42 protein-coding genes are annotated in these 57,671 nt (G+C 60.3%); 9 read left to right on the forward strand and 33 right to left on the reverse strand.

The window, feature by feature from the left end:
• Positions 1 to 613 precede the first annotated feature (613 nt).
• Genes J1D76_RS23980 through J1D76_RS23995 form a run of 4 tightly spaced genes read left to right on the forward strand, consistent with a single transcriptional unit; the run spans position 614 to position 4,767 of the window.
• Positions 614 to 1,573: an ABC transporter permease gene (locus J1D76_RS23980; protein ID WP_421140811.1), complete on the forward strand. Its 960-nt coding sequence runs from the start codon at positions 614 to 616 to the stop codon at positions 1,571 to 1,573.
• A 3-nt stretch (positions 1,574 to 1,576) separates the two neighbouring features.
• The gene (locus J1D76_RS23985) at positions 1,577 to 2,404 is read left to right on the forward strand and encodes an ABC transporter permease (protein ID WP_421140813.1); all 828 of its coding nucleotides are present in this window, start codon (positions 1,577 to 1,579) and stop codon (positions 2,402 to 2,404) included.
• A gap of 2 nt (positions 2,405 to 2,406) precedes the next feature.
• Positions 2,407 to 4,053: an ABC transporter ATP-binding protein gene (locus tag J1D76_RS23990; RefSeq protein WP_421140815.1), complete on the forward strand. Its 1,647-nt coding sequence runs from the start codon at positions 2,407 to 2,409 to the stop codon at positions 4,051 to 4,053.
• A gap of 9 nt (positions 4,054 to 4,062) precedes the next feature.
• Positions 4,063 to 4,767 carry an NAD(P)H-dependent oxidoreductase gene (locus J1D76_RS23995; protein WP_421140816.1) on the forward strand — a complete coding sequence of 235 codons (705 nt, stop codon included), beginning with the start codon at positions 4,063 to 4,065 and terminating at the stop codon, positions 4,765 to 4,767.
• A gap of 80 nt (positions 4,768 to 4,847) precedes the next feature.
• Here J1D76_RS23995 and J1D76_RS24000 read toward each other — a convergent pair whose 3' ends face one another.
• From J1D76_RS24000 to J1D76_RS24010, 3 genes are all read right to left on the reverse strand, one after another.
• A complete protein-coding gene (locus J1D76_RS24000) occupies positions 4,848 to 5,957 on the reverse strand; it encodes an RHS repeat-associated core domain-containing protein (RefSeq protein WP_421140817.1) in 1,110 nt (369 codons plus the stop codon).
• Between the two features lie 304 nt (positions 5,958 to 6,261).
• Positions 6,262 to 6,693, reverse strand: a complete 432-nt coding sequence (locus J1D76_RS24005) for a hypothetical protein (protein WP_421140818.1) — start codon at positions 6,691 to 6,693, stop codon at positions 6,262 to 6,264.
• Between the two features lie 122 nt (positions 6,694 to 6,815).
• A complete protein-coding gene (locus tag J1D76_RS24010) occupies positions 6,816 to 7,364 on the reverse strand; it encodes an RHS repeat-associated core domain-containing protein (protein ID WP_421140819.1) in 549 nt (182 codons plus the stop codon).
• Between the two features lie 568 nt (positions 7,365 to 7,932).
• On the opposite strand from J1D76_RS24010, the gene J1D76_RS24015 reads away from it, so the two are divergent.
• The 5 genes from J1D76_RS24015 to aspT all read left to right on the forward strand — a co-directional run bounded on the left by J1D76_RS24015 (position 7,933) and on the right by aspT (position 13,434).
• Positions 7,933 to 8,295 (forward strand): DUF6124 family protein, encoded by a 363-nt coding sequence (locus J1D76_RS24015; protein ID WP_421140820.1) that lies wholly within the window; start codon positions 7,933 to 7,935, stop codon positions 8,293 to 8,295.
• A 485-nt stretch (positions 8,296 to 8,780) separates the two neighbouring features.
• Entirely contained in the window at positions 8,781 to 9,143 is a 363-nt protein-coding gene (locus J1D76_RS24020) for a DUF6124 family protein (RefSeq protein WP_421140821.1), read from the forward strand.
• 251 nt (positions 9,144 to 9,394) lie between these two features.
• Positions 9,395 to 9,850: a hypothetical protein gene (locus tag J1D76_RS24025; protein WP_421140822.1), complete on the forward strand. Its 456-nt coding sequence runs from the start codon at positions 9,395 to 9,397 to the stop codon at positions 9,848 to 9,850.
• A gap of 257 nt (positions 9,851 to 10,107) precedes the next feature.
• The gene (locus tag J1D76_RS24030; RefSeq protein ID WP_421140823.1) at positions 10,108 to 11,718 is read left to right on the forward strand and encodes a mechanosensitive ion channel family protein; all 1,611 of its coding nucleotides are present in this window, start codon (positions 10,108 to 10,110) and stop codon (positions 11,716 to 11,718) included.
• A 24-nt stretch (positions 11,719 to 11,742) separates the two neighbouring features.
• Positions 11,743 to 13,434, forward strand: coding sequence for an aspartate-alanine antiporter (aspT, locus tag J1D76_RS24035; protein ID WP_421140824.1), 1,692 nt, complete (start codon positions 11,743 to 11,745; stop codon positions 13,432 to 13,434).
• A gap of 69 nt (positions 13,435 to 13,503) precedes the next feature.
• Here aspT and J1D76_RS24040 read toward each other — a convergent pair whose 3' ends face one another.
• The 30 genes from J1D76_RS24040 to J1D76_RS24185 form a co-directional block, all read right to left on the reverse strand.
• Positions 13,504 to 15,600: an HlyD family efflux transporter periplasmic adaptor subunit gene (locus J1D76_RS24040; protein ID WP_421140825.1), complete on the reverse strand. Its 2,097-nt coding sequence runs from the start codon at positions 15,598 to 15,600 to the stop codon at positions 13,504 to 13,506.
• Complete coding sequence (locus J1D76_RS24045; protein WP_421140826.1) at positions 15,600 to 16,946, reverse strand: efflux RND transporter periplasmic adaptor subunit; 1,347 nt, start codon at positions 16,944 to 16,946, stop codon at positions 15,600 to 15,602. The genes J1D76_RS24040 and J1D76_RS24045 overlap by 1 nt, the downstream gene beginning before the upstream one ends.
• Positions 16,943 to 17,764: an efflux RND transporter periplasmic adaptor subunit gene (locus tag J1D76_RS24050; protein ID WP_421140827.1), complete on the reverse strand. Its 822-nt coding sequence runs from the start codon at positions 17,762 to 17,764 to the stop codon at positions 16,943 to 16,945. The genes J1D76_RS24045 and J1D76_RS24050 overlap by 4 nt, the downstream gene beginning before the upstream one ends.
• A complete protein-coding gene (locus J1D76_RS24055) occupies positions 17,745 to 19,280 on the reverse strand; it encodes a TolC family protein (RefSeq protein ID WP_421140828.1) in 1,536 nt (511 codons plus the stop codon). The genes J1D76_RS24050 and J1D76_RS24055 overlap by 20 nt, the downstream gene beginning before the upstream one ends.
• Before the next feature lie 43 nt (positions 19,281 to 19,323).
• A complete protein-coding gene (locus J1D76_RS24060) occupies positions 19,324 to 30,666 on the reverse strand; it encodes a VCBS domain-containing protein (protein ID WP_421140829.1) in 11,343 nt (3,780 codons plus the stop codon).
• 214 nt (positions 30,667 to 30,880) lie between these two features.
• Positions 30,881 to 32,356 carry a family 16 glycosylhydrolase gene (locus J1D76_RS24065; protein ID WP_421140831.1) on the reverse strand — a complete coding sequence of 492 codons (1,476 nt, stop codon included), beginning with the start codon at positions 32,354 to 32,356 and terminating at the stop codon, positions 30,881 to 30,883.
• A 39-nt stretch (positions 32,357 to 32,395) separates the two neighbouring features.
• Positions 32,396 to 33,448, reverse strand: a complete 1,053-nt coding sequence (galE, locus tag J1D76_RS24070; protein ID WP_421140832.1) for a UDP-glucose 4-epimerase GalE — start codon at positions 33,446 to 33,448, stop codon at positions 32,396 to 32,398.
• A 24-nt stretch (positions 33,449 to 33,472) separates the two neighbouring features.
• On the reverse strand, positions 33,473 to 34,891 hold the full coding sequence (locus tag J1D76_RS24075; RefSeq protein ID WP_421140833.1) for an oligosaccharide flippase family protein: 1,419 nt from the start codon (positions 34,889 to 34,891) through the stop codon (positions 33,473 to 33,475).
• Between the two features lie 13 nt (positions 34,892 to 34,904).
• Positions 34,905 to 35,858, reverse strand: a complete 954-nt coding sequence (locus J1D76_RS24080) for a glycosyltransferase family 2 protein (protein ID WP_421140834.1) — start codon at positions 35,856 to 35,858, stop codon at positions 34,905 to 34,907.
• Positions 35,852 to 37,171 (reverse strand): O-antigen ligase family protein, encoded by a 1,320-nt coding sequence (locus tag J1D76_RS24085; RefSeq protein WP_421140835.1) that lies wholly within the window; start codon positions 37,169 to 37,171, stop codon positions 35,852 to 35,854. Before J1D76_RS24085 ends, J1D76_RS24080 begins: the two co-directional genes overlap by 7 nt.
• Positions 37,168 to 38,280, reverse strand: coding sequence for a glycosyltransferase (locus J1D76_RS24090; protein ID WP_421140836.1), 1,113 nt, complete (start codon positions 38,278 to 38,280; stop codon positions 37,168 to 37,170). The genes J1D76_RS24085 and J1D76_RS24090 overlap by 4 nt, the downstream gene beginning before the upstream one ends.
• The gene (locus J1D76_RS24095; RefSeq protein WP_421140837.1) at positions 38,277 to 39,347 is read right to left on the reverse strand and encodes a glycosyltransferase; all 1,071 of its coding nucleotides are present in this window, start codon (positions 39,345 to 39,347) and stop codon (positions 38,277 to 38,279) included. The genes J1D76_RS24090 and J1D76_RS24095 overlap by 4 nt, the downstream gene beginning before the upstream one ends.
• A 16-nt stretch (positions 39,348 to 39,363) precedes the next feature.
• On the reverse strand, positions 39,364 to 40,071 hold the full coding sequence (locus tag J1D76_RS24100) for a WecB/TagA/CpsF family glycosyltransferase (protein ID WP_421140838.1): 708 nt from the start codon (positions 40,069 to 40,071) through the stop codon (positions 39,364 to 39,366).
• A complete protein-coding gene (locus J1D76_RS24105) occupies positions 40,068 to 41,426 on the reverse strand; it encodes a UDP-glucose dehydrogenase family protein (RefSeq protein ID WP_421140840.1) in 1,359 nt (452 codons plus the stop codon). The genes J1D76_RS24100 and J1D76_RS24105 overlap by 4 nt, the downstream gene beginning before the upstream one ends.
• Before the next feature lie 139 nt (positions 41,427 to 41,565).
• Positions 41,566 to 42,957, reverse strand: coding sequence for an undecaprenyl-phosphate glucose phosphotransferase (locus J1D76_RS24110; RefSeq protein WP_421140841.1), 1,392 nt, complete (start codon positions 42,955 to 42,957; stop codon positions 41,566 to 41,568).
• A 106-nt stretch (positions 42,958 to 43,063) separates the two neighbouring features.
• Positions 43,064 to 45,382 carry a GumC family protein gene (locus J1D76_RS24115; protein ID WP_421140843.1) on the reverse strand — a complete coding sequence of 773 codons (2,319 nt, stop codon included), beginning with the start codon at positions 45,380 to 45,382 and terminating at the stop codon, positions 43,064 to 43,066.
• Between the two features lie 2 nt (positions 45,383 to 45,384).
• Complete coding sequence (locus tag J1D76_RS24120; RefSeq protein WP_421140844.1) at positions 45,385 to 45,918, reverse strand: polysaccharide biosynthesis/export family protein; 534 nt, start codon at positions 45,916 to 45,918, stop codon at positions 45,385 to 45,387.
• A gap of 12 nt (positions 45,919 to 45,930) precedes the next feature.
• On the reverse strand, positions 45,931 to 47,103 hold the full coding sequence (locus J1D76_RS24125) for an outer membrane beta-barrel protein (protein ID WP_421140845.1): 1,173 nt from the start codon (positions 47,101 to 47,103) through the stop codon (positions 45,931 to 45,933).
• Between the two features lie 49 nt (positions 47,104 to 47,152).
• On the reverse strand, positions 47,153 to 47,674 hold the full coding sequence (gene rfaH / locus J1D76_RS24130) for a transcription/translation regulatory transformer protein RfaH (protein ID WP_421140846.1): 522 nt from the start codon (positions 47,672 to 47,674) through the stop codon (positions 47,153 to 47,155).
• A gap of 885 nt (positions 47,675 to 48,559) precedes the next feature.
• Complete coding sequence (locus tag J1D76_RS24135; protein WP_421140847.1) at positions 48,560 to 49,060, reverse strand: outer membrane beta-barrel protein; 501 nt, start codon at positions 49,058 to 49,060, stop codon at positions 48,560 to 48,562.
• 70 nt (positions 49,061 to 49,130) lie between these two features.
• A complete protein-coding gene (locus J1D76_RS24140; RefSeq protein WP_421140848.1) occupies positions 49,131 to 50,738 on the reverse strand; it encodes an EAL domain-containing protein in 1,608 nt (535 codons plus the stop codon).
• Between the two features lie 276 nt (positions 50,739 to 51,014).
• A complete protein-coding gene (locus tag J1D76_RS24145) occupies positions 51,015 to 51,995 on the reverse strand; it encodes a helix-turn-helix domain-containing protein (RefSeq protein WP_421140849.1) in 981 nt (326 codons plus the stop codon).
• Between the two features lie 119 nt (positions 51,996 to 52,114).
• Positions 52,115 to 52,447, reverse strand: coding sequence for a hypothetical protein (locus J1D76_RS24150; protein ID WP_421140851.1), 333 nt, complete (start codon positions 52,445 to 52,447; stop codon positions 52,115 to 52,117).
• Positions 52,448 to 52,625: 178 nt separating this feature from the next.
• Positions 52,626 to 52,889: a hypothetical protein gene (locus J1D76_RS24155; protein ID WP_421140852.1), complete on the reverse strand. Its 264-nt coding sequence runs from the start codon at positions 52,887 to 52,889 to the stop codon at positions 52,626 to 52,628.
• A gap of 163 nt (positions 52,890 to 53,052) precedes the next feature.
• Positions 53,053 to 53,535 (reverse strand): hypothetical protein, encoded by a 483-nt coding sequence (locus J1D76_RS24160; RefSeq protein WP_421140853.1) that lies wholly within the window; start codon positions 53,533 to 53,535, stop codon positions 53,053 to 53,055.
• The gene (locus J1D76_RS24165) at positions 53,532 to 54,368 is read right to left on the reverse strand and encodes a winged helix-turn-helix domain-containing protein (protein WP_421140854.1); all 837 of its coding nucleotides are present in this window, start codon (positions 54,366 to 54,368) and stop codon (positions 53,532 to 53,534) included. Before J1D76_RS24165 ends, J1D76_RS24160 begins: the two co-directional genes overlap by 4 nt.
• A 658-nt stretch (positions 54,369 to 55,026) precedes the next feature.
• Positions 55,027 to 55,368, reverse strand: coding sequence for a hypothetical protein (locus J1D76_RS24170; protein WP_421140855.1), 342 nt, complete (start codon positions 55,366 to 55,368; stop codon positions 55,027 to 55,029).
• 83 nt (positions 55,369 to 55,451) lie between these two features.
• Entirely contained in the window at positions 55,452 to 55,949 is a 498-nt protein-coding gene (locus tag J1D76_RS24175) for a hypothetical protein (RefSeq protein ID WP_421140856.1), read from the reverse strand.
• Between the two features lie 102 nt (positions 55,950 to 56,051).
• Entirely contained in the window at positions 56,052 to 56,732 is a 681-nt protein-coding gene (locus tag J1D76_RS24180) for a DUF3313 domain-containing protein (protein ID WP_421140857.1), read from the reverse strand.
• A 339-nt stretch (positions 56,733 to 57,071) separates the two neighbouring features.
• On the reverse strand, positions 57,072 to 57,500 hold the full coding sequence (locus tag J1D76_RS24185) for an OprD family outer membrane porin (RefSeq protein WP_421140858.1): 429 nt from the start codon (positions 57,498 to 57,500) through the stop codon (positions 57,072 to 57,074).
• Positions 57,501 to 57,671 lie beyond the last annotated feature (171 nt).

Genomic DNA, 57,671 nt, shown 5'->3' on the forward strand with positions numbered 1-57,671 from the left:
GACGAAGATTCAACTGACGCAAACCATTGTAGGAGCTGGCTTGCCAGCGAAGAGGCCTTCAAGCCCTGCACCGCCCACGCGGACGCCTTCGCCGGCAAGCCGGCTCCTACAAAGACGAAGATTTAACTGACGCAAACCATTGTAGGAGCTGGCTTGCCAGCGAAGAGGCCCTCAAGCCCTGCACCGCCCACGCGGACGCCTTCGCCGGCAAGCCGGCTCCTACAAAGACGAAGATTTAACTGACGCAAACCATTGTTGGAGCTGGCTTGCCAGCGAAGAGGCCTTCAAGCCCCGCACCGCCCACGCGGACGCCTTCGCCGGCAAGCCGGCTCCTACAAAGACGAAGATTCAACTGACGCAAACCATTGTAGGAGCTGGCTTGCCAGCGAAGAGGCCCTCAAGCCCTGCACCGCCCACGCGGACGCCTTCGCCGGCAAGCCAGCTCCTACAAAGACGCAGATTTAACTGACGCAAACCATTGTAGGAGCTGGCTTGCCAGCGAAGAGGCCTTCAAGCCCTGCACCGCCCACGCGGACGCCTTCGCCGGCAAGCCGGCTCCTACCGTGGAGATATTGCTGTCTTCAAAGGCGTGCCCAATCCAAGGAGTTGCACGATGAAGAGTATTTTCAAGCTGTTGGGGCAGCGTCTCGCCCTAGGCCTGCTGTCCCTGTTCGCCGTTTCGGTGATCATTTTCCTGGCCGTCGGCATGCTCCCGGGCGACATCGCCCAGGCCATGCTCGGCCAGTCGGCCACCCCGGAAACCGTGGCGGCCTACCGCGCACAACTGGGCCTGGACCTGCCGCCGCTGACCCGTTTCGGCCACTGGATCTGGCACCTGCTGCAAGGTGACCTCGGCGTCTCGCTGGCCAACCAGCGGCCCATCGCCGAACTGGTCGCCAGCCGTTTGGGCAACACCTTCAGTCTCGCGCTGCTGGCGGCATTGGTTTCGGTGCCCACGGCCTTGCTGCTGGGCATGCTCGCCGCGTTGTACCGCAATAGCTGGTTCGATCGCTTGCTCAACACCTCGGCCCTGAGCGCGGTGTCGTTCCCCGAGTTCTTCGTCGCCTACATCCTGATCCTGGTGTTCGCGGTGAAGCTCAACCGGTTCCCGAGCATCTCCAACCTCGCACCGGACGCTTCGCTGGGCACGATTCTCGAGCGTTCGGTACTGCCGGTGGCCACCCTGAGCCTGGTGGTGATCGCACAGATGATGCGCATGACCCGCGCCTCCCTGATCAACCTGCTGGCCAGCCCCTACATCGAAATGGCCCGGCTCAAGGGCATCAGCCAGTCGCGGATCATCTTCCGCCACGCCTTGCCCAACGCCCTGGCGCCCATCGTTAACGTGGTGGCGCTGAACCTGGCGTACCTGGTGGTGGGTGTGGTGGTGGTCGAAGTGGTGTTCGTCTATCCGGGGCTCGGTCAGTTGCTGGTGGACTCGGTGGCCAAGCGTGACATCCCGGTGGTGCAGGCCTGCAGCCTGATCTTCGCCGCGACCTACATCCTGCTCAACACCAGCGCCGACGTGTTGTCGATTGCCAGCAACCCGCGTCTGATGCATCCAAAGGGGTAGACCATGAGCCTGTTGAAACAAGTGTGGCGGGCGCCCCTGAGCGCCAAGTTCGGTTTGTTGATGATCCTGCTGTACGTGCTGGTCGCGGTATTCGCACCGGTGTTGGCGCCGTTCGGCGAAACCCAGGTCGTGGGCGATGGCTTTGCGCCGTGGGGTGGTCAGTTCCTGCTGGGCACCGATAACCTGGGGCGCGACATGTTCAGCCGCCTGGTGTATGGCGCGCGCAACACCCTGGGCATTGCCTTCCTGACCACGGTGCTGGCGTTCCTGCTCGGCGGCTTGAGCGGCCTGATCGCGGCGATCAAGGGCGGTTGGGTCGATCAGGGCTTGTCCCGGGTGGTGGACATCCTGATGGCGATTCCGCAACTGATCTTCGCCTTGCTGATCCTCAGCGTGGTCGGCACCACCGCGACCTCGCTGGTACTGGTGATTGCGCTGCTGGACGCCACCCGGGTGTTTCGCCTGTCCCGCGCCGTGGCGATGAACGTGGTGGTGCAGGATTTCGTCGAAGCCGCACGCCTGCGCGGTGAAGGCCTGTGGTGGCTGGTGACCCGCGAGGTATTGCCCAACGCCGCCGCGCCGTTGATTGCCGAGTTCGGCCTGCGCTTCTGCTTCGTGTTCCTGTTCATCAGTGCGCTGTCGTTCCTTGGCCTGGGCATCCAGCCGCCGACTGCCGACTGGGGCAGTATGGTGCGCGACAACGCGGTGTTGATCACCTTTGGCGACATCAGTCCGCTGTTGCCTGCGCTGGCCGTGGCCTTGATCACGGTCAGCGTCAACTTCGTCGTCGACTGGATGCTGCACAAATCCAGCGGCCTCAAGGAATGCTGAACATGACGACTCCAAAACCTTTGCTGGAAATCCGCAACCTGCACATCGAAGGCCACTACGAAGACGCCTGGCATCCGCTGATCAGGGGCATCGACCTGACCCTGCAACGCGGTGAAGTCCTGGGGCTGATCGGCGAGTCCGGCGCGGGCAAGTCGACGCTTGGCCTGTCGGCGATGGGCTACACCCGCGACGGCTGCCGGATCACTGGCGGCTCGGTGCAGTTCGACGGTATCGACCTGCTCAAGGCCAAGCCCGAAGCCCTGCGCAAACTGCGCGGTTTGCGCATTGCCTATGTGGCACAGAGCGCGGCTGCCTCGTTCAACCCGGCCCATCGACTGATCGACCAGCACGTCGAAACTGCCGTGAAAAACGGCGGCATGAGTCGTGATCAGGCAATGCGCGAGGCGGTGGAGTTGTACCGGGTGCTGCGTCTGCCTAATCCCGAGACCATCGGCCAGCGTTATCCGCATCAAGTCTCCGGCGGCCAGTTGCAGCGAGTCATGACCGCCATGGCCATGGCTTGCCATCCGGACCTGATCATCTTCGACGAACCGACCACTGCGCTCGACGTCACCACCCAGATCGAAGTGCTCGCCGCCATTCGTGACGCGGTGGCGACCTACGGCAGCGCAGCGATCTACATCAGCCACGACTTGGCGGTGGTCGCGCAAATGGCCGACCGCATCATGGTGCTGCGCCACGGCAAACTGGTGGAAGAGGCCGAGACCCGGCAAATGCTCGGCAACCCGCAGGAGGACTACACCAAGTCGCTGTGGGCAGTGCGCAGCTTCCGCACCGAACCCAAGGCCTGCCCGCAGCAGGAACAACCGCTGCTGGAGTTGCGCAACAGCTGCGCCAGTTATGGCCAGCAACCGGTGCTGCACGACGTGTCGTTGAAGTTGTATCGCGGCCAGACCCTGGCGGTAATCGGCGAGTCCGGCAGCGGCAAAAGCTCGACGGCGCGGCTGATCACCGGATTGCTGCCGCCGACTTACGGTGAGGTGTTGTACGACGGCCAGCCTTTGCCGGCGGACTTTCGCCAGCGCAGTAAGGAACAACTGCGGCGCATCCAGATGATCTACCAGATCCCCGACACGGCGTTGAACCCGCGTCAGCGCATCGTCGACATCATCGGCCGGCCGCTGACGTTCTATCTGGGCCTCAAGGGCAAGGCCATGCGCGCCCGGGTCGCCGAATTGCTGGAGATGATCGAACTCGACCCGGCGACCTTCATGGAGCGCCAGCCCCGGGAGCTGTCCGGCGGGCAGAAACAACGCATCTGCATCGCCCGGGCCTTGGCGGCCGATCCGCAACTGATCATCTGCGACGAAGTGACCTCGGCGCTGGATCAACTGGTGGCCGAAGGCGTGCTGAAATTGCTCAACCGCATCCAGCAACAGTTGGGTGTGGCATACCTGTTCATCACCCACGATGTTGCTACTGTGCGGGCGATTGCCGATGAGGTATTGGTGATGCAACGGGGCAGGGTGGTGGACCACGGCTCGCGCAGCCAGATCTTCACCCCGCCGCATCACGACTACACCGGGCTGCTATTTTCTTCCGAACCGCAAATGGACCCTGACTGGCTCGACCGCTTGTTGGCCACGCGCGCTTGCACCCCTTCAACCGATTCGCTGGAACAAGTCTAAGGAACCCCCATGAAAGTACTGATCGTCCACGCTCACCCGGAGCCGCAATCCTTCACCGCCGCCCTGCGTGACCAGGCCGTTGCCACCCTCGAAGCCCAAGGCCACGAAGTGCAGGTCAGTGACCTGTACAAAATGAACTGGAACCCGGTGGCCAGCGACGCGGATTTCTCGAACCGGGAAAACCCCGAGTACCTGGTCTACGCCCTGGAACAACGCCTGGGCGTGAAGAGCCAGTCCCTGGCGTCGGACATCCAGGCGGAACTGGACAAGCTGCTGTGGGCCGACCTGCTGATCCTCAACTTCCCGATCTTCTGGTTCTCCACCCCGGCCATGCTCAAGGGCTGGATCGACCGGGTGCTGGTGTCGGGCATCTGCTATGGCGGCAAGCGCTTCTACGATCAGGGCGGTCTGGCCGGCAAGAAGGCGCTGGTGACCGTGACCCTGGGCGGGCGTGAACACATGTTTGGGGAGGGCGCGATTCATGGACCGCTGGAGGACATGCTGCGGCCGATTTTGCGTGGCACGCTGGCCTATGTTGGTTTCGATGTGCTGGAGCCGTTTGTGGCGTGGCATGTGCCGTATATCAGTGAAGAGGCGCGCCAGCAGTTTCTGGTTGACTATGGGCAGCGGTTGCAGCATTTGAGTGACGACCAGTCGTTGGTGTTTCCAAAGTTGGCGGAGTTTGATGAGCAGCTTTATCCGTTGCGTCAGTAATTATGTTGTGATTGCCTGGGTGACACAGTTTCTTGCTGATTATTTCCATGTTTGGAAATAATCAGCAAGCGCTTGTAATGCTATTTTTGCACTATGAAGTTGAATATCCGGTCATTTTCGCGTACGAGGTTGTCGATGGAGGTTCGTATGTCGGCTATTCGTTTTTGATATTCACCTGCAAGTTTGTGGGTGGATGAATTGTACGTATTTGACACTAAGCTCACTTCGCCGTCTGCAAGTCTGTCTATTTCAAAGGTTATTTGGTTGGCGTAATCTTTGGTTTTGATTGAGTTGTAAAAATTTTTGACTGACTCATTTTGATGTTTTTTGGTGGTAGCTACGTGCTCTATTAGAGTTTTAGGGAGTTCTGACAGGTCATGCCTGCCGTCTAAGGCGATAATCTGTGCGGCACGGTTTTTTAAGTTTAGATGTTGATTGGGTGATGGGTTGTAAAGGTGTTGTTCATGGTGTTTGAAAGTGTTCACAATATCTTCATCCATTAGCGACATCTTTGTTCTGTTAGCGTTTATTTTAGTTACTGCAAGTTTCGCCGTTTCGTTTGTTATGTTTGGGCGTATATTCCAAGTGGTGGGTCGTTTTGAATATGGTGCTACGACCAAAGTCCTGTTTGCTTTAAAAAATGCATACATCGTAGGCACATGCCCATTTGGATCATTTCTGTTGATAGGGTCGCCCAAACAATACGCGTATGGGTTCAATCCTCCCTTTCCGAAGGGGCTCCAACTGTCTGCACTATTAAAACGCATTAACACTGGATTAAACGCCCGATACCCATTACCCAAAAAATAATACCCAGTTACCGGATCCGGCCGTTCACCGTTGAATCCCAGCAAGCTGCTCAGGCCGCTTTCGGCGGGGCGATGGCCGTAGGGGGAATACGCGATGGGTTGTGGTTGTCGATCGTTCTTGAGCGTGTGCAGCACCGAGCGTTGCAGATCCGTGGCTAGCAGGGTGGAGTCGAGTACTCCGTTCTGGCGCTGTTGTTGCGCCAGCAGCAGATCGTCGTGCTGGACGATCGAGTGTCCGGCCGCACCTTGTACCTCGGTGGCCAGGCGGCTTTTGCAGTAGAAGCGATGTCGTTCCGCGAGATCGGGCAAAGTGTGGCTGGTGAGGCGATCCAGGGGATCATAGCGATAACGGCAAATCAGGACTTTTTGAGGGGAAGACATGGTGACTCCTACTCTCAGGGACGTGAATGCCTGAGTTTGGGCTCAGTTGCTGTCGGTGGGAACTAACAGAACTGATAGTGGGAGAGCCGAAAATTGCGTCGGTTGCACTGACGTCATCGCGAGCAGGCTCGCTCCTACAATGGTTGGTGGTGTTGCAGATGCCCGAGCACCTATCTACATCTCTGTGGGAGCGAGCTTGCTCGCGATGAGGGCTTCATGTTCAACATCTCTGCTGACTGATACACCGCTATCGCGAACAGGCTACCCCCACGTGTTGAGTGTCGTTTGCAATACCTACTGAAACTTAACCGGCTTCAAACCTGATTTTGTTAGCGTTTTTAATCACTGTAATAGGCATGCCTTGGCGAAATGCATCAGGCAAAGGAACACCTGCCTGCCTGTAAATCTCACTCTGCCTATAGATATCCATCTTGAATATATTGAGCCCCTTGGTGTTGACGAATGTAAGGTCTCTTGCTATTGGGAATTTTCCTTCAGATATAAGTATCGAAAATTCGTTAGCCCTATGGGGTAGAACCCCATTTAACTCACCTCGTAATCCTGCACTGATTACATCGTATGGCAAAAGATCATCGCCCCGATGTTCTATATGCTGCTGTATGTTGTGTATTCCGGTTTTTGTATCCCATATTTCTACGGTACGGACTTTTTTATTCAGTAGCTCTTCTAACTGGCTGCCTGGTACTGCTCCGAACATTTTTTCATATTTACGCATCGTCAAATCATTAAGCGAAACAGGGTCGCCAGCATCGCCTGAGTAGTTAGCGAAATTAGATTTATTTGTGGGGATAAAGGCGCTGGTTTTTTTTGGTCTCTTTGACTTAAATAGGGTGTTGACTAAATTTTCAGGTAGCTGAATGGGCTGTGTCCATTGGGGTCTGAAAAATTTATAGGATCCCCTAAACAATAGGCATACGAATTCAGACCACCCTTGCCAAACGGACTCAAACTATCCGGACTATGAAATCTCATCAAAACCGAATTAAACGCCCGATACCCATTCCCCAACACGTAATGTCCGGTTACCGGGTCCGGCCGTTCACCGTTGAATCCCAGCAAGCTGCTCAGGCCGCTTTCGGCGGGGCGATGGCCGTAGGGGGAATAGGCGATGGGTTGTGGTTGTTGGGTGCTCTTGAGCATATTCAGCACTGAGCGTTGCAGGTCCGTGGCTAGCAGGGTGGTGTCGAGAACTCCGTTCTGGCGCTGTTGTTGCGCCAGCAGCAAGTCACCCTGCTGGACGATGGAGTGCCCGATAGCACCCTGTACTTCGGTGGCCAGCCGGCTTCTGCAGTAGAAACGTTGAAGTTCGGGCGATGCTGACGGTGTGTGGCTGGTCAGGCGATCCAGCGGGTCATAGCGATATCGGCAGAGCAGAGTGGACGACATGGGGTGCGCTCCTGGCTTTCAAAGTCGGGTAGCGCTTGAGTATCGGTCGGGTCTTTTTTGTTGGGAACTAGCAGAACTGATAGGCAGTGTTCTCGTCGGTGGACCCTGTAGGAGCTGGCTTGCCAGCGAAAGCGGTCTTTCAGCCAGCCACTCGGTTGCCTGACACACCGCCATCGCTGGCAAGCCAGCTCCTACAGGGGATTGTGGTGGCTGTCAGAATCGGGCGTGTTTAACGGCTGTCAGCGTTACTTCTCGCAAGCTACAACGGCTTGCGTCATTGCCTACAGTTACGCCAGAATCCGCCGGCTTGTGCGTCTTGGGGATGGGTTTTATCGTTGGCCGGTCGCTGAATAACAGTGATTGGGTTTGGTAGCCCACCTCGCACAAACGTATCGCGCCATCAGAAGCAGTCGTGTTTTCGGCTCTATTTATGGTGGCCATGCGCAGGGCTCCTTCGGGAGCGCCGGGGTTCCTTGTGCGACCGGTCTACCAACCTTCGTATGGCCACCACCCATCGTTTGGTAGCGAGAGTGATGGCTCCTTTGTTCTTCGCATAAGGAGTTTCACCATGTTCAAAGTCACACCCAACCCGCCGGACACCGATCCCATATCCCCGTACGAAAGTACCGACTCAAAGCAATTCCACGAAGCCGCCGAGCGCGCCCTCGATCATTACCTGAACCCCGGCCCAAGCATAATGGCCACCGCGCGCAAGCCCAGCGCCATGTTCACCGTCAATCCCGAACTCAATGTCGAAACCTTGCTGGTGCATGCCTGCGAATCGCTGGCGTCGGCCAATGTCATGGCCAACGACCTGGTGGATCATCTGCAAGGCACCAGCCGCCATGCACTGCTGGGCATTGCGCAGGTGATCATGCTCGGCGAACTGGCGGTGAACCGGGCGCTGGATCAGCTCGATCCGCCGGAATAACCACAACTTCAAGATCACCGATAAACCTGTAGGAGCTGGCTTGCCAGCGAAAGCGCTCTTTCAGCCGACAAGTCAGTTGCCTGACACACCGCCTTCGCTGGCAAGCCAGCTCCTACAGGGGGATTGTATGGGCTGTCTGAATCGGGGGTGTTTAACGGCTGTCAGCGTTACTTCTCGCAAGCTACAACGGCTTGCGTCATTGCCTACAGCTACGCCAGAATCCGCCGGCTTGTGCGCCTTGGGGATGGGTTTATCGTTGACCGGTCGCTGCAAAACAGCAGCGATCGGGTTTGGTAGCCCGGTTATCCAGTCGCAGAACGCCACGCTTGGCAGAGCTTTTTGTCTCTTCTAAATGGTGGCCATGCGCAGGGCATCTTCGGATGCGCCGGGTCCTGGATGCCGGTCTACCAACCCGCGTATGGCCGCCACCCATCGTTTGGTAGCGAAGGTTGATGGCTCCTTACTTACATTCAGGAGTTTCATCCATGTTCAAAGTCACACCCAACCCGCCGGACACCGATCCAGCCTCCCCGTACGAAAGCCTCGATTCAAAAAAACTCCACGAAGCCGCCGAGCGCGCCCTCGATCATTACCTCAACCCCGGTCCCGGCATCATGGCGGCACCGCGCAAGCCCAGCGCCATGTTCACGGTCAATCCTGAACTCAATGTCGAAACCCTGCTGGTGCATGCCTGTGAATCGCTGGCGTCGGCCAATGTGATGGCCACCGATCTGGTGGATCAGTTGCAAGGCACCAGCCGCCATGCGCTGCTGGGCATTGCGCAGGTGATCATGCTCGGCGAACTGGCGGTGAACCGGGCGCTGGATCAGCTCGATCCGCCGGAATAACCACAACTTCAAGATCACCGATAAACCTGTAGGAGCTGGCTTGCCAGCGAAAGCGGTCCTTCAGCCAGAAAGTCAGTTGCCTGACACACCGCCTTCGCTGGCAAGCCAGCTCCTACAGGTCCGCGCGGGTGGAGGTCGACGACCCCGACGGGCGATGCAGATCAAGCCTGCCGCCGGTCAGTCACCGGGTGGCTGGCGGGGGCTGATCTAAACTCCTGTTGGGGGTGAACCACGTTCATCCGGAGGTCGTCATGAAAAAACTCTCACCCATCAGCCTTTGCATCGCCTTTTCGGTCTTGAGTGCCACGGGATGGGCACAATCGGTGGTGCCGATGAAAGGGCAAAGTTCGCAACAAACCCAGGCCGACATCAACGAATGCAACAGCATTGCCGCCAGCCAGAGCGCTTCGACGTCTTCTACGCCGTCCGGCGGGCGGGTCAAGGGTGCCGCGGTAGGGGCCGCCGCTGGCGCGACCGCCGCCCAGGTGCGCGGCAATCAGCATGAGGAGGCCTACGACCGCGTCGACAGTGATAAGCAACAGGACTATAGGCAGAACCGCGCCAAGGAAACGGCGGCGGCTGGCGTCGTGGTCGGTGGTTCGCGCCAGCGTCAGGAGCGCCGGGCGGACGAGAAAACCAGCCAGGCCAATACCGCGTCGGCTTACAGCAGCTGTTTGCAGGGCAAGGGGTATCAGGTCAATCCTTGAGTCCTGGAAAATGCAGGAGCGGGCGCGCCCGCGAAGAGACTATCAAATCCAACCGCATCGTCGCCTGACAAAACGCTGTCGCTGGCAGCGTTTACGGTTGGATTTGTGTCGCATGCCAATCCCTCACTTGCCCGCAGTTTCAGGGGATCCGTTGCGCACAGGAACACCTTGTAGCGCAAATCTGACAACCGTTCATCGGTGAACTACGCTGCGGTACATACCCTCGATTTGAATTTTGTGAAGTAAGGATCTGACACATGCGGAGCAGGCTGCTCGCTGTACTGTTTACTGTTTTCGGGATGTTCTGGGCAGCACAACTCTGGGCCGAAGACGCGCCGAAAGCAGTGGATGCTCCCGCTGAATTGAAAGTGGCCAACCGAAACATCATGGTGTTTCGCGCGTCCATCCTCGGCGAAGCCCCGGCCTCGCGGGCCAAACGGGCAAAAGCGGTGATTGGCGAGGCGCTGGATGACGCCGACGACCTCAATGTCACCCTCGACCCGATCATGAAAAGCTACATGGTGCTGCTGGGGAGCCGGCGCGCCTTTATCGTGTCGCCCAAGGACTTCGACGCCACCGAATTCGACACCGTGCAGCAGGCGGCCGAAGCCGCGGCCGACAAGCTGCGCCAGGTCGTGGCCGAGACCCAGGAAGCCCGAAGCCTGCGCTTGATCCTGCGTTCCGTCGCCGCCGCGTTGATCGCCACCGGCATCTACATCGGCCTGTTGCTGGGCATGGCGTATCTGCGGCGCCGGGCGCTGGTCAAGTTGCCGGAATTGATGCACCGGCACACCCAGGCGTTGAAGGTTGGACGGGTGCCACTGGTCGACGCCAAGTACCTGTATCCGATGGTCAGCCGCCTGCTGGAGTTGTTGCGTTGGGTCATCGTGCTGCTGCTGACCTACGAATGGCTGGGCTTTGTCTTGTCGCGTTTTCCCTATACCCGGCCTTGGGGCGAAAGCCTCAACAATTACCTGCTGGAAGTGGGCGACTATCTGCTGCAAGGCATTCTCGGCGCCATACCCGGGTTGGGCGTGGCACTGGCGATTTTCTTTATTGCCCGCGGCGCCACTGTCTTCATGCGCCGGATCCTGCGGCGCATGGCGGCGCCGGGGACGCTCAGCTGGCTGAACCATGAAACCCTGCAACCGACCCAGCGCCTGACGTCCCTGGCAATCTGGCTGTTTGCCTTGGCCATGGCCTATCCGTACCTGCCAGGCGCCGGCACCGATGCGTTCAAGGGGTTGTCGGTGCTGATCGGCCTGATGATTTCCCTCGGCGCCACCAGTGTGGTCGGTCAGGCGGCGGCGGGGTTGATCCTGACGTACACCCGAACCCTGCGTCCGGGCGAATTCGTGCGCATTGGCGATTACGAAGGCACGGTCACCGAACTGGGCATGTTTACCACCAGCATCCGCACCGGGCTTGGCGAAGTGCTGACGTTGCCCAACTCGATGATTACCGGCACCGTGACCAAGAACTACTCGCGGGTGGTGCAAGGCCCCGGTTACGTGGTCGATACGGTCGTGACCATCGGCTACGACACGCCGTGGCGGCAGGTGGAGGCGATGTTGCTGGAGGCCGCGAGACGCACACCAGGGGTGCTCGAAGTGCCGCCGGCCCAGGTGTTCCAGACAGCGCTGTCGGACTTCTATCCGGAATACCGGCTGGTGGCCCAGGCCATTCCGAGCCAGCCTCGCCCGCGCGCGGTGCTGCTGAGCATGCTGCACGCCAACATCCAGGATGTGTTCAACGAGTACGGCGTGCAGATCATGTCGCCGCACTACCTGGGCGATCCGCAACAGGAAAAATGGGTACCCAGGGACAAGTGGTACCCGGCACCCGCAGAAGAACCGAAAGAATCCTGATCCGCCTGAAACGGAGTTCGTACCATGATCGAGTTTGTGCTCCATGCCTTGCGCTCCGACCCGGAAATCGCGGTGTTCCTGGCCATCGCCCTGGGCGTCTTCGTTGGCCGTATCCACATCGGCAGTTTCCATCTGGGTTCGGTGGCGGGCGCGCTGTTGATGGGGTTGCTGATTGGCCAGATCGGGCTGGAAGTGCCGACCGGTCTGAAGTCGGTATTTTTCGTGATGTTCATCTACGCGGTCGGCTTCAAGAGCGGGCCGGAGTTTTTCGGCAGCCTCAATCGCGGCACGCTGAAGCTGGTGGTACTCAGCGTGGTGCTGTGCGGGACAGCGCTGGCGGCGATCCTGGCGATGAACGCGGTGTTCCATTTCGACGCCGGGTTCACCGCCGGACTGGGCGCCGGTGCATTGACCGACACGGCGATCATGGGTACCGCCACCAGCGCCATCAACCAATTGTCGATCGACACTGCGGCCAGGGCGCAACTCAACAGTCACATGGCGATTGCCTACGCGATCACCTACCTGTTCGGCACTATCGGCCTGATCGTCTTCGTCGGCAGCATCGCGCCGAAACTGCTGGGCGTGGACCTCAAGGCTTCGGCCCGTGAGCTGGAATTGGAATTGGGGATTGCCAAGGAAGAAGACGCGATCACCGTGCCGTACACGCGCATTGTCGTACGCGCACACCAGGTGGCCGCCAACGGTTCGGCCAACGGTCAGCGCATTGTCGATGTGGAGAAACAGCACGACTCGCTCACGGTCGAGCGCGTGGTGCGGGCCGGTAAAATAATCGAGCGTGACGAGGGTTTCACCCTCATGGCCGGCGATATCGTCGGGGTCTACGCGCTGCGTGAATCGGTGGGCACGCTGACCCAGTGGATCGGACCAGAAATCGACCATGCCGAATCCTTGTCATTCCCCACCCGCAAAGTGGACATCGTCGTGACTTCGCCGGAGTTCGCCGGCAAAACCATTCATCAGGCCAAAGAGCGCCTGGAAAGCGCCAGGCGCCTGGGCTGTTTTATCAATACCATCACCCGCCAGGGCTACGAATTGCCCTTGTTGCCCAACACGGTATTGCGTCGCGGTGACGTGGTAACGGTGACCGGGCGCACGGTTAGTGTCGAAGCGGTGGCCAAGCGGATGGGGCGGATTCGTGAGAACAACTACAAGAGCGACATCGCCGTGCACACCCTTGGCATGGTGCTGGGCTCATTGCTGGGGCTGTTGTCGACCCATGTCGGGATGATTCCCGTGGAGTTGGGCATTGGTGGCGGGGTGCTGGTCGCGGCGCTGGTGATTGGCTGGTACAACTCCCGTCACCCGGAAGTTGGCGCCTTGCCCCCGGCCGCGCAATGGGCATTTTCCGAGTTCGGCCTGACCGCGTTCGGCGCGGTGGTCGGCCTGCTCGCGGGCCCGGCAGCCTTTGCCGCGATGAAGGAACAAGGCCTGGCGTTGCTGTTGTCCGGTGCCGTGGTCACCATCGTGCCGCCGTTGGTGGCGCTGTACTTCGGCCGATATGTATTGCGCCTGCACCCGATGATCCTGTTCGGCGCCCTGGCCGGTGCGCAGACCGAAGCGGCGTCGATGAACAAGATCATTGAACAATCGGGCAGCAACACCCCGGTGATCGGCTTTACCGTGTGCTATGCGATTTCCAACGTGTTGCTGGCGGTGTGTGGGCCGATCATTGTGTTTGTGGTGGCGGGCTAGCCATTTTCAAAGCGCTGAAGACCATTGTGGCGAGGGAGCTTGCTCCCTCGCCACAAGTGCATCTGAGGTTCAGAAACCACTTTCGCGCATCAACACCGCCATCAAGTGCGTCGCCCCATCCGCCAATAAACTACGGCGTTCCCCCTCGATCTTCAGATGCCCCCGAGTTTCGCGCAGGCTAGGCAACGGCTCATCGAGTTGGATCGACACCTGGAACAATGCTGCGCTGGGGATCAACGCATGCTCGGCGGAGGTGGTGGGTACCGGGCCGCCGAAGCGTGAGGACAGCATGCGGTGCGACAGTTGGCTGGCGCGGGTGCTGCCGATCACCACGATGCTTCCCGTGAGCGGGGTGGGCTGGCCGTCGGGGTAGAAGCGCACTCGGTCGCCGGTGGCCATGCGGTGTACCTGGTCCTGGGCGACATAGGCGTCCACTTGCCAGCTGCGCGGGTCGATCAACATGCCCAGCGATTCCTGGCGCCCGACCCACTGGCCGGCTTTCCAGTCCGAATTGACGTCTAGCCAGATCCCGGCAAACGGCGTTTGCAGGTTGAGCCGGGCGATTTCCGAACGCGCAGCCCGGGCCTCTTCGAATTGCACGTTCAGGCGCTGGCGAGTCACGGCGTCTTCGGCCAGCCCACCGGGGTCGGCCAACAAGCCGGACAACCGCGCCTCATAGCTGCGCGCGTTGTCTTCGCTGCTTTGCAGGCGCGAGGCGATGTCGGGTTCGTCGAGCACGATCAGGGTTTCTCCGGCCTTGACCGGTCCGTCGGCGTGGATCGATTGCAGCCGCGCCGGGTAGGGCGCATAGACGCGTAACTGGTGTTCGGCCCGGGCCACGCCGACCGCATCGATCTGGCTGTGCCACGGGATAGCCAGCCCCGCGACGATCAGCGCCAGCACGGCATAAAACAGTACCTTGCGCCGGCTCGGGACGCCGGCACGGTGTTGCCACCAATGATTCAATTCACGCACCACCGGCATGGCGATAAACCAGGACAATTCGACCATGAACAGGATGATCCCCAGCAACTTGAAGAAGAACAGGTAGACCGCCAGCGCGATCCCCAAAAACAGTACCAGCCGATACACCCAGGTGATCATCGCAAACGTCACCAGCAGCCGGCGCTGCCCGGTGGGGAACGTTTCCGGCCAGTCTTCCTGCAAGCCCAGCAGATTGCGCCGCAGGGTGACCCGCGCCAGGGCCGAGGCGCGCTCGTGCAGGTTGGGGAAGTCCAGCAGGTCGGAGAGGATGAAGTAGCCGTCGAAGCGCATGAACGGGCTGGCGTTGAGGGCCAGCGACAGCAGCCAACTGGTGGTGGCCAGGTACAGCAGGGCATTGCGCAAGGGGCCCGGATCGCATAGCGCCCAGCCCAGCGTCGACAGCCCGGCCAGGGACAGTTCGGTGACGATGCCCGCCGAGGCAATCGCCAGGCGTTGCCGCGAGCGACTGAGTTTCCAGCTCTCGCCGGTGTCGGTGTAAAGCATCGGCCACAGCACCACGAACGCAATGCCCATGTGCCCGACGCGCAAACCCAGGCGTGTCGCGACCAGGGCATGCCCCATTTCGTGCAGGGTCTTGGCGACGATCAGCGCCAGGGCAAAACTGAACAGGCCTTCGGTGGAAAACGACTCGACCACGGCGTGAGTGAAGACGTCCCACTGTTGCAGCACCAGAATCACACCCCACAGGCTCAGGGCCAGCACCAGCAGCCCGGTGAGCGGGTGAAACAGCCAACCCAGTGCACGGGCCAGGTGTTGCAGCGGTTGTTGCGGTCGCAAAAGAGGAATGCGGAAGAACAGATAGTGGTGCAACCACCAGCGCCAGCTCAGCCAGCTGCCTTCCTCAGCCTTGGCCTTGAGCCGTTCGAGTGCCGCGGGGCCAGCGCGCAGCAGTTGGTGGTGTTCGAGGAACTGGCGAAAGTCGAGGATCTGTTCGACATCCGGTTTGAGCGCGGTGCCTTCGGCAATTTGTTCGCTGATCTGCCTGGGCGACTGGCCCCAGCGCAGCAAGCATTCGAACTCCAGCCAGCCAATGCGGTAGAAACGATTGATCACCGTGTCCTGGATCACCCAGGCCGGTTCACCGTTACTGCCGTTGGCGGCTTCGCTCAGGCGCAGGTCTTCGCGCAGGGGCGGCAGGGGCAGGTCGGCAGGATCGAGCATTACCAGCCACTCCACGCCCGCAGCGTCGCCAGCGGACGGCGCAGCAAGTAATAACCGAGCATCACCCGGCCGCCGTACAGCTTGGCGGTGCCGTGCAGGCCCAGGCGTGCATGTTCCGGCGCGCCGTCGATGCTGGCCAACAGGCGATAGGCGACCACGCCTTCATCGCTGGGGCGGGCCTGGTAACTGGTTTCGAGGATCTTGCCCTTGAGCGGGGTCAGCGGGTAGGCCGTGAGAAACAGCGTGACTTCCGCCCCGGGCTCCAGAGCGATGGCGTCGGCCACCGCCAACTGGATCTGCATGGCCGGTTGGCTCGGGTCGGCCACTTGCATGATGCGCTCGCCAGTCACTACCGGTTTGCCCAGCCAGTCGTTGGGGTCGCTGAACACCGCAACGCCGCCACGTGGGGACAGCACCTGGGTGCGCTTGAGTTGTGCTTGCACCGCCGCCAGTTCGGCCCGGCGCTGTTGGGCCCGGCCCTGCAGCAGGGTCAGCTCGCTTTTGCTTTGCGGGTTATCGAATGCCCGCTGACTGGCCGCCAGCAATTCGGCATCGGCCACCGCGACTTCCTTGCCCAGCACTTCGGCACGGCTGCGCAGGGTGGTTTCATCCAGCGAGAATAGCGGCGTACCGCTGTCTACCGGTTGGTTGGGGCGTACCCGGATTTTCTCGATCACGCCGTCAATGGGCGAACTGATGATCTGTGCCTGGCGCGAGACGATTTCCGTCGGCGCCAATGCGGTTTGCCGCACCGGTAGCAACAGCAAGGCACCGAGCACGATCAGGCCCAGCAGCAATTGCTTGCGATTGGGGCGCCAGCGGCTCAAGCGACGATGCCGGCTCAGCGCTGCCCAGCAGTAACCCCACGTGTTGACCAGGCCTTTGAGGTGCTGCCACAACACCTCGGGCGGTTCCTGCTCCAGCAGCAATACCAGCAGGCCCAGGCGCTGTCCCTCCCGGTTCTGCACCGGAATGCACCACAGGCCCGACGGCCACCATTCGCTCCAGCCGTCGCTGATGTCCGCTGGCGGATGGCGGGTGTCCGGGGTCAACCACACCGGTTCGCCATCGGGTACCTGCGTCGCGATCCAACGACTGGCCCGACGCAGCCAGACCAGGTAGGGCGAGTCTTCGCTGGGCCGCGACAGCCCGGACACGTTGAGCAGTTCCAGTGACGACTCGCGTTGGGCAAACACCAGCGCCTGATGAAACGCCAGCAGCGGGTACAGGTCGTTGGCCATGCTGAACGCCAGGGCGTTCAGCGAATCGGCGGCCATCGCTTTGTCGCGCAGGGCATCGAGTTCCAGCAACAGGTGAGGGTGCGGCAGGGGCTCGTTCATGGTCATGGCTGAGCGCTTTTTTGCTGTGCATCGGTTTCCAGCGCTTCATCCTGGCGGGCAGTGTCGGTGTTGAATCGCGCCGTGCCGCTCATGCCTGCGATCAGGTCCGGGTATTTCTGGTCAAGCCGGGCTTCGAGTTCGACGGTCTGGGCCACGGCATCGACCCGCGAGTTGATGGCGCTGACGTGGGCGCCGTAGGTTTTGCCGGTTTCGTGAATGCTGATTTGCAATGGCAGGCCGGGCTTGAGGGTTTTCAGCAAATTGGACGGCACGTTGAGCCGGACTTTCAGGGCGCCGTCGCTGACCAGGTCGAACAGCGGTGTGCCGGCGGTGACGGTCTGGAACGGCTTGACGTAGACCTTGGCGATGCGCCCGGCAAACGGCGCCAACACCTGGCAGTAACCACTTTGCGCGACGCCCATGGCGCGGGCGCCGTCGGCTTTTTGCACTTCGGTGTTGGCCACGGACACTTCGATGTCGCCGACGGCGTTGAGTTGGCGCAGCTGCTTTTTCGCTTCCAGGTTCTGTTTGGCCATCGCCAGTTCGGCGGCGGCCACCTTGCTTCGGGCTTCGGCTTCGTTGCAGTTGAAACGGGCCAGCACCTCGGATTTGCCGACGTGCTCGCCGAAACCGGTTTTCATCTCGCCGAGGGTGCCACTCATCTGGCTCGACAGGGTGGTTTCCAGTTCGGCGGCCAGCAACACGCGAATGGCGCTGGCGCTATCGAGGGTGGAGGCCGACGGTGTGTCGTCGGCATAAACAGGCAGGATCAGACAGGCCAACAGCAGGGCCCCTAGACGGGACTCATGGGCGGTTTTGCGCATTCGGCGTTCCTTGCTGAGAGATGAGCAGGCGTTGCTGTTCTTGTTCGTTCAAGGTGCGCTGGATTTCCCGGGACAGCGTCTTGATGTCGTGTTTGGAGATTTCTTCCGGCAGCACGTCCAGGCCGATGGAGTTATACAGGCGGCCCCACGCCGCCTGGGCACTGGAGAACGCCGCTTCACGCTGGTAGCGCGAAAGCAGGTAGCGGCCTTCGGAACGGATCACTTCAAGCTCCGAACCCAGGGCGCCGGTTTTCGCCGCCTGCGCATAGTCGAGCAGGCTGCGGTCGACCCGCAGGCTGTCCTCGGTGAATTCCACTTCCTGGCGCGCCAGTTGATAACGCAGGGTACCGACCCGGACCTGGGTCAGGATCGCCATGGACAGGGCCACGCGGCGGGTATCGTCGGTTTCGCTCTGGGATTTTTGCGCGGCATTGAGTGATGGCAATTGCAACAGGCGTAACAGGTTCATCGAGACTTGCAGGCCGGTGCCGTTCCAGTCGTTGTTGTACAGGTATTTGTTGGAGTCGTAGTGGTAGCCGAAATCGGCGGTGACGTTCGGCCACAACTGCGCCTTGGCGATGTCGAGGTCTTTTTGGTTGACCCGCTTGCGGTACCACTCTTCCATGATTTCGGGGCGGTGTTCCAGGGACAGTTGTTCCAGTTGCGCCATGCTTTGGCGCACCTCCGGCAGCGGTGGGTCCGGCATGTCGGCGAGGATCATTTTCGAGCCTGGCGGCAGCGACATCAGCGCGGCGAGTTCAGCCTGGGCGAACTCCAGGTCCTGGCGGCGCACGGTCAGCAGGTAGATCGAATCGAGCAGCGCACGCTGGTAGGCAAGGATTTCCTGGCGCGGCAACAGGCCGCGTTGTTCGGCTTCCCGGGCTGAAGTCAGCGCGGTGTGGGTGCGCATCAGCAGCTTGTCGACTTCCGGCATCAGGCGTTGCGCGCCAAGGGCGCGCCAGTAGGCGTTGCGCACGTCCTGCAAGACGTTCTGCGCGACTTTGCGCCGGCGCTCCTCGGCCATGAGGATCTGGTCGGCTTTTTGTTGGGTGCGGTAATAGGCCACGCCGAAATCCAGCAGGCTCCAGCTCAGGCCCAGGCCATAGATTTCACGATAGCGCTCTTCGGACGTCGAAGGGCGCAAGCTGACCTGGCGGTCTTCGATGCCGATGGAGGTCCCGCCGGAGTCGTTGTTGCGCCCGGCATACCCGGCCGACGCCACCAGTCGCGGCAGCATCTCGTGGCTGGAGACATCGCGCAGGTCCGACGCCAACGCGCTCTCCATGAGCTTGAGGCGATAGTCGAGGTTGTATTTGAGTGCTCGCGCGGCGGCGTCATAAAACGTGATGGGCGCGGTCACCGGCTCCTGGCCGGAATACATGCGCGTCTGATCGTCGATGATGCGCTGACGATTTTCATCGTCAGTGGCGGGCTTGGGCTCCAACGACGAGCAAGCACTGAGCAACAGTGCGCTAGCGAGGGCAGTACTGATAAACCTGGTCGCATTTTTCGGCATGTTCAATCCTTTGTGCTCTTTGATTTTTCTCTGTTCGGTCACATCAGTTACCCCGATTGGACGGGTGCAGGCGCTGGGCGGCATGGCGCACCTGCGCGCTGAACCCTCGGGCCGGACGTGGCTCATGGGCTTTTTCAGCCTGGGCCGGCCCATGGGTCATGTCCGCCGGATCGACGGCAAACAACGACGGGTCAGGTAACAGACCGTCGGCACTCAGGCTAATGCGGCCATGGCGCCCGAGTATCCAGGCCATTTCCAGTTCACTGTCCAGTCGGCTGTCGCGCACGGCTTCGGCGACGAACTGGCCGGGTACCAGCCCCAGTCCATTGCCCAGCGATTCGCTGATGAACTCGCCGTTGGAGCTGAGGCGCAAGTTGCTGCCATCGGCGTTCCACGTCGAGAGCTCGTTCAACTGGGCATTGCGCTCGACGACCGGCGACACGAAGATCGCCGGGACCGGGTCGGGGATGAGCAGGCTGCTGCTCTGCCGGTCGCGTTCGTTGTCGAAGTGATTGCCCTCCGGTGCCGGGATGAACGGCGTGGCAATGTCGAGGATGATCACCAGTTCGGCCTGGTCGCTGGCCCCGGCGAGGTCATTGATGGTGTAGGTGAAGACATCGCGTAGTACCTGCCCAAGACCGGCAGCAGCCAGCACCTGTGGATTGCTCTGGTCGATGGTGTAGGTGTAGCTGCCATCGGCATTGAGCACCAGTGTGCCGTACAGGCCTTGGATCGGCTGGCCGATCGTCCCCGCCGTGCCGGTGCCGTTTTCCGCCCCGGTGCGCACCCCGACCACTTGCAGTTGATCGTTGCCATCGACGTCGCCGTCGTTGGGCAATACGTTGCCGGTGACCTGGGGGGCGGCGACCTGATCGCTGGCGGTGGCGCTGTCGTTGTGTGCCACCGGGTTGTCGTTGGCGCCCTGGATGACCACGGTCAGGCGTGCATCGGCCGTGGCCCCGGCGGTGTCGCTCATGCGATAGGTGAAGGTCTCGCTGAGGGTCTCGCCCGCCGTGCGCAAGGCTTGCACCACCGGGTTATTGTTGTCGATCACGTAGGTGTAGCTGCCATCGGCGTTGATGGTCAGTTGCCCGTAGCGACCGACCAGGACCTGGCCGGCGCTGCTCGTCTGGCCGTTTTCAGCGCTGACGCTGAGTACGTGTTTGCTTTCACCGTTGGCCACGCTGTCGACGTCGCTGTCGTTGGCCAGTACATTGCCGGTGGCATTGCTGCCGGGGGTGCCATTGGCCACGCCGCCGGCTTCGACGGCCACCGAGTTGTCGTCCTGGGCGATCGGGGTGTCGTTACGACCGTCGATGGTAATGCGCAACTCGGCCTGGCTGCTGGCGCGGAACACGTCGGACAGCGTGTAGCTGAAGACGTCCGTCAGGGTCTGGCCGCTTTGGCGCAGGGCCTGCACCGCCGCGAGGCTGTTATCGACGGTGTAGGTGTAGCTGCCGTCGGCATTGATGAGCAGATCACCATACAGACCGCGCAACACCGTGCCGACGGTACCGACGGTGCCGCTCTCGGCCAGGCCACCGGTGTGGATCGCCGAGACATTGAGGGCGTCGCCTTCGACGTCGATGTCGTTGCTGATCACGTTGCCGCTGGGGTTGATGCCCGGCTGGCTGTTGTTGCTGCCACCGGCTTCGACGGCAGTGGCGGCGTCGCCATTGGCCACCGGTGCCGAGTTGCGTCCGCGAATGATGATATGAATTTCCGCCAGATCGGTTTGGCCGCCAAGGTCGGTGACCTGGTAGGTAAAGCGTTCATTGAGAAATTGCAGCGGCCCCAGGGCGAGTACCGTGGGGTTGCTGGAGTCGACGATGTAGGTGTAGTTGCCATCGGCGCCGATGATCAATTGCCCGTAGAGGCCATTGATCAGCGTGCCGTTGGTGTTGTCGGTGCCTGCATTCACTGCATCGAGGCTGCCACCGGCGGCCTCCGTGCCGAAGCGGATCCCGGTTACGTGCAGGCTGTCGCCCTGGTCGACATCGGTGTCGTTGGGCAGCACGTTGCGGGTCGGGTTGACGGCATTGCCCGCGCCATCATCGGCCACGGCCAGCGCCACGTCGTCGGTGGCCACTGGCGCATCCCAGGCGCCGTTGATGCGGATGTTCAACTGGGCAATGTCCGTGGCACCGGCGGTGTCGCGCATCCGGTAGGTGAAGGTTTCCACCAGGGAATCGCCGACCTTGAGTGCCTGCACGGCGGCCAGGTTGTTATTGATCACGTAACTGTAGGTGCCATCGGCGTTGATGGTCAGGGTGCCATACAGGCCGTTGAGCGATTGCGTGGTGCCGACCGTGGTAAACGTCCCCGTCGCGGTTTTGTCGCCACCGCGAACATCGGTCACGGTCTTGCTGTCGTTGGCGTCGACATCGCGATCATTGTTCAACACGTTGCCGGTCGGGTTGAGCCCTGGCGTGCCGTTGGCGGTGCCGCCAGCCTCGACAGCCACGGTGCTGTCGTCCGCCGCTACCGGGTTGTCGTTGGCGCCGCGGATGATGATGGTCAGCGTGGCCGTGTTACTGGCGCCGAACAGGTCGCGGACCTGATAGGTGAAGGATTCTGTGAGCACGTCGAACGGCGTGCGCAGGGCCTGGACCCGCAGGTTGTTGTTGTCGACCACGTAACTGAAGGTCCCGTCGCCGTTCAACGTCAGGGTGCCAAATTTGCCGACCAGGCCGCTGCCGAGCACGCCGACGGAGGTGTCGTCGCTGTAGCCGGTCACGCTGAGCCGGTCGGTACTGCCGTCGACGTCGGTGTCATTGAGCAGCACGTTACCGTTGGGGTTGGTGCCCAGGGTGGCATTGTTCACGCCGCCGGCCTCGAAGGCGATGCTGATGTCGTTGGTCGGAATCGGCGTGTCATCGCGGCCACGGATGTCCATGTTCAGGGTGGCGCGGTCCTCGGCGCCGCTGGCATCGATCACCGTATAGCTGAACGCATCGACCAGGCTCTCGCCAAAACGCAGCGCCTGGACTTCGGCCATATTGTTGTCGAGGCGATAGGTGTAGCTGCCATCGGCATTCAGGGTCAGCCAGCCATAGGTGCCGCGCAGTTCAGTGCCCAGCACCCCGGCAGTACCGGTGCCGGCTGCTTCTGTGCCGGTGCGCACGGACGACACAGCGCGGGTTTCGCCGTAGTCGTGGGCGGGCAGGTCGGCGGGAATCTCGCCGCCGTCCACGTCGGTGTCGTTGTCCAGGACATTGCCGATGGGGTCCTGGCCGGGGATATTGTTGTTGGTGCCGCCGGCTTCGATGGCAATGGAGGTGTCGTCGTTGGCGACCGGGCTGTCGTTCTGGCCGCGGATCAACACGATGATTTCCGCCGTGTCGGTTTCCGGCGTTGGCCCCACGTTGTCGCTGATGGTGTAGCTGAAACGCTCCAACAGTAGATCGCTGCTGCGACGCAGAGCCTGGACATCGAGGTTGTTGTTGTCGACGACATAGGTGTAACTGCCGTCGGGGAAAATCGTCAGGGTGCCGTAGAGGCCGACCACCACGGTACCGCCCACGTCCACCGTGACCGGCGTGCCGGGATCGGTGGTCGCACCGGCCTTGATCAGCGTCACGCTCAACGGATCGCCGTCCGGATCGGTGGCAGCCGCCGTGGCATCCCCCGACGGATCGACGCCGGGCGTGCCGTTGTTCACGCCGCCCTTTTCAGTGGCAACGGCAATCACGTTCTGCGCCACCGGTGGATCATTGACGCCGTGCACGGTGATCACCAGTTGTGCGGTGTCGGTCAGGCCCTTGGTATCGTTGATCCGGTACGTGAAAAACTCAGTCAGGGTTTGCCCTGCCGAGAGGGCCTGGACCGTAGCGTTGGTGCTGTCGACATCGTAGAAGAACGAGCCGTCGGCGCCGATGCGCAAGGTGCCGTACAGGCCCGCGACCAGCGTGCCGTTGGCCGACGTGGTGCCGGTGGCGACGCCGTTCAGGACATCAACGGCCGGGTTGTAGTCTGCTTCGCTCTTGTTGATGACGCCGTTGACCAGCAACTGGCTGCTCGGCTGGTCGGCGGCATCGACGTCCTGGTCGACACCGTTGCCCCCAGGCTGAGTGATCGTACCGGGGCGGCTGGGGAACTGCACGACGTTGCCGGTGGGATTGCTTTCGCTGGCATCGCCATTGGTCGATGCGGCCTGCGCCGACGCGGCGTCGTCACTGGCCACCGGGTTGTCGTTGGCGCCCTGGACCACAATGCGCAACTGCGCGACATCATCCAGGCCACCGGTGTCGGTGAGCCGGTAGCTGAAGAATTCGATCAACTGATCACCGGCGCTCAAGCGTTGCACAGTGACGTTGTTGTTATCGAGGACGTAGGTGTAAGTGCCATCGGGGTTGATGGTCAGGGTGCCATAGAGACCGGCCACACTGGTGGCGCCGGTGACCGCTGTGAACGGTGCCGTGCCGGCTTCCGCCACCGGGCGCACACCGGTCACGGTTTTGGTTTCGCCATTGGCGACGCTGTCGACGTCCTGGTCGTTGGTCAGCACGTTGCCGGCGGCATTACTGCCGGCGGTGCCATTATTGATGCCGCCAGCCTCGATGGCCACGCCATCGTCGTCGACCCCGTGCGGCGTGTCGTTGGCACCCTGAATGGTCACCGTCAGCGTGGCGCTGGCGGTGGCGCCGGCGATGTCGCTGAGCACGTAGTCGAACGTGTCGACCAGGGTCTGGCCTGCCAGGCGCAAGGCCTGCACGGCCGCATTATTATTGTCGACCACGTATTCATAGGAACCGTTGCTGCCAATGAGCAACTGCCCGTACAGGCCGTTGATTACTGTCACGCCGTTGGCCGCTATCGGGGTGGTCGTGCCGCCGGAGCCGCCGGGACCGACCGAAACCAGGTGCAACTGGTCGGCGTTGGTCGCGATGTCGACGTCGGTGTCGTTGGTCAGCACGTCGCCACGTGGGTCGAGCCCGATGGTGCCGTTGTTGGTGCCCCCGGCTTCGACGGCGATGGCACTGTCGTTAACGCCAACCGGCGCGTCGTTGACCGGGGCGAGGATGATTTGCAGGGTGTCGGTGTCGGTCAGGGCATCGGCTGCCGTGCCCGGCGTGCCGTCGCCGTCGGCATCACCGTAGTTGCCCCGGTCATTGCTGGTCACGGTGAGCGTGTCGGTGCCGTTGAAGTTGGCATTGCCCAGGTAACGCAGGCTGGCCAACGCGGTGTTGATGTCGACGAGGTTGCCAGTCAGGGTCAGCGTCGCGGTATTGGCACCGGTAACGGTGACACCGGACACCGTGGCGCCGAGGAACAGGGTGCCGTGGAGGACCTGCAGGATGACACTGACGGCGCGGTCATTGACGTTCGGATCGCGGTCGGCATCGACATCGGCCACACTGACGCCGTTGATGTTCAGAACCACGTCTTCCTGGCCCTGTTGGGTGCCGGGGAGGGTGTTGACGGGGGCGTCGTTCTGCTCGACATAACCGGCGTTGGCGCTTTGGCTGTCGGCATCGCCGAGGGTAATGGTGACCTGGCCGAGGGTGCCGGCATCGGAGTCGACCCGCACGCGCAGATCGCCCAGCGGCTGCGGATAACTGACCAGGCCGGCGGGCACATCGATGCGGAACACGCCCAGCGGCAGCACGCCGAAGCGGTACTGGCCGTTGGCGTCGGTGAGGGTGGTGAAAATCAGGTTGTCCGCCGTGGTGGCGAGGTTACCGTCCGCGCCGGCCCAGGTCAGGGTCACGGTTTGCCCGGCCAGCCCGGCGCCGTCCGGCGTGGCGCTGGCGGTGGGCGAGGCGGTGTCGTTCCATAAGGTTCCGGAGATGACGCCGAGGCCAGCGTTGTCGCGCAGGATGTACTGGTTCGGCCCTACCGTGCTGCCGGTGCGTTCACCGGTGGTGGTGCCATCGACACCGACGCTGTTGCCGCCCCAACTGGTGAAGTCTTCGGGCAGGCTGCTCCAGGTCAGGGTCGCGTTGCTGCTGGCGACGATGGTCGAGTTGGGCAGGGTGACCTGATAACGCACCTGAATCTGCGCGCCGACATCCAGTTGATCGAAATTGACGCTCAAGCCGCCCGTGGTGCTGAACGTCACGCCGGCCGGCAGGTTGCCCGGGCCGAAGACCGTGCCGTTGATGGTGACGCTGATCAAGCTGTAGTTGCTGCCGCCGGCGAAACTGTCGCTGACTTGTGCGTCGAATGCCGGCAAGCCGCCATTCTGGGTAAAACTCAGTTGCACCGTGGCGTTGCCGGTAGTGCCTGTCGGGTTCGGGTCGAAGGCGACGATCTGTTTGTCCAGGCCACTGAAGCTCGGCTCGACGATGCGCTCGATGACCGTGTCGCTGTTGGCACGACCTGCGTTGTTGACGATCTCGTGGGCCGATACCGTCAGTTGGGCACCGGCAACGTTGGCGGCGATGTTGGTCACTCGCACGTTGAACTCGATGGAGATACCTTCCAGGTCGCTGTCATTGCCGTCGCTGTTGACCACGTTGCCGAGGTTGAAGGTCACCACCTGGCTGCCATCGGCGTTGGTAATCACCGTTACCCGGCTCGGGTCGAAGATGCCTTGCGGCGCCAGACCCGAGAGGCCAGGGGTGATCGGCAAGGCTTCGGGGCTGTTCTCGTTGCCGTTGATGTTGAGGGTGCCGCCGACGATCAGGTTGGCGTCGCTGGTCAGCCCGCCATTAGAGATGAACGCGATGCGCAGCGCATTGACCAGCGCATCCGGGGAAATGAACTGCAAGCCATTGGCGAGGACGATCTGCACTTGATAGTTGGGGTTGTTGCCTTCGGGCACCAGCACCACCACCCGGTAGCGGATCACTTCGCCAATGGTCACCGATTCCTGGGGGGCGGTGGTCGGCGCAGGTGCCGCGGTATCGGGCAAACCGCCAACCCGGGAGATCTCGATGGCCTGGGCCACCGGAATCACCAGCGTCGACGCGTTGCGGTAATCGTTGAGCGTGCCGCCATTGAGGATGCCGTCGACGCCGGTACGTTCGCCGCCTTGCGTACCGTCCAGGCTGGTCCACTCAACGGTCGCCACGTTGAGGATATTGGACTGCGCGGCGGCCGTGGCGTTGACCACACCGGTCAGTTGCAGAACGATGCTGCCACCCTTGGCGATATCGATGTTGGCGCCATTGGCGGTGCGCAACTGGCCGTTGACGATTTCGAAACCCACGCCGCCGTTATTGGTCGCGCCGTTCTGATACAGCACGCCGACCAGCGTGACGTTGTCGAGTTGGGTGGGCAGGTTGTCGAGGAAGGTAATGTCGAAGGCGCTGAAATCACTGCCGCCATTGCCGTTGGTGATGGTGATGGTGAAGGTGACTGTGTCGCCTTGGTCATAGCCGGCGGTGTTGCCGGTGGAGGTCAACACCTGGGTCACTTGCAATGTCGGTTCGCGCACGGTCACCGTCGGCCGCCCGCCGCTGAGGGCCACTGTGCGGTCCACCGCCACGTTGCCGTTGGGGGTATCGGTGTCCGGGTCGCTGTAGGTCAGTTGTGCATTGTTTTGCAGGGACAGGTTGGCCTGGTTGGCGATGACATTGTTGGCCACCAGTTGCAGGCGAATCACGAAGGTGTTGTTGCCGGTCAGGTTGTCGGCCGAGACGCTGGACACGCTGAACGTCCAGCGTGCGTCCACACCGTCGCCACCCAGGGTGCCGCCCAAACCGCCGAAGGTGCCGATGACAATGCTGCCAGCAAAGTCCGCGCCGAGCGCGCCGCTGCCGGCGCGGGTGGTGATGATCTGGTAACCGAGGCCACCGTTGAACGAGGTGTCCAGGCGCATGCCCGGTGGAATCAGATCGTCGATGCGCAGGTTCTGCGTGCCGCCTTCAGGCAGGGTGACGACGATGTCGTAGCGCATGCTTTCGCCGATCACCAGGTCGCTGCCGTTGGTGTGCGCGGCGCTGGAGTCGCCGTTGTCCAGGGTGCCGTCGGCGAAGACTTTGGTGATGACCGGCGCGGCGACTTGCTGGTTGGCAAGATCGGTGAGGTCGGTCGGCGTGAAGTCGGTGCCGCCGTCGACGCTGGCGTAGTTGTTCAGGGTCGCAGTGGATTGCAGGGAACGGCTGGCCTCGATGGTGTTGCTGACGAGTACGTCGTAGCTGATGACCACCAGGTTCGCGCCGCTGGTGTCGGCGGCGGTGCCGCTGCGCCCGGCCAGCAGGGTGGCCTGGCCACCCGCGTCGAGGAAGGTGATCTGGTTGCCACTGACGCTGTAGTCGGTGCCCAGCACCAGTAGCGTGCCGTCACCGCGATAAATCTGCAGGTTCGCCGCCGCCAGGCTGCCGCCGACGAAACTCAAGCCCGCCGGCAGGGTAATGCTGGTGCTGACATCGAACGCGCCGCCACCGCCGCTGTTTTCAATCGCCGTAACCAGGCGCAAGCGGTCGCCACCGTCGATGTTGACGATGTTGCCGTCCACCGCTGCCAGGTCGGTCACGCTGCCATTGAACGGCACGCCGGTCGTGCCCGGGGCGTTCCAACTGCCGGTGGTATTGCTGACCGTGCCATTGGAGCCGGACACCACCCCGTGCTTGATGTTCAGTACCGGTTCTGCCACGGAAACGATGGACGTCACGTCGGACGAAATCAGCGTGCGGTCGGTGAGGGTGGTTTGCTGGCTGGACTGGGCCAGCACGTCGAGGGAGCGCTGGTCGGCGAACGGTTGGTCGCCGACCCGCACAGTAAAGCGGATGACAATGCGGCTGCCGGTGGTGGTGGCGGTGGTGAAGCTGCCGAAATCGAAGATCACGGAGTTGCCGCCGGCACTGGTGACGCTGATCACCCCGCCGGCATTGGTGTTGCCGGGGCCGATTTCCCATTGCCCGACATTGCCGCCGGTGGACCAGGTGACGCCGGTCACATCGAACAGCGGCAACGGCAGGTACGCGGTGAGCTTGAACTGCTCGTAGTCGCCGGTCACCAGGTCGTAGCTGAGTTCGAACGTCACTTGATCGCCGGGGCGCAGTTCGCCATTGGTGGGCGGCGTGCCGTTGTTGACCTCCACCAGGCTGATGTCGACATTGCTGGTCGGGATCACGCTGGTGGTGGACGAACCGTCGGTCTCGCTTTGGCCGGTGAGGTTGAACGGGTCCAGCAGCAGGGTGCCGTCGACCACGGCGCTGTTGCCCAGTTCGTCGCCTTCGTTGATTTCCGGCTGCGGGTTACCCGAGGGTGGCTTGTAGGTCTGGCCGACAATGGCCGAATAACTGAGCACCGCCAGTACCGCGCCCTGCAACTGATCGTCGAACGCCAGGTCGCCGTTGAGCCAGCCGCGCACATTGGCGAACGCATTGCGCAGCGACTGGGCAATGTCGAACACCATCGACGTGGTGCCATCGGCGTTGTTGACCGAGGTGGTGACCAGGGTGATGGTCTGCGCCACGCCGTTGATGGTCACGGTCATGGTGGGCGTACCGGACAGGGTTTGACCGTCGCTGAGCTGGTCGCGGATGACCAGTTGGCCGTCGTTGAAGAAGTCCTTGCCGAAGGCAAAGTAGTCGGAAATGGCCAGGTTCAGCGTGTACTGCAAGGTGTCGCCGGGGGTGATGCCGGTGTGACCAATGTCGGTCTGTATGGCGACGTTCTTCAGCAACGTGATCGATTTGGCAATGAACTCGGTGGTCACGCCGGTGCCGCTGAATTCGATGGTGGTGTTCGGTGCGGTGACGTCCCGTGGATCCAGCGGTACCCACTGGCCCGAGGCGCTCGGCGCGGGCAGGGTGATGGTCACCGCATCGCCCGACACCGGGTTGATGATGGCCTGGCCGTTGGCATCGACTTCTGGCACATAGAACGCCACCACGGTGTCGGTCTTGGCCGTGAGGCTGTCGTAGGTCACGGTAAACGAGTTGATGTACACGTTGTCCGCGGCGATCAGCACGGCAATTTCCGTGGGGTTGGTGACCACGGTGCCGTCGTGCAGGGTGATCGAAGTCAATCGGCCACCGGCACCGGGGGTGATGGCGGTGACCTGGATGTTGTCCGGCAGCGGTTGGGTAACGACGACGTTGCTCAGGGTCTGGCCTGGTGCGGGGGTCACGGATACCGTCAACGTGCGGCCGTAGTTCGGCCCGGTCGCGGTTTCGCCTTCCGGTGTACTCAGGGTTTCATCGAAGGTAATGACTGTCGGATGCACCACGAACGCAGCCGTGCCGGCCTGGATCAGGCTGGGGTCGTTGGTCGGGTTGTCGAGCGCATCGTTACCGAATTGGAAGCCGCCACTGGTACGCACGGTCAGGTCCGGAGTGCCGTTGGAGAAAGCGGTGTCGGCCAGGTTGCTCAGGCTGGCGGTAATCTGCACCGGGATGGCGGGCTGGCCATTGGTGACACTGGCGAACGGCAGTTCGATCACCACCAGGGTGTCGCCGGCGCGCATGCCATAGGTCGAGGCGTTGATGACCAGGAAATTGCCGTTGGCGTCCTTCGCCAGCGGGTGGGTCGCGTTACCGGAGGCATCGAAAGTCACCAGGTGGCTGACCAGGTTTTGCCCCAGGTAACTGGCGGAGATGAAATTCACCCCGTCATTGCCGTCCTTGCCGGTCGAGGGCAACGCCAGGTTGAGGAACGGTGCGAAACCGGCCTGACCCGACGTGTTAGCGAAATTCACGGTAAAGGTGAACTGGTCGCCCAGCAGTACATCGCTGCCTGCGGTAGACACGGTGGCGGTCGGCGCGGCGTCGGCCAGCAAGCCGTCGAAACTGGCCATGGCGGCGCTACTGATGGCAATGCTCTTGTCGATGTTTCCGACTTTGGTTTCCAGCGTCCAGTCACCGCCGGCCTTGGCACTGCCGGTGTCATTGCTGGAGGCGCCGACGTCGGCACCGGTCCAGCGCGCCAGTTCGGTGACCAGGGTTTTGCCCGCCACCCCGGCACCGATGTCGCAGCCATAGAGTTGGATGTCCGCACCCGGGGTCAGGTTGTTACGCCATTGTTCGAGGGTTTGTGCCAGTTGGTCGACGTTGTCCGAGGTGACGGTGCGGTTGCCCAGGGTGAATTGCCCGGCGGCCCCGTGGGACATGACCTGGATCGAATCGACTTTGCCCAACTGCGCCAGAGCCGCGGAAATGGCCGCCAGGCCGTCTTCGCCGACATTGACCACAATGGCGGTGACGTTGGCCGGCAACTGCGCGAGTAACTGGTCGCGGTTTTCGATGCGACTGTCGAGCACCAGCAAACTGCGCGCCGCCGAGGGCGCCTGCTCGGTGGCGGCGCGGCCTTCGGTCGGGGTCGCATGCGGGACAGGGGCGTCAACCGCCGCCGGCGCGGCGGTCGGGTCGGCATGGTGCTGATCGGTCGCGGCAGACGCGGCCGCACCGTCGAATAGAATCCTGGGTTCCAGTGCAAGCGCCTGGCGCTGTGGACGAAGATGACTACCTGAAAATGAACGCCCTGACCCTTGCATAGTGAGGCCCTCTGACTACGCGGTTAACAATCCATTGATAACAAGCCCACTATTGGACTTATTGAGCGTAGGACGTTTCTGTAGCTTTTCCAGAGTGTTAGCGAACTTTTCACAAGCGCGCGGAAACCCCCCGGGAATTTGGCATTGGTGGCTTTTCGGCACTATGGGGGGAGAAAGGGCGTATTACGGGAGGAAAGGTACTTGGGTGCACCGGTCACGGGGCCCGGTGCCATACCTTCAAGTAGTCGACTCTGAAGGTGGAAGGCAGGTCGGCATCGTCCACGACACCGAACCAGCTCCAAAAGGCCTCACTGTCAAACACGACCTGCATCGGGAAGTGCCAGTGGGTGTTTTTCGATTCTCTGACCAGCACGCCATCGACGTACCAGCGCAGGGTGTCGGGTTGCCAGTCGAACCCGTAGACATGAAAGGCACTGGCCAGGCGCCAGGGAGCGGTCCAGGTGCTGCCATTGGCCAGGTGCTCGGTGCTTTGCGGCGTGGCCCAGACGTGGCCATTCATGTTGTACAGGCGATCGAATTTGCCATCCCTGGTTTTACCGCCGATTTCAAAGATATCGATTTCAGTAGCGTTGTCCGCCAGCCCCGTCCAGGCCAGCCAGAAGGCACTGGAACCGGCCGAATTCATCGGCTTGGCCCGGGCCTCGAAATACCCGTACAAGCGCCGCTCATTGCTGTGCACCATGGCCGAGGTGTAGTCCTTGTAGCCCAGCTTGGTGTACTTCTCGGGCAGGGTTTGCTTGCGGAACACGATGTTCAGGTTACCGCTGCCGAGGGTGGCGTTTTCCGGCACGAACAATGCCGGTTTGCGCCCCAGTGAATCGCTGCCTGTGCCGTTATTGACGTACCAGCGATCACGGTCGAGGGTGCTGCCGTTGAAATCGTCGGACAACTGCGTGTCCAGCACCCAGCGCCCCGCATTGGCCTGGTCCGACAGCGGCAAGTCGGTATGGGTTTGTTGCGGTGCGCTGCCCAGCGGCCCAACGCGGGTCCAGAGATTCGCCTGTTTGGGGATGGCCACCTGCCATTTGTCCGCCAGGTAGCCAAACACTGCCTGGCGTTCTTGTTGAGTGATCAGCGGGCGGTCATACACCAGCACTTCGGCGATGTCGCCACGCAGCACTTCCGTGGTGCCGACCACGTTGCGCCCTACGGCGTAGGGGCCGATGGGCACATCGTTGAGTTCCAGCACGTCCAGGGTCGGTTCGAATGCGCTGGTTTTTTCCACGCTGAGGGCGAAGTTCGGCAATACGTTATCGTTATCAGCGACCCGGGGGCGCGAGCTGAACTGGCGCTGCCACGTGTCGCCACCGGCCTGTTCCGGCAGCCGGCGGGACACCATCAACACCGTGACCGGGCCCTTGGCCGTACGGATGGCCTTGCCGAGAAACGCCGACACCCCGCTGAAACGCACCACCGCATTGCCATTGAGCGCGTTGTCGACGCGCAATGGCAGGGACGTGGCAGCCGGGTTGTCGACATTCGCATCAAAGGCCTTGCCGGACTTGTCATGCCAACGCAGCACCCGGTTTTGCCCGTCGAGGGTCATCGATGCCCGGTCCGCGCCGTCGAGCCACAGCACCAGGCCATCGCTCACCGGTCGAGCAGGCGCCGCATGGGCGCAGCTGGCCAGCGTGGCCAGCAGCAAAACCAGCCAACATTCCCTGAGCATAGGAACTCCCCGACGGACAATGGAAGAGTGATGCGGCGGTCAGTGGGCAAAGGCGGCAGACAACTCGACAGGCGGGCGATAGCCGTACGGGTTGCTCGATTGCCAGCGCCAACTGTCCTGGATCATCTGCTCCAGGTTGCGCCGGGCGTACCAGCCCAGCTCGCGTCGGGCCTTGCTGGCGTCGGCCCAGCACTGGGCAATGTCGCCGGCCCGGCGCCCCGCGAACCGGAACGCAATGCTGACGCCGGTCACGTCCTCGAAACTGCGGATCATCTGCAGCACGCTGTAGCCAATCCCGGTGCCGAGGTTCCAGGTGTGGATGCCGGGGTCGCGCCGCAATACCTGCAAGGCCTTGAGGTGCCCTTCAGCCAGGTCGACCACGTGGATGTAGTCACGCACGCAGGTGCCGTCGGCCGTGGGGTAGTCGTTGCCGAACACGGTCAATTCAGGGAGTCGGCCAATCGCGACCTGGGTCAGGAAGGGCAGCAGGTTGTTCGGCCGCCCGCTGGGGTCTTCGCCGATTAGCCCGCTTTCGTGGGCGCCAACCGGGTTGAAGTAGCGTAACAGGGCAATGCTCCAGCGCGGCTCGGACCGGGCCAGGTCCGCCAGCAATTGTTCGACCATCAGCTTGGAACGCCCATAGGGGCTGGCCGGTACACCGGTGCCCGCATCCTCGAAAATCGGCATGTGCGCCGGTTCGCCATAGACCGTCGCCGAGGAACTGAACACCAGGTTGAACACGTTGAAACGCGCCATCACTTCACACAGGTTGAAGGTGCCCACGACGTTGTTGGCGTAATAGTCCAGCGGGTGGCAGACGCTGTTGGCCACTGACTTGAGGCCAGCAAAATGCACCACCGCGTCAATGTCGTACTGGCTGAACAGGCGTTCGAGCAATGGCGTGTCGCGGATATCGCCTTCGACGAAGTCGACCCGGGCATGGGCCAGGTGCTCCAGGCGCCCAATGGATTCGTGGCAACTGTTGCACAGGTTATCCAGGATCAGCACATGCTGGCCGGCTTCGATGAGAGTCAGTGCAGTGTGGGAGCCGATGTAGCCGGCGCCGCCCGTGATCAGCGTGGTTTTCTGCATATTGGGCATTCCTTTAGCAAGAAGTCAGCGAGCGGTAAAAACCAACTTGAACTCTTGTGGCCAGCGCGGGTGCAACAGGCTGTAGGCCAGCGCATATGTCAGGGCGCCGATGGCGATGTTGCAGGCCAGGTGCAAGTAGCCTTGCAGCGCCAGGTGCGAGGACGCGGCCAGTACCGCGGCGGACATCACCAGCGAGGCGATCACGCTGCGGTAACCCGACTCGAAAAACGCCCCCCAGCCGTAGCCGATGGCGGTGTGCAGCCCGCGAATCTGCAGGGGCGTGATGAGCAGCATGCGCACCAGCAAGGCCGCCGCCGCGCCCATGCCGCCGTAGATCGGGCCGAGCAGGTAAACCAGGCCGAGGGCAAGTACGGTGGTGGTCACCTCGGCCTTGAGGGTGAGACGGGTGTGGTTGACCGCCACCAGCGCCGTCGTCGCGTACATGGCAAGGTTACCGAGGGCTGCGGTGATCGCCAGCACTTGCAACATGGGAATGGCTTCGGCCCACTTGGCGCCGAAGATCAGCAGGACGATGTCCTCGGCGGTCAGCGCGATCCCGAGGAAAAACGGCGTCAGCAGGAAACCGCTGATCGCCGTCGAGTCGCTGATGATCCCGATCAACCGCGACGGATCGCTGCTGCGCCGGGCGAACACCGGCAGTGCATAACTCATCAGTCCGTTGTAGATCGCCGAGCGCGGCAGGTCGATGATGCGCATCGCCAGGTTGAACATCCCCACCGCGTTGGCGCCGGCGGTCATGCCCAGCACCACGTTGACGCCGCGTTGCAGGGTTTGTGTGCTCAGGGCGTTGATCGCCACCGGGGTCCCGGTCTTGAGCAGCTCGCGCAGGAACGGCCCGTCGATGCAAAACGGGATGCGCCGACGGTCGCCGTTCATCAGCACCACGATGGAAACAAATTCCATGATCAGCGCCTGGGCAATCACCGCCCAAGGGCCCAAGCCGCACAGCGCGACGAGGATGCCGCCCACCCCGCCAACGATTTTTCCCAGCAGCGTGCGCGAGGCGAGCATCTTGAAGTTGCTGGTACGGCGCATCTCGACTACGTACACCCGCGCCATCATGGTGAACAGAATCTTCACCGACGCCACCGCCGTCATCCAGCGCAATACCGACGAGGAGGTGTACAGCACAGCGGCCAGCGAGATCACCACGATTGACGCCAGGCTGATCAGCACGGCAAACCAGAACGCGGTGCTGATGTGCCTGACGTCCAGGCGCTCGGCCCGCACCAGCGGATCCTCCAGCACCGAGGAATAAAGCAGCCCGACCATTTCCACAATCGCGATGATCACCGTACCGATACCCAGTTCGGTGGGCGTCAGCAGCCTCGCGTAGACGACAAAGGTGATCATTGACAGGAGAATCAGGCCGAACTTTTCGGTGAAGATCCAGATCAGCGTAACCAGACGATGGTTGGCCATGGCGGGCACCGGTTCAATGGGCGGTGGTTGACGTGGCGGTCCGGCCCAGGGTTCTGGCGTACGCATAAAGGTAGCGCAGGGTCGGTTTGCCCCGGCCGAAAATCAGCGCCTGCCAGGAACACCTCCACATGCGTCGATACACGCCAAGCACCTCGGCATGGTCTCCGGCGCGGGAAAACGCACCGAGAAAATCCGCAAGGTTGCCCAGTTCGAAATCGATGCGCTGTTGCTCGGTCAATTGCCCGGCATAGCGGGCGAGGAACATCTCGATGAAGCGGACCTTGTGGTGAAAGTACTTCTTCGGTTGCGCGGTGATATTGCCGCCATTGACCGTGCGCCGCATCAGCACCTCAGGCACCGTGTGGATCTCCCAGTGCTCGGCAATCCGTGCCCACATCATCCGGTCTTCGGAATAGCGCAGACTGGCTTCGAAACCGCCGAGCTGGGTCAGCACCTCCCGTGGAATCAGCACGGTGGAGACGCCATTGATGATGTTGCTGTGGACGAAATCGATAAAATGCATGCCATTCTTGTAGCGTTTCTCTACCTGCTGGCGGCCGTCGCTGTAATCAATCAGCACGTTGCAATCGATCAGTCCGACCGGCCGCCCCTGACTGAGCATGTCTACGTAAAGTGCAATCTGCTTTTCGAGTTTTTGCGGATGCCACAGGTCATCGGCATCCAGAAAGGCCACCAGGGATTCTTCGGTGTATTGCAAGGCGTGATTGCGCGCGCTGGCCTGGCCTTCATTGACCTGCTGCACCAGCGTCAGGCGAAAGGGCGCGACGAAGTCCTTGACCCGCTGCGGTCCGTCATCGGTCGAACCGTCGTCGACGACAACCACGTGTTCGGGCAGCCGGGTCTGGCCGACCAGCGACGCCAGTGTCTGCTCGATGCTGCCGGCGCCGTTGTACATCGGGATCACGACGCACACGGAATGCTCTGAAGAAAGGCTTTGCTCTAGCACGAGGTTTCCTCCTTGTGATACGCCTGGGCCGGCGCTCGGTAGTAGACGCGGGCGGGTGCCGGTGACAGTTGAGGGCGCTTGGCGTGGTGGTGCCGAAACGACAGGGCAAGGGTGCAGAACACCAGGAATTCGGCGCTGCGGTAGTTGGGGATCACGTACGCCACGTAATTGGTGACGATGAACAGGCCGATGATCACCAGGGCACAGGCGCGCACCTGCGCCGATTGCGCGGAGGTAATCGCCCGGTACTGTTTGACCAGCGCCTCGGCGAACAGCAGGAACAGCGCCACCAGCTGGATCACGCCGCCATTGAGCAGGGTTTCCAGGTAGCCGCTGTGCGCGTTGCCGATGTAGCCCCAGCGCTTGATGAACTCATCGGCATCGTCGCTGGCCCAGAACGCGCCGAACCCGTAGCCCTTGAGGAATTTTTCGTCGATGAACGGCGACAGCAGGTCCCAGATCAGCGTGCGGTCAGTGAGTGACGAGTCACGCCCGAGCAGGTCCAGCAGCAGCGTGTAGTTGCCGTACAAGAACACGCAAATCAACGCGTAGACCAGGGTGGCGCCGAAGAACGCCATCAGCGAGCGGTTGACGCGCAAGCGCACCAGCGTCAGGAAATACCAGTAGCTCGCCCCGCCGGCCACGATCAAGGCAATCGCGGTAGCCGATTGTGCCAGGCCGATGGCCAGCAGCGCACACAGGGCAAACAGGATCGCCGCCAGGTTGCGTTGCCGGATCATCGGCAGCAGCAACAGAATGCCGATGGCATTGACCCGGGCGCCGGCGTTTTTCTCGGCGAAGATGCCTTTGAAGGCACCGTCACGAATCCCGCCGGAGATGAACGCAATGTCCGGTTTGATCACGGCGAGAATCAACCCCATCAACGCCACGACCCCAATGACGCAGCCGAACATGAAGGCAATGCGTTCGACGCTGTAGTTGTAGGCCAGGAACCCGGCGAAGCACACCACGCTGATCATCGCGATGTAGCGCTTGAAACTCAGCATCGGGTCATCGGACCAGGCAATCGACGCCGCGACGCAGATCAGGAATGCCAGCAGGAAAAAATTGCCGCGGTAGAAGCTTTTGCTCAGGAACACCTTGTGGCGCACGAACAGGAACAGCGGCACCAGCAGGGTGATCAGTCCGCAAATCTGGTTGAGCACGTTGCCTTCGATGTCCTTGCCGACATCATCCAGGTTCGCCACGTTGCCAAGACCGATCAAGAACGAGGTCACCTGGAAATAAAACAGCAGGCCAAACAGCGTGAAGGCGTCGCGCAGCGTGCTATAGCGGATCTCCAGCGTGTTCATGGCGATGGACTCCCCAGTAAAGCCGCCAGGTAGGTCTGCACGGCGCGGCCACTCATGAAGCGGGCCGCGGCGTCGATACGCACCTGACGCGCGTGGTCTCGCGGCCGGGTCAGTTCAATGGCGATGGCCTGGGCCAGCGCGTCAGGATCATCGACGGTCACCAGAGGGGCCACCGCGCCGTCTTCGAGAATGTCCTGCGGGCCGTAGGGGCAGCGCGTCGAGACCACCGGCGTGCCGGTGGACAGCGCTTCGACCAGCGCGTTGGGGCTGCCCTCGAAACGTGACGACAAGACAAAACAATCGGCGGCGGCCACCTGGGCCATCGGGTCATCGGCATAGCCCGGCAGATCAACACGGTCGGCCACGTCGAGCCGGGCGGCCTGTTCCAGCAATTGGGCGCGCAGCGCGCCTTCGCCAAAAATGATCAGCCGGGTATCGCGAAATGGTAACCGGGCGAACGCCTCGATCAGGGTGTCAAAACCTTTTTGCGGCGCCAGGCGACCCACGGCAACAATCACTGGCGTGGACTTGTCTCGCAGCCACTGGTGTGTCGGTTGACCGGGTGCTTTGTCGCGAAAGTCGTTGTCCAGCACCGGATTGTCGGCAATGGTCACGTCTTGCGTGCGGGCAATGGTGGTCTCGACCAGGTCCTCGGCCACGCCCCGCGACACGCAGATCACCGGGTTGGGGATCAGCCGGTACAGCAACGGAGCCAGCAGGTAGGCCAGGCGCACGCGCAGTGACGGATTGACGTGTTTATCCCGGGAAAACGCATTGCGTTCGCTGACGTGCAAACGTTCCAGCGTCCCCGACAGCGCCGCTGCGGCAATCGCCACCACGTTGACGTGGGTGAGGGCGGCCAGTTGCGCGTCGAAACGATTCTGGCGCAAAAAACTGGCCAGCGCCGGCACCGCACTGGCGCTGCGGACACTGCGCAATTCCACTTGCTTGACCCGAGGGTCGACCAGGGCCACGTTGACCCCGCCACCGGTGAGCATCAACAAGGTGACGTCGTTGCCGGCCTCCACCAGGGCACCGGCCAGGCGCGCCATCATTTTCTCGGCGCCGCCGGCGCTGAGGTCGTGCAGGATGATCAGCAGCCGTTTCATTGTTCCCACACCTCGTAGTAGGCCCGCGCGGCGTGTTCGCTGGTGTAGGGGTTGACGGTCTGGGCCATTGATCGTGTGCTCAGGGCCTTGATAGTCAGGCTCTGCTCAAGCCCTCGCGCCAGGTCGGGGACGTCGTTGACTTTTACCAGTTGGCCCAGCCTTCCATGATCGAGCAATTCGCGCGTCCCCGAGGCGCAATCACTGGAGAGTACCGGTGTACCGAGCGCCAGGGCCTCGATCAACACCGTGGGCAGGCCTTCAAAGAACGAACTGAGGATCAACAGCCGGGCATGGCGGATCAGCGGGTAAGGGTTGTTCAAGTGCCCGGTAAAGTGCACCCGGTCGGCGATACCCAGGCGCTGGGCCTGATCGGTCAGTTCTTCGCGCTGCGGGCCCTCACCGGCAATGATCAGGTCGGGTACGCCCTGGTGGTGGACCACCAGCGCATAGGCATCGAGCAATAAATGAAAGCCCTTGAGTTCGACCAACCGGCCGACGGCGATCCAGTAGTCATCCGGCAGGTTCTTGGGTAGGGGGGCCAGCGCGGCGCGGTGCAGTTGCTCGGTGACCACCGCGTTCGGGCAATAGCGGATGCGTTCGCGGCCCCAGGGCATCAGGCGGGCAATGGCCTGGTGCAAACCATGGGACACGGTAACGACTTTGCCGCTGCCGCACAGGTACAACGCGTACAGCAGGCGCAGGCTATGGACGCCGGTTTTCTGCTCCGAACAATCCAGCGCCGTGTGCCGGGTGTAGATGACCTGGCATCGGCTACCGAGGGTCGCCACCCAGGTGCACAGGTTGGCTTGCTCCTTGGCGCTGATCAGGTGCGTCACGCCCTCACGGCGAATGATCCGGCGCAGCAGCACGATCGATTTGATCAGGCCGAACAGACCACTGCCACCGCCGTCGAGCAGTCGCGCCCCGTCGACATCCGGCGTGTCGCCATTCATGACGAAGAAGCTCACGTGCTGGCCATCCTTGAGGAACTGCCCGGCCAGGCGTTGCTGGACCCGCTCGACGCCGCCGCCCAGGGTGAAATCCTTGAGAGTGAACATAATGTGCATGGTCATTCTCCGGCGCTCAGGGCGCAGTGATGTTGATCGCCACCTTGTGGCGCATGATCATCGCCGCCAGATGCACGAAATTGCTCGGGTAGTCGAGCATGTAGCGCTTGATCGTGTGCGGCTCGCGGTACATGCGATAGAACGCGCGCAGGTGCATGCGATTGATGGCAGGTGGATAGTAGACGCCATTGGTCATGGCTTCCTGGCGAATAAAGCCGCCGCAGGTGAAGGCCACGCCGGTGAAGCCGGCCTTCAGGGCATTGAGCACGAAACGTTCCTGCAACCCGGCGCCCATGCCGGCGATCAGGATGTCGGTCCGGCCCAGGCAGATGTCGGCCTGGATGGCTGCGGCCTGCTGGGCATCGAAGAAACCGTGGTGATAACCGGCAATCGGCAGCCGTGGATAGCGGGCATGCAATTTGCGAATGAACAATTCCAGCTCCGCTTGCGTGGCGCCGACGACGTACACCCGCTTGCCGAGTTTCTCTGCGTCGCTGAACACGGGGTCGGCAATCGAGGAAAAATCGAAGCTGACCCGGTCGATGGAGCGCCCGGTGACCCGCGACATGAAGCTCGACATCAGCATGCCGTCGCAAAAGTAAGCGATGGCATCCGGTGGATGTTTGAAAAAGCTGCCAATCGACGCGAAGTTGATAAAGGAAAAGGCTTTGTTGGCCTCCAGCAGTGCCGGCGTGTATTGGCCGATCAAGTCGAGACGAATCATGATCGTGCTCCCAACGCCTGCGACGGCTGAACAGGGCGGCCCACCGACACGTAAGTGAAACCGCGTTTGCCCAGTCGTTGCGGGTCGTACAGGTTGCGTCCGTCGAAGATCAGCGGCTGCTTGAGCATTCGGGCCAGCAGGTCGAAGTCGGGGGCGCGGAACGCCTGCCATTCGGTGAGGATGACCAGCGCATCGGCATTTTTCAGCGCCGCTTCCTTGGTGCCGGTGAGCATCAGGTCATCGCGCTCGCCATACAGGCGCTGGGTTTCTTCCATGGCCTTGGGGTCGAATGCCTGAACGTTGGCACCGGCCCGCCACAAGGCTTCCATCAGCACCCGGCTGGGGGCCTCGCGCATGTCGTCGGTGTTGGGTTTGAAACTCAGGCCCCACAGGGCAAAGGTCTTGCCCTGCAGCGCGCCGTTGAAATGGTCCTGGATCTTCTGGAACAGGGTGGTTTTCTGTTCGTGGTTGCGCGACTCAACGGCCTTGAGCACGCGGGCATCGAAGTCCAGGCTGTTGGCGGTGTGGATCAGTGCCTGCACATCCTTGGGGAAACACGAGCCGCCGTAACCGATGCCCGGATAAATGAACTGGTAGCCGATGCGCGGATCCGAGCCGATGCCGTGGCGGACCATCTCGATATCGGCGCCCAGTCGCTCGGCGAGGCTGGCCATTTCGTTCATGAAGCTGATCTTGGTGGCCAGCATGCAGTTGGCGGCGTACTTGGTCAGTTCGGCGCTGCGCACGTCCATCACGATGATCTTTTCGTGATTGCGGTTGAACGGCTCATACAACTCGCGCATGACTTCTTCGGCGCGCTGGCTGTCGGTGCCGATTATGATGCGGTCTGGACGCATGCAGTCCTCGACCGCGCAGCCTTCCTTGAGAAACTCGGGGTTGGAGACCACGTCGAACGTCAGCTCGCTGCGGTCGTTGTCCGCCAGTACTTGGGCGATCCGCGCCCGCACCAGGTCCGCGGTGCCCACCGGCACGGTGGACTTGTCGACGATGGTCTGGTGGCGCTGCATGTGCAGGCCGATGGTCTGGGCCACGCTCAACACGTATTGCAGGTCGGCCGAGCCGTCTTCGTCAGGCGGCGTGCCGACACAGATCAATTGCACGTCGCCATGCTGCACGGCGCGGGCCAGGTCGGTGCCGAACTGCAAGCGACCGCTTTTATGATTGTCCCGGACCAGGGCTTCCAGCCCCGGCTCATAAATGGGCACCACACCTTCATTGAGTGCCTGGACCTTGGCGGCGTCGACGTCAACGCACATCACGTTGTGACCGACCTCGGCCAGCGCCGCCCCTTGTACAAGCCCTACATAGCCTATGCCGAATACACTCACATTCATGTGAAAACCCTCAGGTGTCGTGGCGGCCGATGCAGAATCGGGCACGAAGTCAGTCGTTGTTTTTCGAAAACAAGGTGACGGGCGTCTTGAGCAGAAACTTGATGGTGTCGTGGCGGCCGATACGGGATCGGGCACGAAGTCAGTAGATGTTTTTCGAGAACAGGGTGAAGGGCGTCTTCAGCAGAATCTTGATGTCCAGCCACAGCGACCACTGGTTGATGTAGTTGAGGTCCTGGGCGACCCGCAGCTGCATCTTCTCCAGGGTTTCGGTTTCACCGCGGTGGCCGGTGATCTGCGCCAGGCCGGTGATGCCGGGCTTGAGACGGTGGCGGGCCATGTAGGCGCGGACCTTGCCGGTGTAATAGATGTTGTGCGTGACGGCATGCGGGCGGGGGCCGACCAGGGCCATTTGCCCGAACAGCACGTTGAACAGTTGCGGCAACTCATCGATGGAGCTGCGCCGCAGGAAGCGCCCCAGCGGTGTGACGCGGTCATCGTCACGGGTGGCCTGGCGTACTTCGCCGTCATCGTGCAGGCGCATCGAGCGGAACTTCCACACCTTGATCACCTGCCCATCGCAGCCGTGGCGGTTTTGCTTGAACAGCACCGGGCCAGGCGACGTCAGCTTCACGGCCAGCGCCACCCCCAGCAGTATCGGGCTGAGCAGCAACAAGGCCATGGCGGCCAGGCTGCGCTCGAACAGGTCTTTGCAGAACAGGCTGCCGGGGTGGGAGGTGATCAGGCTTTCGTTGAGGTAGATGGCCGGCATGCGCTCGATCTCCGAGATCGAGTGATTGAGCAACACCATGCTGCCGAAGTCGGGAATCCATACCACGTCGACGTTCATGTCCAGCAAGTCGATGTACAGCGCCTCGATGGTCGCGGCATCGGCCATCGGCAGGACGATGTAGACCCGGCGCACTTCCATGCGGCTGATGAGCTCGCGGATGTCATCGACGTGCCCCAGCAACGGCAGGATGCTGGGGGCAGGGCCATGGTGTTCCTTGGCGGCGATGAACCCGAGCAACAACGCGCGATTGGGCCGGCTCAGCTTCTTGGCCAGTTCATGGGCGGTCGGGCAGGTACCAATGATCACCGAACGGCGTTCGTTGAAGACGATCCGCGAATACAGCCGGGCGAAGTAGTGCAACGGCAGGAAGCTGGCGGCCTGGATCAGGAACCCGGCGAAGGCCCAGACGATGATCACCTGGCGCGAAAACATGGCGCTGGTCTGGGTGACGAAGGCAATGCTGATCAGCACTCCCAGCAAGATCAGCCACCCAGCCAGCAAGCGACTGAGCCCGACCAACAGGCCATGGCGCTTGTGGTAGACCTGCATGAGGCTGTAGATCGGTACCGAACCGAGAACGGTCAGGATGATCAGGACGCGGTATTCGGGGGACAGGTAGCCGACGCGCATCTGCACCAGCGCCATCAACAACAGGCTGACCAGGGTGATCGCGCACAACCACTGGCCCCAGAACGTGACGCCTCGTCGATGCGCCATCTGAGCGGTATATAGCGGAGTCATTGGCTCAATCTCTAGGCATGGGGAGTCATTCGGGCCGTCGGGGACGGCCCGGTCCAGTGACACAGGCAGGGTGGTGAGGTAAGGCAGCTACGGCTGTTGCCGAGGTTTAGCGGGGGGCAAAGTCATAGTCGTAGAAGGATTTGGAGTGGCCGCGGCCGTACTTGCGCGCCTTGCGCAGATCAACCTGGTTGAGCACCACGCCGAACACCGGCGCGTGGCTTTGTTGCAGCATCGCCAGGCTTTTTTGCACCTGGCCGACCGGTGTGCTTTCGGCTTTCACCACATAGATCACCGCATCGGAGTGCTTGGCCAGCAACAGCGCATCACTGACCATTTCCGCCGGCGGCGAATCGATGATGATGTGCCGGTAGCGCGACTTCAGCACTTCGAGCATGCGCGCCACCCGCGGCGAACTGAGCAGGTCCTGTGCCGGTGGCTGGCGCAGGGTATCGGCCGGATCGTTCGGCGAAGGCAGGCGAGGGGTATTGAACATGTCCATCGACGGCGGCGAGATACTGCCGGCCGAGAGCATGTCGAGGTTGCCCACGGTGCGGATGCAGTCTTCCAGGCGCGCGGTGCCGGCGATCACATTGGCGAAGCCTGGGCTGTCAGGCGGAAAGTCGAAGTTCAGCGACAACGTCGGCTGGCGCAAGTCGGCATCGATCAACAGTACCCGTTCCAGGGGCGCCAGCGAGGAAGCGAGGTTGTTGGCAATCGTGCTTTTGCCCTCGCCGGGTACGGTCGAGGTGATCAGCACCACCTGCGAAGGGGCCGCCTCGGTGCTTTGCAGCATCAGCCAGGTCCGCAGATTGCGGATGGTCTCGCAGAACCGCGGGTTGTCGTTGTCTTCGAACAGCCGCGCCAGTTGCCGGCGGCTTTTCTTCATGACCAGCGGCACCACGCTGAGCAACGGCACGTTGAGCAGGCTTTCGATGCTCTCGTCGGTCTTGAAGGTATTGCTCAGGGTTTCGAAGAGGAAGGCCAGGGCGACACCGATGATCGCTGCGACCACGGCAACGATCGCCACGATCAACGTTTTGCGCGGCTTGCTGGCTTCGATCGGCGCGATGGCCGTGTCGACGACGCGGGCCTTGGCCGAGTCCATGTCCGAGGTGGCGGCGGTTTCCTTCAGGCGGGTGACGAAGGTTTCATACAGGGCGCGGGTGCTGTCGACCTCCCGTTGGTATTCGCGCAACTGGAATTCCTTGCGGGAAATGTTCTGGATCTGCGCCTTGTTGGTGTTGAACGACTTCTGCAGGGCACCTTCGCTGGCCACCGCCAGTTGATACTGGCGCTCGATACCGGCCACCACTTGCTGCACTTGCAGGCGCAGGCTGGTTTGCGCGGTACGCAACTCCGATTGCGCGGAGATCAGCGCCGGGTGCTTGGGCCCGTAGCGTCCGGACAGTTCCTCGACCTTGGCCTGGGACTTGGCCACTTCTGCCTGGAACTGCTGGACCAACGGATTGGCCAACACCGCCGGTACACTCGACAGCCGACTCAGGTCGCCGCCGCTCAATGACTGGGCTTGACGGTACTGGCTCTCGGCTTCGGCGCGATCGCGCCGGGCATCGATCATGCGGTTGCCCGTCATTTGCAGTTCGTTGGCGCTGATCGTTGCCACGCCGTCGACATCCACCAGCCCTTGCTCTTCGCGATAACCCTGCAGTTTGTCTTCAGCCGTGCGCAGGTTATTGCGCAACTCGACCAGACGGGTGTTCATCCAGCTGGTGGTGTTTTGCGAGGACTTTAGGCTGGTGTCGAGCTGGCTGTCGATATACCCCTGGGCCATGGCGTTGGCAGCCGCGGCGGCGAGATCGGGGTCGGGCAATTCGACGGCGATCTCCAGCAGTTGGCTCTTGCCGACAAACTTGACGGTGGTGTGCAGCATCAGGTTCTGCGTGACGTCATTGAATATGTCCTGCTCGGTCGGCGCGGGTTTTGGCGGTGGCAAGTAAGCCAGCCAAGGCAGCCATTGGTTGGCATTGAGATCGTTCAGCCATTGCCGTGGCTTGAACCAGGTTTGCGTTTGCTGGCGAGGGTCGGTGAGCGGGTTGGTGGTGAGGTTGAGCTTGCGCACCACCCGTTCCGCGAGGTCGCGCGATTCCAGCAAGGCTTGCTGGGTTTGCAGGTAATCGGGGGTGGTGGAGGCGCCGGAGTCCGAGACTTGCTGGAAGGTCATCACCGGCGGCGTCTTTTCCTTGATCAGCAGCGTGGTGCTGCCCAGGTACTGTGGCGTGATGAAGGACAACACCGCCGCCGTCAGGGCGCAGCACAGTACGACAAACCAGGCGATGTTCCACTTGGCGCGCCAGATGACCCTCCATAAATGAAGCAGATCAATGGTGTCCGACTCTTCGTGGTGCTGCGCGTGCAAGTGCGCCTGGAGCGGACGTTCGACGTAGGTGCTAGGGCTGTTGTCCATGATTAGAAAAAGCCTTGTGCAATGGAAATGGTGTCACCGGGGGAGATAACGGTGGTCTTGGAAATGTTGTCTTCCTGCGCAGGTCCGCCGTCGCCGCGCAAGATGGTCACGCGTTTCATCGAGGCACGTTCGGTCAGGCCGCCACCCAAAGCAATGGCTTTTTCCAGGGTCAAGCCGGGCACGAAGGCATAGCTGCCCGGCTTTTGCACTTCACCGTTGATGTAGAAAGGGCGGTACTCGATCTGGCTGATGCTGACTTTCGGATCGATCAGATAGCCTTGCTTGAGTCCGTCGACGAGCTTCTTCTCGACCTGATTGGGGGTCAGGCCCTTGGCGGTAATTTCGCCAAGAAACGGATAGGAAAACGTCCCAGCGTCATTGAGTTGAACCTTCTTGACACTCAACTCCGGCTCCCCGAACACGGTGATGCGCAACACATCACCCGCGGCAAGTTTGTAATCGGTGGCGGGGTCTGCTGCGTAGGTAGCAGGAACGAGCAACAGCCATAACAACAAACCAAACAGGCGCCTGTTCATGGGGATGTCCTCTTAGAGGCTGACGTTGAAACTGAGTTGATACACGTTGCGCAGGAAGCTTTCGTTGTCGGCATCGGAGTTGTTATCGCGGAAGCGATAACCCAACTCCACGCCGAGCCAGCGCCGCATCTGGTAAATCACCGAGAGGTTGTAGTCCTGAAGGTTGTCGGTACGGCTCTGGCCTTCGTAGACGTAGTGCCCGTATCCGGCCTGCGCGAGGGTGGAGATGCGGTCAGTCCAGCCATGGCGCCAGCCGACCTGGGTGAAGGTCGCTTTCACGGCGTCGGAGCCATCGTCACCTTCGGCCAAGGCCTGGCGGGCCAGGAAACTGAAGGTCGAATAGGTGCGCGGTTTCCAGGCCAGATCGATTTGCCAGGTCGGGTTGCTCAGGTCGCTGGAGGTGCTTTCATCGAAGTTCTTGCGTTCATAACCGACCCGGACCTTGCCGGAGGTGCGCGCGGTAAAATCCCATTGCGCACCGGCCAGCACCGCATCGGATTTACTGCTGCGCGGGCTGTTGGACAGCAAGTAATCGAAGCGGGTGTGGTCGTACTCGAGCAGACTGCGGGTGTTGCTGCCGATCCGGTGATACCAGGTCGTGTTGAAACCGGTGGTGTTGCGTTCCTTGTCGTCGTTGATACCGTCGCTGTTGTCATAGCGCAGTTGCGCGTAATTGGCGCCGACGTCGATCTGGTTATCGGCGGTCTTGGCGCCGTACGTATAGACGCCTCCCACGCGTTTGTTATTGAGTTTGTCGTTAATGCCCTCGACTGCCGTGGAGGTGACCCGCTCGAACTTGTAATATTCGGCTTCGAGGGCCAGCCGATGGCGGTCGGTGAACTCCATGATGCTGTCACCCCGCACACGTTGCGAGGTGCTCGAAGCGTCGGATTGCGAATGATATATGTAGCGGGTCGGTTGCCAGGTCAGTCGGGTGGCGCTGTTGCGGTCCTCGGCCTTGAGTACGAAAGAAGGCGCAAGCTTGGTCACCATCGAGGACTGGACATCGTGCTCGACCTCACGAATGTTGTCGTCATAACCTTCCGATAACCCAAACGTTGGAATGAACTGAAATCCATAGATATCAATCGATTGCGGGACGGGTTGCGGGACGTCACTCCAGGCAAGGCCGGGATAGAGGGAGGCCGCGAGCAGGGCAAGAGGACAATACGGCTTTAAGAGCATTGATGAGTTCCCGAGAAGTGAGAAGGCCAGGCTGCATTTGGTTTTGTCGTTACGAGCGTTGTCGCTCGAGATAACTGAGCGGAACGCAGACATGCTGCTGGCGGTTCAGGAACTGCAGCAAGAGCATGACGCGTTCGGCACCAAGCATAGACAGGAACACACCTTCGAGTGGTGCCAGTGGCCCATGGACGATTTGCAGCATGTCCCCCGGCTTGATCGAACGGCTGGGGTGTACGTCATCGGGCGATTGATAACTGCGCGCACGCAAATGCTCGATGACCTCGTCGGCCACCTCTGCGGGTACATGGTTGAATTCAACGATACGGCTGACGCCGCGGGTAGAGCGTATGGGCGCCCAGTGGTCTTCGCGACTCAGCTGGATGAACAGATACCCCGGAAAAAGCGACTCCTGAACCCGGAGCCGCTTGCCGCGTACCAGACGTTCACTGAACAGCTGGGGGCGAAACGTAACGTAGTCCTGTTGTAACAGGTTCAGTTGCGCCCGTTCGTCCTGGCGGGGTTTGCACTGCAGTAGATACCAATGAGCGCCGTTGGGGCTATTAGTCAGCATTCTGGAGAGCTCCGTACATAGCTTGCCTTTAAGCACGGCGGGCCTTAAAAACGGGGGTTGGATGCCGTCGTGCTTGCTAGTAGGTAGTAGGCCTATGGAGGCCCTTGAAAAGGGTATCCCAGAAGCGTCGTGTTTATTATTGGCAGTTATTAGTGTTTCAGAATTGAGATTACATGTGTTTCAAGTATGAAGCAGTTGGAGGAGGACTATGTTTAGCTGCATTTGGAATGAAGACACTGCAACTTTTTCAGGATCAAAGCTACCGCACGGTCCGCACTTGGCGTCCTGTAATCAAAGATGCTTCCCATGATGCCCGAGATCTACGGATACCAAATGCTGTTGCACTCGTGTTGTATCCATATGGGCCGATACAGTTATCGACCACTCTAAGCGGTCTGTCAAACACTAGAAGTCAAAAAGCATGCCTTTTATCTTTTTCTGCTTTGTGATGATTTCAATCTATTGTTTTAAAAGAAAAATTATTTTCTGTCGGAAAAATAAAACTTTCTGCTATATCAATAGTCGTCGCGGGTAAGTGCACTTTTGATTTGAGGGGAGGGCAGCGTATTGGTAAGGCCATCTAGTCTGCACGTTGTGTATGACATTTTCGAGTACATTTGGCGCGTTTTTGGTGCATAACGTGCTGGTGGTTAACGCTGAGGCCCCATAATGCTTCATTTATACGAAAGGTAGTTACTTTTTTATGGCTGTTTGCCTTGTATCCAGACTTTCGTGTGGCGCTGGATCTTTAAACATTGTAGTTACAAGAGTCCGGCAGTTTGCCAGTACTGATAGTTTGAGAAGTATGAGCCCGGGCGGGCAAGGCGGAAGAAAGCGGGGGAGGTGAGTTGAGCGACCGAGGCGGGCGCTCAACTGGAAGAGCAGTTAAAACAGCATATAGGCCGAAGCAGTGGTCTGGTTCAGGTTGATCTCACCGACTTCCAGAACTTCGTATTCAGCGCGCAAGCCGATGTTGCGAAACACATCGATTTCCATGCCGACGCCGTAAGTCAGGTCGACCCCGGTGTCATCGTCGGTGGCATTGCCGTCCGCATCCCAGGCATGGGCACCGACACTGCCGAACAGGCGGATTCGGTCACCGATTGGAAAGCCCAGGTGGGCAGCCGCCTGAGCCGATTTACCGTCGAAGTCGACATCCTTGTCCTTGAATTGACCAAGGTCGACATACGCCCCCTCGAAGGCCAGGTAACTGTTGACGCGATAGCCTGCATAAACCTTGTAGCTGGAGTCCGAGTCGTCGAGTTTCGATTCGTCGGTCTGGATGTTGCTGACGCCCGCGCCCAGATATAAACCTTTGTCATCGGCGAACGCTTGAAAAGTCAGTATCGACAGCAGGGAAGCGAAGCCAAGGTTTCGAAGTAGCATGAGTGGTGTAGTCCTTGTACAGGTTTGTCAGGTGTTAAGGTTCGGCGAGCATTTGGGGGGGCAGGTGGCGTTAATAGAAGTCATTGATTGATATTTTTGAGTCGCGCCGGTCATCGAAAGACTGGATATTGACCGGGCATTGAAAATAGCGCCGTGCCAATGCCTGGATCGGCAGCGCCCTGGAAAACAACCAGCCCTGTGCCAATAGCACCCCACCGGAAATCAGGTGCGGCAACTGTTGCTGCGATTCGACCCCTTCGGCCACGACCTTGAGTCTGAGCGACTTGGCCAGGCGGGCAATGTGTCGCCACAGGGCATCGTGGGTCGCGATCTTGTCCTCGCTGATGAACGAGCGGTCTATTTTCAGGATGTCGAACGGCACCGAATCGAGCAGGGCAAGGTTGGAGTAGCCGACACCGAAGTCGTCCACGGCGATCCGGTGCCCGCACGCGCGTAGCCGGCGCAATTGCATGGCGGCCAACTTGTGGTCGAGCAAGGTCCTTTCAGTGATTTCGAAGACCATGGCCGACGCCGGCATCTGGTAAGTCGTCAGCACACTGGCGACAAAATCAGCAAAGGTTGGGTCCTGAATATCCTGGGCAGACAGATTGACCGTGATGTAGAAGTCGGTGCACGCCCAAAGGTAAGTGCTGTAGTCCTCGGCCACCTGTCGAATCACCGAACGGGTCAGGTCGCAGATCAAGTCGGATTTTTCCGCCAGCGGGATAAATAGATCCGCCGGGACTTGAGTGCCGTTGGCGTTCCAGCGAGACAGTGCTTCGGCGCCCACCAGATAGCCTGTGGTCAGGTTGACGATGGGCTGGTAGTCAACACTCAGCTTGTTGGCCTTTATCGCCTTGCGAAGCTGCTCGCAGGTCGAGTTGTAATGCCGATGGGCAAACCCGACGAGCAGGAGCAACACGGCGAACAGGCAGGCCAGGCCAATGAATAATTTGAATTTGAGGCCGGTCAGGTAGCTCAGTGGCAAAGAGATGACCGAGATCAGTTCATTGCGATTACCGGCGAAGGCGATCAGCACTTTGTCTGCTGCAGTCACCAGTTCTTCCAGGTGGAAGGGTTTGTGCATCTTCAGCGGCTGGTGTCCCGTGGAGGCAATGGGCACTACGCCGCCGGGGCCGATGAGGTCCAGTTGCAGGTCTTCGGGAAACTTCAGGTTATCGAACAGGATCTTCTTGTTTACCCAGACGTAGGTGGACTGTTCCGACACGATGATGAAGTCGGCGTCTGGCGAAACGGCGTGACCGGTATCCACCCAATAGGTGCGTCTACCAATCGAAAACTTGTGTTGATTGTTATCGGCCAGTACCGGCGGCAGTTCCTGTCCGTAGGACGAACAGATTCTGCCATTGGCTAACTCGATTGCCGCTTGATCGACAAAACGCAGGTTTTTGACCAGGTTGGCCAGTTGGGAAAATTGCTGCGGCGAACATGTCTGGCCCGAACGGTCCAGGTCGCCAAGAGTTTCCAGCACTTTGTCGATCTGAGCATTGGGTTCCACTTGGGCGGCGCGTAGATCGGTGTAAACGTTGTTCAACTTGCGTGCAATGAATTGTTCGGCCAGTTCACCGGCACTAAACCATGCGACCCAGCCTGCCACGACAATCGCGCATACAGTGACTGTATGCCTTACCAGCAGTGCTTTATATGCTGCAAACATCGACAAGCTCCAAGCCTTTGTGGGTTGACTGCGCACCTTGTAGTCATGGATGAAACTGTCTAGAACCAGTCAATGATCAACGCCAGCAAGATGCCGCTTGCATAGGCCGCCACGCAGAGAATGATTTTTTGCTTGAGTGATCGGGTAGAGGCTCGCTGTAGCATGCTTATCTCCTTAATTGGGGAAATATGCGATTGTGGGAGTTGCCCATTAACAACAAAAATTATTAATCATTATTTAGCGCCTCGATGAGAGGCGGTTGTGGTTGGGTTGTTATCAACGCATGGCGCAGGTGCTGGCGGACTTCGCTGAGTTACGCCGAGCCGTTTCTGACGGCGACTCCCCGTAGGCAACCAGATAGGCCTTGGAAAATCGACCCAGGTGGTGGAAGTTCCAAAACATCGCCGTTTCGGTAACTGTGGGCCAAGTGTTGTTGATCAAGTCGCGGCGGGCGCTGGCGAGCCTGAGGTTGCGGATATACGCAATGGGCGACACGCCGAACGTTTCAATGAAGCCAAAGTGCAAGGTACGCGTCGTAGTTTGAAGTTGCTTCACCAGCGCCTTGATGCTGAGTACTTTTTTGGTGTTTTGGTGAATGTACTCGATGGCCTCGATGGCCACTTTCCTTCGGGTGGGTACTTTGCGGTTAACACTGCCAGCGGGTGTCAGCGACAACAACAGGGACGCCAGTACTGCACTTTCAATCGCGGACTCTGCGGCACTGTCGTGTTGCGCCAAAGCCACTTCATGGGTAGCAACAAAGGGGGCGCTGATTGCTTGCAGGGCCGTACGGATGAACTGGTAGTTCTCAGCTTGGTAGCTATGTTGTTTCCTGTTTGCCAGCACGTCGATCACCGAATGATGCTGGCGGCACTGTTCATAGTGCTCCAGTGTCGTGGTGATGGTGAACAGGGTTTCATTCGGCTCGCAGGTGTAGCGCACGTCTTCGCCACTGTGCAGGACGATGATTTCATTAGGTTGCAGTTTTTCGCTGTTCACCACCGGGCGGCCAACCGGCGCCTGGGAAATGGCGAACGTGATGAACCCGGCCGGGACAGAACTGATCAGCGTCACCGATGAGTCAAACTCAAGGCGACTGTACTGCAACTTGGCGCTGTGAAAGAGCTTGTGCTGTCGGATGCGCGCTTCGTGCTCGGAAGGGATGAAGCTCATTTCCCAATTGCCGACGGTCCTGTTCAGTTGACTCGGCATGGCCGTAGACAAGTGAAAGATTTCATTGGGGGCTGCGATAGTCATGAAATGGAAGACCTACCTGTTGAAGGGTTAGTGTCAGGTTATGGATGCCGTTGCACCGATTGTGGTCACGCACGGATCGTTTTGATGAGCGGTCCGGTCACCGCTCTGGCGTGACAGCGTCAAAGTCCGCGGCTGATTTCAAGGCCTGCAGAAAACGCATATTTTTCGTCGAATGCCGCGTCCCGCATGTGCCTGACACTGTGCGGATCGATGTTTGAAGTGAAGATGTTCGAGGGGGCTTTCGTCGGGTTGATCGCCGTGGCGTCAAAAGCATAAAAATCATTAATCCGATAACCCGTATTGACCTGATAGCTGTTTTTCACGTCACTGACTGCCTTCTTGTTGGTTTCGATACTCGCCATTTTTTGGCTGTAGATGTCCTTGTCATCAGCCATGGCTTTGAGCGAAAGCAACAAACCAAACGATACAGTCACGAAGTTCTTAAGTCGCATCGAGGTGTTTCCTTATTAACAGTTTACTCAGGCGGAGCACCGTGTTAGCTGCATCGCTGCCATGACTTGGCCTGTCAAGCCTCTCAACCCTGCTGAACTTATTGAAGTCAATAACCTATATTTACGAGGGTCTATTCTGCGTTTCCGCGTGGTATTGGCAGAGGGTAGAGTCTGTGTCTCACAGTGTAATGAGCGCCATGTCGGTATTCGTGTCGGCCTCACCTTGAAACGGGGCCGGGAAAGGCGGGGCGCTGTCCTGTTCATCGGCATGGTATTCGTTGCGGGAATGAATTTTCAGGTGCGACAGCTTCTGGCTGTTATCCGGGCGTGATTCGATTTCATAGTATTCGATGGTGGTGTTTTCGCTGGTATGTGCATCCTGTGCCAACGAATAAAGGGGGATTGCAGACAGGAGCGAAACGGCAAGGATTCTGATGATCATCGACTCATGGCTCTGGGGAATTATGATTTTCCCTTGATGCCCTGTAGAGGTCACTGTCCCTGGCAAGCATCAAGGCGGTGCGATCCAAAGGATTCACCGGCGCAGGAGTGTTGGCGGGAGCGCCGTTTGATTCCAGTCAATAATGCTTATTTTCTGCCTGAAATTAATGGTTCATGCAGCGTAAGCGACCCAGTTCATGCACGTAAAAACACACGGTGCTTTTATCGGGTGTCGGGATCAATTCATAGTTCAGAATGGCACCTTCCTGCAAAACATACTGACGCCGGAAGAATAGATCGGGGGTCTTTTCAATCGCGAAGAGTTCGCTGTCCTGGCTAAGTTTTACGTTGTTGATTTTAATCTGGACGTGATTTTCGCTTTCTTTGACGATGTTGGCCGAAATGGTTGCGTTGCGGATCTTTCCATTCAGGCTTTCCAGTGTGGTCTGAGTCAGCCGGCCATGTCCGATGGTCAGGTATTCTTCGGTATTGAGCTGATTTTGATCTTCCAGCGATTGCCGGGTGATGGTTTGATAACTGGTGTTTTCCTTGTAATACGACGGCGAATAAATCAACGAGAACAGGCATGCTGCACTAATCGCGCCGATCACTAGCCAATGAACATACGATGCAGTGGCAAATTTCATAGGGCGGCTTCCAGACATTGACGAATCATCAAGGCGAGGTCCCTTTCGCTACTGTTCAATTGTAAGTTCGCAGTGCTTGAATCGGGGCGAATGCACGATACGGAATAACTGGTCTTGAACAGGTTTATCCAGACCTGTCCCTGTAAGTTGGGCGCCAGTTGCGCTGTTTGCTTGAGTGACTGGTCGAGCAACGCTTGCGCTTCTGCCCGGTCATTACCGACGGCGTTAATGACCAGGCCATTCTGATTACCACTGGACACTTCAACATTTGGCACATCGAAGTCAAAACGAAAAAAAGTGAAGGCAACCATGGCCAAGGCAACGACATAACCGGCCAGTTGCGCTTTGGTCATGAACGCAGAGCGTACAGGATTCACCAAAGGTGCCGTCGTCGGCACTGTACTTTCAGGAACCGGTTGCGGCTCAAAAACTGGAGTTGGAGTTGCAGCGGGAGAGGGCGTTATGTCTTCTGCAGGTGTCGACGCCTCTGTTTGGACATCGATTACGCAGTGGCGGTTGAAGCAATATCCCCGCCGCGGAACGGTCATCAGTATCTCGTGATCCCGACTGTCATTAAGAATGTTTCTTAGCGAGAATACCGTCTGGTTCAAGCTGCCGGAGGCAACGACGCGGTCATTCCAGGTGTAATCGATGATTTCGTCACGACTTTTTGTGACGCCGGGTTCCGTCAGCAGCAGGTCCAGCAAGCGCGACTCGGCTCTGCCTAACGTGGATTTCTGTACATCTCCATGGAGCGTTGTAATGCAAAGCATGGCGCTGTCAGGGTCGAACTCTGCCACTGCGTCATTTTTCAACTTGAAGGTGTAGCTCATAGAAATCTTCCGTTCAGGCGATGCTGGCCTGAGTATAGGGGCCGGATTTGGCACGGTACATTCGGGTCAGGAGTCAGCGCAGATGCGGGGGCCGGCGCAGGATGCACCGGGTGTCATTGGACAATGTTGATGTCGCTCGTTTCAAGGGGCAGGCCGTGCGGTCAGTAACCCTGCCGGTCATCGGTAAGTTGGATCAGACAAAGGAAAACATGACGGAATAACCCATGAGTGTTGGTCGAGATGCCCTTAATAATGCGTGAAATGGACTAACGACGCTATCCGAAAACTGCAAGCTCGGGCAGTTGATCTGATCCAGGGTCGAGATGAGTGCTAAAAACTCGTCAAGGTATTAATTGTTACTTAAGGTTTTCGACATCGCACGATATCCATTAACAATTGTTTCTTTGCCCGGATTTCTGGCTGATTATTATTGATCCCTATTAGCTTTGATCCGTCGACGTTAGCGTTTTAAATGGTTCTCGAGGACCGTTGGCACACATCACGTTCATGGTGTACCTGCCACGCAACAGCGATCCTCACCTCTTGGTTCACAACCTTTGCCCCGCGTCTTTTCATGAAGGACGCGGGGTTTTTTTGCTGCGCGCATTTGTGCCTGAAAGGGAGGGATTGTGAGCGGAGGGCGGAAGAAATCAGCGCGTTACAGGCATTCCTGAGCTGCACGCTCGAAACGTGATGGCTGGAAGCTGGAGGCGAGCAGTTGGCGTTCATACAAATACACCTTGCCGCCTTCATTTGACTGGTGGGTTTGCAGCACGGTGTCGACGGCTATCTTGCTCGACACGACCACCCGGTAACTGCGCTCTGTGTTAGAGACGACAGGGCTCATCTCGAGCCCCTTTAACTTGGGAACCAGGCAATCGACGTATTGCTCGGGTGACTTATTCGTCTGCAACGTCGACGTCGGGTTATTCGGAGAAGTGGTGCAACCGGCAAGCAGCCAGGACGCGACCATCGCTGTAGCAATACACGCAATGCGCATGGGCAAGGCCCTCAGTTTCGGTTTGGATAGGGGAATGGCCGGCAATGCTTGTGCAAGCCGGCATCGGCCATCAACGCTGCGAGTCAGGGCAATACGTTGTAGCCGCGTTGTTGCAGGCAACTGGTGTAGACCGAGTTACTGGCGGTGACGCTCTGCTGGTTTTCAGCCTGCGACTGCCGGCGCTCTTGACGTTGCCGGGAACCGCCGATGACGGTGCCGGCTGCTGCCGCACTGCGTGCGCGGTTCTGGCGGTAATCCTGCCTGGTATCGTCGTCGATCTGGTCGTAGATGACTTCGTGTTGATTGCCGCGAACCTGGGCGGCGGCGGCCCCGGCAACAGCGGCGGTGGCGGCGCCCTTGGCCCGGCCACCGGAGGGCACGGTGGTGTCTACCGGATGCTGGGCATTGGCCTGAGACTGGCAGGCACTGGTGTCCTGCTGGATGGTCTGTGACGTCTGGTTCTTGAGGGGAACCACCGTCACCGCCGAGGCGTTGGTGCTCAGAAACATCATCAGCACCGCTAGGACCCAGGTGCTCAGGTACACCCTGAAGGCCGCGAAGGTATCGGTCAGTATTTTCATCGTTGTGTCTCCAGCGGCGTAACGCCGTTCAGAAACCCCACGCCACGGGCTGACCCGATGGATGTCAGGCTCGGCACGCTTCGGGTGGGGTTTCCCGGCGCATCAATGCTTGAGGAGCAGGGCCTGTATGTCGTCGGACACACCCTTGAGAGCGACCTTGAAGTCACTGGCCTTGAGCGGCTGCTCGGCATTGTCGAGTGTCTCGCCGAATACCTTGCGCACGACCTTCGCCACCGGCAGGCCGGTTTTCGCGTCGAGCAGGTCGGCTTCGATGTACATTTCCGCGGTCTGGTCGCGGTGCCCGGTGGCCGCTTGCGTGGCGCCGACAATCGCGCCGATCGGAACGGCCTCGTACCAATGCATGCCTTCATTGTTGGCGCTGACGTGGGTGATCGCCGCGTTCAGGATCAACGCGCGCGAATTGGCGGGTGCCAGTTGCGGATAAGGGACGATGGTGAAGCGACGGGCGAAGGCGTTCTTGACGCTTTCGCTGGCCATCTGTTGCACGTCTTGCAAGGTCTTGAGGCTCACGCGCGAGGTGGGTTTGGGCGCTGGGTACAACTCCATCTGGTTGAACACGACCGTGGAGTACGCGCGAGGATCGAACCCTGGCGAAACCCAGCGCAAGACTTTCTGCTCACTCGGCGTAGTTTGCTCTTCCAGGCCCTGGTAGTTGCCCAGGAAACCCGAGTATTGCTCTTGCTCGGCGACTTTGGAGACGCAGCCGACCTGAAATACACAGCTCAAAGCAATACCCGCAATCCATTTGTTCGACATGCCCATGTGTTTCGTTCTCACGTGATGAAAGTAGTCATTCGGTTACGCAAAGCAGGTGCTTGCACGCCGGTCAATGCGGGCCGAATCCTGCGGGCAGCGACGGGATAATCCGAATCAAAAACTCTCAAAAACTGTTAAACGCGGGGCATTGGAGGTCGACGCCGCGATGAGCAGCCAGCGTGAGGACGAAGGTGGGCAATCAAGCGCAAGACCGGGCCGATCAGGCGCTTGATCCGGATTAGACGAGGCTGTGCCTACAGGCCAGACAACACATCGGCTGGCACAATCGCACCGCCCTTCATCACCACGGGCAGCGGTTCAAGCACCGAAATATCAGCCAGGGGATCACCGTCGACTACGGTGGCGGCAGCCTTGATCCCTTCGGCGCCATGGGCATGCCCCGCCATCGAGTTTGTAGGCGGTGTAGACGCTGCCATCGGCACCGAAGCCGATATCGCCCGGGGTAAAACCGGACTGGTAGTCCAGGAGAAAACCCTGTCCCCATCCTCGTGCATCCGCAGAGTGCGACAACGAGTTGCGATTGAAATACATATTGCGTGCCAGCAACCGGGCGGAACTGCCCTCGACAAAACCCTGCGGGGTGTCATCGGCGTGGGCGTGCAGCGAACCGGCGGTTACAGGAACACCACCAACCCCTGTAGGAGCCGGCTTGCCGGCGAAGGCGTCCGCCTGGCAGATGCATGGCTTGAGGGCCTCTTCGCCGGCAAGCCAGCTCCTACAGCTTTTTGCGGTGCCTGCCAGTGACAGGAACACCACCCACCCCTGTAGGAGCCGGCTTGCCGGCGAAGGCGTCCGCCTGGCAGATGCATGGCTTGAGGGCCTCTTCGCCGGCAGGCTGTTGTGGCTCAATATTTATGGACCATGATGTAGGAGTATCAGCCTAAGGAAGCATCATGGGATTTCGGATCGTTACTGCCGAAGAGA

Origin of the sequence: Pseudomonas sp. NFX15, assembly GCF_049132105.1 — a bacterium.
Taxonomy (GTDB): Bacteria; Pseudomonadota; Gammaproteobacteria; order Pseudomonadales; family Pseudomonadaceae; genus Aquipseudomonas.

What these genes read in the sequence shown, in the direction of transcription:
- J1D76_RS23980 (WP_421140811.1), top strand. Translation starts at nt 614, where the DNA reads ATGAAGAGTATTTTCAAGCTGTTGGGGCAGCGTCTCGCCCTAGGCCTG.
- J1D76_RS23985 (WP_421140813.1), top strand. Translation starts at nt 1,577, where the DNA reads ATGAGCCTGTTGAAACAAGTGTGGCGGGCGCCCCTGAGCGCCAAGTTC.
- J1D76_RS23990 (WP_421140815.1), top strand. Translation starts at nt 2,407, where the DNA reads ATGACGACTCCAAAACCTTTGCTGGAAATCCGCAACCTGCACATCGAA.
- J1D76_RS23995 (WP_421140816.1), top strand. Translation starts at nt 4,063, where the DNA reads ATGAAAGTACTGATCGTCCACGCTCACCCGGAGCCGCAATCCTTCACC.
- J1D76_RS24000 (WP_421140817.1), bottom strand. Translation starts at nt 5,957, where the DNA reads ATGTCTTCCCCTCAAAAAGTCCTGATTTGCCGTTATCGCTATGATCCC.
- J1D76_RS24005 (WP_421140818.1), bottom strand. Translation starts at nt 6,693, where the DNA reads ATGCGTAAATATGAAAAAATGTTCGGAGCAGTACCAGGCAGCCAGTTA.
- J1D76_RS24010 (WP_421140819.1), bottom strand. Translation starts at nt 7,364, where the DNA reads ATGTCGTCCACTCTGCTCTGCCGATATCGCTATGACCCGCTGGATCGC.
- J1D76_RS24015 (WP_421140820.1), top strand. Translation starts at nt 7,933, where the DNA reads ATGTTCAAAGTCACACCCAACCCGCCGGACACCGATCCCATATCCCCG.
- J1D76_RS24020 (WP_421140821.1), top strand. Translation starts at nt 8,781, where the DNA reads ATGTTCAAAGTCACACCCAACCCGCCGGACACCGATCCAGCCTCCCCG.
- J1D76_RS24025 (WP_421140822.1), top strand. Translation starts at nt 9,395, where the DNA reads ATGAAAAAACTCTCACCCATCAGCCTTTGCATCGCCTTTTCGGTCTTG.
- J1D76_RS24030 (WP_421140823.1), top strand. Translation starts at nt 10,108, where the DNA reads ATGCGGAGCAGGCTGCTCGCTGTACTGTTTACTGTTTTCGGGATGTTC.
- aspT (WP_421140824.1), top strand. Translation starts at nt 11,743, where the DNA reads ATGATCGAGTTTGTGCTCCATGCCTTGCGCTCCGACCCGGAAATCGCG.
- J1D76_RS24040 (WP_421140825.1), bottom strand. Translation starts at nt 15,600, where the DNA reads ATGCTCGATCCTGCCGACCTGCCCCTGCCGCCCCTGCGCGAAGACCTG.
- J1D76_RS24045 (WP_421140826.1), bottom strand. Translation starts at nt 16,946, where the DNA reads ATGACCATGAACGAGCCCCTGCCGCACCCTCACCTGTTGCTGGAACTC.
- J1D76_RS24050 (WP_421140827.1), bottom strand. Translation starts at nt 17,764, where the DNA reads ATGCGCAAAACCGCCCATGAGTCCCGTCTAGGGGCCCTGCTGTTGGCC.
- J1D76_RS24055 (WP_421140828.1), bottom strand. Translation starts at nt 19,280, where the DNA reads ATGCCGAAAAATGCGACCAGGTTTATCAGTACTGCCCTCGCTAGCGCA.
- J1D76_RS24060 (WP_421140829.1), bottom strand. Translation starts at nt 30,666, where the DNA reads ATGCAAGGGTCAGGGCGTTCATTTTCAGGTAGTCATCTTCGTCCACAG.
- J1D76_RS24065 (WP_421140831.1), bottom strand. Translation starts at nt 32,356, where the DNA reads ATGCTCAGGGAATGTTGGCTGGTTTTGCTGCTGGCCACGCTGGCCAGC.
- galE (WP_421140832.1), bottom strand. Translation starts at nt 33,448, where the DNA reads ATGCAGAAAACCACGCTGATCACGGGCGGCGCCGGCTACATCGGCTCC.
- J1D76_RS24075 (WP_421140833.1), bottom strand. Translation starts at nt 34,891, where the DNA reads ATGGCCAACCATCGTCTGGTTACGCTGATCTGGATCTTCACCGAAAAG.
- J1D76_RS24085 (WP_421140835.1), bottom strand. Translation starts at nt 37,171, where the DNA reads ATGAACACGCTGGAGATCCGCTATAGCACGCTGCGCGACGCCTTCACG.
- J1D76_RS24090 (WP_421140836.1), bottom strand. Translation starts at nt 38,280, where the DNA reads ATGAAACGGCTGCTGATCATCCTGCACGACCTCAGCGCCGGCGGCGCC.
- J1D76_RS24095 (WP_421140837.1), bottom strand. Translation starts at nt 39,347, where the DNA reads ATGCACATTATGTTCACTCTCAAGGATTTCACCCTGGGCGGCGGCGTC.
- J1D76_RS24100 (WP_421140838.1), bottom strand. Translation starts at nt 40,071, where the DNA reads ATGATTCGTCTCGACTTGATCGGCCAATACACGCCGGCACTGCTGGAG.
- J1D76_RS24105 (WP_421140840.1), bottom strand. Translation starts at nt 41,426, where the DNA reads ATGAATGTGAGTGTATTCGGCATAGGCTATGTAGGGCTTGTACAAGGG.
- J1D76_RS24110 (WP_421140841.1), bottom strand. Translation starts at nt 42,957, where the DNA reads ATGACTCCGCTATATACCGCTCAGATGGCGCATCGACGAGGCGTCACG.
- J1D76_RS24115 (WP_421140843.1), bottom strand. Translation starts at nt 45,382, where the DNA reads ATGGACAACAGCCCTAGCACCTACGTCGAACGTCCGCTCCAGGCGCAC.
- J1D76_RS24120 (WP_421140844.1), bottom strand. Translation starts at nt 45,918, where the DNA reads ATGAACAGGCGCCTGTTTGGTTTGTTGTTATGGCTGTTGCTCGTTCCT.
- J1D76_RS24125 (WP_421140845.1), bottom strand. Translation starts at nt 47,103, where the DNA reads ATGCTCTTAAAGCCGTATTGTCCTCTTGCCCTGCTCGCGGCCTCCCTC.
- rfaH (WP_421140846.1), bottom strand. Translation starts at nt 47,674, where the DNA reads ATGCTGACTAATAGCCCCAACGGCGCTCATTGGTATCTACTGCAGTGC.
- J1D76_RS24135 (WP_421140847.1), bottom strand. Translation starts at nt 49,060, where the DNA reads ATGCTACTTCGAAACCTTGGCTTCGCTTCCCTGCTGTCGATACTGACT.
- J1D76_RS24140 (WP_421140848.1), bottom strand. Translation starts at nt 50,738, where the DNA reads ATGTTTGCAGCATATAAAGCACTGCTGGTAAGGCATACAGTCACTGTA.
- J1D76_RS24145 (WP_421140849.1), bottom strand. Translation starts at nt 51,995, where the DNA reads ATGACTATCGCAGCCCCCAATGAAATCTTTCACTTGTCTACGGCCATG.
- J1D76_RS24150 (WP_421140851.1), bottom strand. Translation starts at nt 52,447, where the DNA reads ATGCGACTTAAGAACTTCGTGACTGTATCGTTTGGTTTGTTGCTTTCG.
- J1D76_RS24155 (WP_421140852.1), bottom strand. Translation starts at nt 52,889, where the DNA reads ATGATCATCAGAATCCTTGCCGTTTCGCTCCTGTCTGCAATCCCCCTT.
- J1D76_RS24160 (WP_421140853.1), bottom strand. Translation starts at nt 53,535, where the DNA reads ATGAAATTTGCCACTGCATCGTATGTTCATTGGCTAGTGATCGGCGCG.
- J1D76_RS24165 (WP_421140854.1), bottom strand. Translation starts at nt 54,368, where the DNA reads ATGAGCTACACCTTCAAGTTGAAAAATGACGCAGTGGCAGAGTTCGAC.
- J1D76_RS24170 (WP_421140855.1), bottom strand. Translation starts at nt 55,368, where the DNA reads ATGCGCATTGCGTGTATTGCTACAGCGATGGTCGCGTCCTGGCTGCTT.
- J1D76_RS24175 (WP_421140856.1), bottom strand. Translation starts at nt 55,949, where the DNA reads ATGAAAATACTGACCGATACCTTCGCGGCCTTCAGGGTGTACCTGAGC.
- J1D76_RS24180 (WP_421140857.1), bottom strand. Translation starts at nt 56,732, where the DNA reads ATGGGCATGTCGAACAAATGGATTGCGGGTATTGCTTTGAGCTGTGTA.